The 56615-nt window shown below is 74.8% G+C and carries 49 protein-coding genes (1 of these 49 running past the window's edge); 28 read left to right on the top strand and 21 right to left on the bottom strand.

The genetic code is table 11. From position 1 onward, the window contains the following. Positions 1–330 carry the beginning of a DivIVA domain-containing protein gene (locus ACFSBI_RS09595; protein ID WP_377934363.1) on the bottom strand. The gene continues 1092 nt to the left of window position 1, outside the view, so 330 of the gene's 1422 nt are visible here — the first part of the coding sequence; the start codon lies at positions 328–330; the stop codon falls past the left edge of the window. Positions 331–550: 220 nt separating this feature from the next. On the opposite strand from ACFSBI_RS09595, the gene ACFSBI_RS09590 reads away from it, so the two are divergent. Together ACFSBI_RS09590 and ACFSBI_RS09585 are read left to right on the top strand one after the other, a co-directional pair. Beyond that, on the top strand, positions 551–2296 hold the full coding sequence (locus ACFSBI_RS09590; protein ID WP_377934361.1) for a DUF8094 domain-containing protein: 1746 nt from the start codon (positions 551–553) through the stop codon (positions 2294–2296). Positions 2297–2301: 5 nt separating this feature from the next. Further along, positions 2302–3279, top strand: coding sequence for a co-chaperone YbbN (locus tag ACFSBI_RS09585; RefSeq protein ID WP_377934359.1), 978 nt, complete (start codon positions 2302–2304; stop codon positions 3277–3279). 851 nt (positions 3280–4130) lie between these two features. Here the strand turns inward: ACFSBI_RS09585 and ACFSBI_RS09580 are convergent. Then, the gene (locus ACFSBI_RS09580) at positions 4131–5591 is read right to left on the bottom strand and encodes a sugar transferase (protein WP_377934357.1); all 1461 of its coding nucleotides are present in this window, start codon (positions 5589–5591) and stop codon (positions 4131–4133) included. Between the two features lie 318 nt (positions 5592–5909). Between ACFSBI_RS09580 and ACFSBI_RS09575 the strand changes: the two genes are divergently transcribed. Beyond that, positions 5910–7304 carry a protein kinase domain-containing protein gene (locus ACFSBI_RS09575; RefSeq protein WP_377934355.1) on the top strand — a complete coding sequence of 465 codons (1395 nt, stop codon included), beginning with the start codon at positions 5910–5912 and terminating at the stop codon, positions 7302–7304. 45 nt (positions 7305–7349) lie between these two features. On the opposite strand, the gene glgB is transcribed toward ACFSBI_RS09575, so the two are convergent. Beyond that, a complete protein-coding gene (gene glgB, locus ACFSBI_RS09570; RefSeq protein ID WP_377934354.1) occupies positions 7350–9704 on the bottom strand; it encodes a 1,4-alpha-glucan branching protein GlgB in 2355 nt (784 codons plus the stop codon). A gap of 23 nt (positions 9705–9727) precedes the next feature. Next, positions 9728–11815: an alpha-1,4-glucan--maltose-1-phosphate maltosyltransferase gene (locus ACFSBI_RS09565; RefSeq protein WP_377934352.1), complete on the bottom strand. Its 2088-nt coding sequence runs from the start codon at positions 11813–11815 to the stop codon at positions 9728–9730. A 158-nt stretch (positions 11816–11973) separates the two neighbouring features. Here ACFSBI_RS09565 and glgP point away from each other — a divergent pair, with 158 nt between their 5' ends. After that, complete coding sequence (glgP, locus tag ACFSBI_RS09560; RefSeq protein WP_377934350.1) at positions 11974–14559, top strand: alpha-glucan family phosphorylase; 2586 nt, start codon at positions 11974–11976, stop codon at positions 14557–14559. Positions 14560–15118: 559 nt separating this feature from the next. Here glgP and glgX read toward each other — a convergent pair. After that, positions 15119–17149: a glycogen debranching protein GlgX gene (gene glgX / locus ACFSBI_RS09555; protein ID WP_377934348.1), complete on the bottom strand. Its 2031-nt coding sequence runs from the start codon at positions 17147–17149 to the stop codon at positions 15119–15121. Between the two features lie 20 nt (positions 17150–17169). Between glgX and ACFSBI_RS09550 the strand changes: the two genes are divergently transcribed. Genes ACFSBI_RS09550 through gatB form a run of 6 tightly spaced genes read left to right on the top strand, consistent with a single transcriptional unit; the run spans position 17170 to position 25302 of the window. Beyond that, positions 17170–18309, top strand: a complete 1140-nt coding sequence (locus ACFSBI_RS09550) for a cysteine desulfurase family protein (RefSeq protein ID WP_377934346.1) — start codon at positions 17170–17172, stop codon at positions 18307–18309. 45 nt (positions 18310–18354) lie between these two features. Further along, positions 18355–19458: a tRNA 2-thiouridine(34) synthase MnmA gene (gene mnmA, locus ACFSBI_RS09545; protein ID WP_377934344.1), complete on the top strand. Its 1104-nt coding sequence runs from the start codon at positions 18355–18357 to the stop codon at positions 19456–19458. A 48-nt stretch (positions 19459–19506) separates the two neighbouring features. Beyond that, the gene (gene ligA / locus ACFSBI_RS09540; RefSeq protein WP_377934342.1) at positions 19507–21828 is read left to right on the top strand and encodes an NAD-dependent DNA ligase LigA; all 2322 of its coding nucleotides are present in this window, start codon (positions 19507–19509) and stop codon (positions 21826–21828) included. 35 nt (positions 21829–21863) lie between these two features. Then, on the top strand, positions 21864–22175 hold the full coding sequence (gene gatC, locus ACFSBI_RS09535) for an Asp-tRNA(Asn)/Glu-tRNA(Gln) amidotransferase subunit GatC (RefSeq protein WP_377934341.1): 312 nt from the start codon (positions 21864–21866) through the stop codon (positions 22173–22175). Beyond that, a complete protein-coding gene (gene gatA, locus ACFSBI_RS09530; RefSeq protein ID WP_377934339.1) occupies positions 22175–23779 on the top strand; it encodes an Asp-tRNA(Asn)/Glu-tRNA(Gln) amidotransferase subunit GatA in 1605 nt (534 codons plus the stop codon). The genes gatC and gatA overlap by 1 nt, the downstream gene beginning before the upstream one ends. Next, positions 23779–25302 (top strand): Asp-tRNA(Asn)/Glu-tRNA(Gln) amidotransferase subunit GatB, encoded by a 1524-nt coding sequence (gene gatB, locus ACFSBI_RS09525; RefSeq protein WP_377934337.1) that lies wholly within the window; start codon positions 23779–23781, stop codon positions 25300–25302. Before gatA ends, gatB begins: the two co-directional genes overlap by 1 nt. 15 nt (positions 25303–25317) lie before the next feature. Here gatB and ACFSBI_RS09520 read toward each other — a convergent pair whose 3' ends face one another. The 3 genes from ACFSBI_RS09520 to ACFSBI_RS09510 are packed head-to-tail and all read right to left on the bottom strand — an operon-like array spanning position 25318 to position 26660. After that, entirely contained in the window at positions 25318–25614 is a 297-nt protein-coding gene (locus ACFSBI_RS09520; RefSeq protein WP_377934335.1) for a hypothetical protein, read from the bottom strand. Next, complete coding sequence (locus ACFSBI_RS09515) at positions 25611–25745, bottom strand: hypothetical protein (protein WP_377934334.1); 135 nt, start codon at positions 25743–25745, stop codon at positions 25611–25613. The genes ACFSBI_RS09520 and ACFSBI_RS09515 overlap by 4 nt, the downstream gene beginning before the upstream one ends. Before the next feature lie 42 nt (positions 25746–25787). Continuing rightward, on the bottom strand, positions 25788–26660 hold the full coding sequence (locus tag ACFSBI_RS09510) for an alpha/beta hydrolase family protein (protein ID WP_377934332.1): 873 nt from the start codon (positions 26658–26660) through the stop codon (positions 25788–25790). A 352-nt stretch (positions 26661–27012) separates the two neighbouring features. Between ACFSBI_RS09510 and ACFSBI_RS09505 the strand changes: the two genes are divergently transcribed. Both ACFSBI_RS09505 and ACFSBI_RS09500 read left to right on the top strand, forming a co-directional pair. Continuing rightward, entirely contained in the window at positions 27013–28497 is a 1485-nt protein-coding gene (locus ACFSBI_RS09505) for a DUF7059 domain-containing protein (protein ID WP_377934455.1), read from the top strand. A gap of 32 nt (positions 28498–28529) precedes the next feature. After that, the gene (locus tag ACFSBI_RS09500; protein WP_377934330.1) at positions 28530–29393 is read left to right on the top strand and encodes an NAD-dependent epimerase/dehydratase family protein; all 864 of its coding nucleotides are present in this window, start codon (positions 28530–28532) and stop codon (positions 29391–29393) included. Here ACFSBI_RS09500 and ACFSBI_RS09495 read toward each other — a convergent pair. From ACFSBI_RS09495 to ACFSBI_RS09460, 8 genes are all read right to left on the bottom strand, one after another. After that, positions 29369–30046: a response regulator gene (locus ACFSBI_RS09495; protein ID WP_377934328.1), complete on the bottom strand. Its 678-nt coding sequence runs from the start codon at positions 30044–30046 to the stop codon at positions 29369–29371. The two genes, ACFSBI_RS09500 and ACFSBI_RS09495, sit on opposite strands and share 25 nt — an antisense overlap. Then, a complete protein-coding gene (locus ACFSBI_RS09490; RefSeq protein WP_377934453.1) occupies positions 30043–32481 on the bottom strand; it encodes an ATP-binding protein in 2439 nt (812 codons plus the stop codon). Before ACFSBI_RS09490 ends, ACFSBI_RS09495 begins: the two co-directional genes overlap by 4 nt. 87 nt (positions 32482–32568) lie before the next feature. After that, positions 32569–33162: a K(+)-transporting ATPase subunit C gene (gene kdpC, locus ACFSBI_RS09485; RefSeq protein WP_377934326.1), complete on the bottom strand. Its 594-nt coding sequence runs from the start codon at positions 33160–33162 to the stop codon at positions 32569–32571. Between the two features lie 14 nt (positions 33163–33176). Then, entirely contained in the window at positions 33177–35270 is a 2094-nt protein-coding gene (kdpB, locus tag ACFSBI_RS09480; RefSeq protein ID WP_377934324.1) for a potassium-transporting ATPase subunit KdpB, read from the bottom strand. Continuing rightward, entirely contained in the window at positions 35267–36937 is a 1671-nt protein-coding gene (gene kdpA / locus ACFSBI_RS09475) for a potassium-transporting ATPase subunit KdpA (protein WP_377934322.1), read from the bottom strand. Before kdpA ends, kdpB begins: the two co-directional genes overlap by 4 nt. A 2-nt stretch (positions 36938–36939) precedes the next feature. Next, the gene (locus ACFSBI_RS09470) at positions 36940–37029 is read right to left on the bottom strand and encodes a potassium-transporting ATPase subunit F (RefSeq protein WP_377934320.1); all 90 of its coding nucleotides are present in this window, start codon (positions 37027–37029) and stop codon (positions 36940–36942) included. A 173-nt stretch (positions 37030–37202) separates the two neighbouring features. Next, on the bottom strand, positions 37203–37694 hold the full coding sequence (locus tag ACFSBI_RS09465; RefSeq protein ID WP_377934318.1) for an FBP domain-containing protein: 492 nt from the start codon (positions 37692–37694) through the stop codon (positions 37203–37205). 21 nt (positions 37695–37715) lie between these two features. After that, a complete protein-coding gene (locus ACFSBI_RS09460) occupies positions 37716–37997 on the bottom strand; it encodes a GNAT family N-acetyltransferase (protein WP_377934316.1) in 282 nt (93 codons plus the stop codon). A gap of 50 nt (positions 37998–38047) precedes the next feature. On the opposite strand from ACFSBI_RS09460, the gene ACFSBI_RS09455 reads away from it, so the two are divergent. The 3 genes from ACFSBI_RS09455 (at position 38048) to ACFSBI_RS09445 (ending at position 42275) form a co-directional block, all read left to right on the top strand. Continuing rightward, positions 38048–39493, top strand: coding sequence for a phytoene desaturase family protein (locus tag ACFSBI_RS09455; protein WP_377934314.1), 1446 nt, complete (start codon positions 38048–38050; stop codon positions 39491–39493). Between the two features lie 329 nt (positions 39494–39822). After that, positions 39823–41400, top strand: coding sequence for an HNH endonuclease signature motif containing protein (locus ACFSBI_RS09450; RefSeq protein WP_377934312.1), 1578 nt, complete (start codon positions 39823–39825; stop codon positions 41398–41400). 53 nt (positions 41401–41453) lie between these two features. Then, the gene (locus ACFSBI_RS09445) at positions 41454–42275 is read left to right on the top strand and encodes an SDR family oxidoreductase (RefSeq protein WP_377934310.1); all 822 of its coding nucleotides are present in this window, start codon (positions 41454–41456) and stop codon (positions 42273–42275) included. Positions 42276–42290: 15 nt separating this feature from the next. Here ACFSBI_RS09445 and ACFSBI_RS09440 read toward each other — a convergent pair whose 3' ends face one another. Together ACFSBI_RS09440 and ACFSBI_RS09435 are read right to left on the bottom strand one after the other, a co-directional pair. After that, a complete protein-coding gene (locus tag ACFSBI_RS09440; protein WP_377934308.1) occupies positions 42291–43097 on the bottom strand; it encodes an NAD-dependent epimerase/dehydratase family protein in 807 nt (268 codons plus the stop codon). A 9-nt stretch (positions 43098–43106) separates the two neighbouring features. Beyond that, entirely contained in the window at positions 43107–44228 is a 1122-nt protein-coding gene (locus ACFSBI_RS09435) for a capsular polysaccharide synthesis protein (protein ID WP_377934306.1), read from the bottom strand. Between the two features lie 36 nt (positions 44229–44264). Here ACFSBI_RS09435 and ACFSBI_RS09430 point away from each other — a divergent pair, with 36 nt between their 5' ends. From ACFSBI_RS09430 to ACFSBI_RS09420, 3 genes are read left to right on the top strand one after another with little or no spacing between them, the layout of a single operon-like run. Next, positions 44265–44999: a maleylpyruvate isomerase N-terminal domain-containing protein gene (locus ACFSBI_RS09430; protein WP_377934304.1), complete on the top strand. Its 735-nt coding sequence runs from the start codon at positions 44265–44267 to the stop codon at positions 44997–44999. Between the two features lie 58 nt (positions 45000–45057). Then, a complete protein-coding gene (locus ACFSBI_RS09425; protein ID WP_377934302.1) occupies positions 45058–45894 on the top strand; it encodes a DUF3097 domain-containing protein in 837 nt (278 codons plus the stop codon). 16 nt (positions 45895–45910) lie between these two features. Continuing rightward, positions 45911–46900 (top strand): prenyltransferase/squalene oxidase repeat-containing protein, encoded by a 990-nt coding sequence (locus ACFSBI_RS09420; protein ID WP_377934300.1) that lies wholly within the window; start codon positions 45911–45913, stop codon positions 46898–46900. On the opposite strand, the gene ACFSBI_RS09415 is transcribed toward ACFSBI_RS09420, so the two are convergent. Further along, complete coding sequence (locus tag ACFSBI_RS09415) at positions 46843–47337, bottom strand: metallophosphoesterase family protein (RefSeq protein WP_377934299.1); 495 nt, start codon at positions 47335–47337, stop codon at positions 46843–46845. The genes ACFSBI_RS09420 and ACFSBI_RS09415 overlap by 58 nt on opposite strands. A gap of 30 nt (positions 47338–47367) precedes the next feature. On the opposite strand from ACFSBI_RS09415, the gene ACFSBI_RS09410 reads away from it, so the two are divergent. Further along, a complete protein-coding gene (locus ACFSBI_RS09410) occupies positions 47368–48039 on the top strand; it encodes an HAD family hydrolase (RefSeq protein ID WP_377934297.1) in 672 nt (223 codons plus the stop codon). 42 nt (positions 48040–48081) lie between these two features. After that, positions 48082–48345 carry a DUF3072 domain-containing protein gene (locus ACFSBI_RS09405; protein ID WP_377934295.1) on the top strand — a complete coding sequence of 88 codons (264 nt, stop codon included), beginning with the start codon at positions 48082–48084 and terminating at the stop codon, positions 48343–48345. Here ACFSBI_RS09405 and ACFSBI_RS09400 read toward each other — a convergent pair whose 3' ends face one another. Then, on the bottom strand, positions 48346–49329 hold the full coding sequence (locus tag ACFSBI_RS09400) for a TIGR03557 family F420-dependent LLM class oxidoreductase (protein WP_377934294.1): 984 nt from the start codon (positions 49327–49329) through the stop codon (positions 48346–48348). Positions 49330–49470: 141 nt separating this feature from the next. Between ACFSBI_RS09400 and ACFSBI_RS09395 the strand changes: the two genes are divergently transcribed. From ACFSBI_RS09395 to ACFSBI_RS09385, 3 genes are all read left to right on the top strand, one after another. Then, complete coding sequence (locus ACFSBI_RS09395) at positions 49471–50088, top strand: hypothetical protein (RefSeq protein WP_377934292.1); 618 nt, start codon at positions 49471–49473, stop codon at positions 50086–50088. A gap of 97 nt (positions 50089–50185) precedes the next feature. Continuing rightward, a complete protein-coding gene (locus ACFSBI_RS09390; RefSeq protein ID WP_377934290.1) occupies positions 50186–51097 on the top strand; it encodes an oxygenase MpaB family protein in 912 nt (303 codons plus the stop codon). A gap of 44 nt (positions 51098–51141) precedes the next feature. Then, positions 51142–51582, top strand: coding sequence for an OsmC family peroxiredoxin (locus ACFSBI_RS09385; RefSeq protein WP_377934288.1), 441 nt, complete (start codon positions 51142–51144; stop codon positions 51580–51582). A gap of 36 nt (positions 51583–51618) precedes the next feature. Here the strand turns inward: ACFSBI_RS09385 and ACFSBI_RS09380 are convergent, their stop codons facing one another. After that, positions 51619–52635, bottom strand: a complete 1017-nt coding sequence (locus tag ACFSBI_RS09380) for a magnesium and cobalt transport protein CorA (protein ID WP_377934286.1) — start codon at positions 52633–52635, stop codon at positions 51619–51621. 34 nt (positions 52636–52669) lie between these two features. Between ACFSBI_RS09380 and ACFSBI_RS09375 the strand changes: the two genes are divergently transcribed. The 5 genes from ACFSBI_RS09375 to ACFSBI_RS09355 form a co-directional block, all read left to right on the top strand. After that, entirely contained in the window at positions 52670–53749 is a 1080-nt protein-coding gene (locus ACFSBI_RS09375; protein WP_377934284.1) for a type III polyketide synthase, read from the top strand. After that, on the top strand, positions 53749–54300 hold the full coding sequence (locus tag ACFSBI_RS09370) for an isoprenylcysteine carboxyl methyltransferase family protein (protein WP_377934451.1): 552 nt from the start codon (positions 53749–53751) through the stop codon (positions 54298–54300). The genes ACFSBI_RS09375 and ACFSBI_RS09370 overlap by 1 nt, the downstream gene beginning before the upstream one ends. 11 nt (positions 54301–54311) lie before the next feature. Then, the gene (locus tag ACFSBI_RS09365; protein ID WP_377934282.1) at positions 54312–54797 is read left to right on the top strand and encodes a GNAT family N-acetyltransferase; all 486 of its coding nucleotides are present in this window, start codon (positions 54312–54314) and stop codon (positions 54795–54797) included. Between the two features lie 50 nt (positions 54798–54847). Beyond that, complete coding sequence (locus tag ACFSBI_RS09360) at positions 54848–56098, top strand: DNA polymerase IV (RefSeq protein WP_377934280.1); 1251 nt, start codon at positions 54848–54850, stop codon at positions 56096–56098. After that, a partial coding sequence (locus tag ACFSBI_RS09355; RefSeq protein ID WP_377934278.1) for a hypothetical protein occupies positions 56088–56615 on the top strand: 528 nt, incomplete at its 3' end. The genes ACFSBI_RS09360 and ACFSBI_RS09355, both read left to right, overlap by 11 nt.

Below are 56615 nucleotides of genomic sequence, written 5' to 3'. Positions count from 1 at the left end.
GCGGAGGCGGTCCGCGTCGGACTGCGACGCGGCCCGCAGCTTCTGGGCGTCGATGTCCGCGAGCGCGATGACCTTGGTCGACTGCTCCTCCGCGAGCCGCAGCAGGCTCTCGAGCCGGTGGCCGAGCCCGGAGTACGTGGGGGTGCCGACCTCCTCCAGCTCGCCGTCGAGCTCGTCGACCCGCGCCGTCAGCCGCTTGATCTCGCGCTGCGCCTCGGCGAGCGAGCCGTTCGCCTTGATCAGCTCGCGGCGCAGCTCCTGCATCGCGCGGTCGACCTCGTCGCGGTTGTAGCCGCGCATCGTCGTCGTGAACCCGGACTCGTCGGACACGGACGCTCCTCCCACGGATCACCGGTGCGGCACGCGCGCCGGAGGCATGCGCGCGCCGGCGTCGGTTACGCAGTGTAGGTGCGGGAGCGGACCCGCCGCCCGCATCGGAGGCGCGCCGTGCGTCGTCCCCGAACGGGGGAGGGGCCGTGCTTAGGCTGACGCGGCCCTCGAGGGGACGGCGCGCGCGATGCGGCCGCGGGGCGTGACAGGAGGGAGCGCGATGCGGTTCGCCATCGCACTCGTGGCGCTGCTCGCCGCGGCCGTGATGATCGTGGCCGGGGTCGCCCAGCGCACGTTCCTGAAGCCGCCCACGACGATCTCGATGAGCGCGTCGGCTCCGGCCGACGTGGACTACGTCGTGATCCCGTCCTCCGTGCTCCGCGCGCACCCCGGGCAGCAGCGGCTCCGCCTCGAGGGCGACGGCCCCGTCTTCGCCGCCTACGGCCGCACCGCGGACGTCACCGCCTGGCTGTCGGGCGAGCGCTACGCCCGCCTCGGCGTCGATGCGGAGGCGAAGGCCGCCACCTCGCAGGTCGCGGTCGCCCCGAGCGTCGCGGGCCTGACCGGCGGCGGCGAGCCGGACCCGGCGGGCTCCGACCTCTGGCTCGACGAGCGGTCCGGCGATCGCGCCCTCGACTGGCCGGTCGACCTGCCCAAGGGCATGTCGATGATCGTCGCCTCCGACGGCGCCCACCCGGCCCCGTCCACCATCCGCCTCACCTGGCCGGTCCCGCCGACCACGCCGGTCTCCGGGGTCCTGCTCGCCGGCGGCGGCGCCCTCGCGGTGCTGGGGCTCGTCCTGTACGTGTGGGCGCTCGCGCACGTGCGCCGCAGCCGCGGCCCGCCTCGCAAGCCGCCGTCGAAGCGCAACCGGCGTCCGCAGCCGCCGCGGTTCAAGCCGACCGCGCCGGTCACGAGCGGGCCCTCGCGCGGCCGCCGCAGCACCGCCGGCCGCTCCGCGGTGCACGCCGCCGCGCCGATGCTCGGTGCCGCGCTCGTCGCCGGCATCGTCGCTTCCGCCGCCGGCACCGCGCCCGCCGCCTCCGCCGCGCCGCGGGAGCCGGTCGCCACGGTGGGGGAGCAGCAGGCGCAGCGCATCGTCCTGCACGCCGCCGAGACGGCCGCGAAGGCCGACGGCCGCCACAGCGTCAAGCTCGCCGAGCGGCGGTTCGCCGGGCCGGCGCTCGAGCTGCGCACCGCGGCGTACGCCATCCGCAAGAAGGACAAGAAGTACGCCCTGCCGCCCGCGCTGCCGGGCGCCGGCGCGCAGCTGAAGCTGATCCTGCCCGAGGCGACCGCCGGGTGGCCGCGCTCCCTCTTCGCCGTGGTGGAGGACCCGAGCGAGAAGGACAAGGCGCCGCTCGCCCTCACGATGATGCAGGACGACCCGCGGGCCGCCTACAAGGTGCACTACGCCATGGAGCTGCCGTCGGAGACGGTCCTCCCCGTGCTGCCGTCCGCGCTCACCGGCGCCAAGCGCCTCAACCCCCAGAACACCGTGCTGCGGGTCGCCCCGGCGGACCTCGCGACCGACTACGGACGGGTGCTGCGCAAGAGCGACGCGAAGGAGGCGGCGCTGTTCGACACCAGCGGCGACGCGCTCGTGAAGAACGTCGGCGAGGCCGCGAAGAAGAAGATCGCCAAGAAGCTGGGCGGCACCGCCTCCATCTCCTTCGCCGACAAGACGGTCGACCCCGAGCAGGTGGTCGCCCTGACCACCGCGAACGCGGTCGCGCTCGTGTCGGTGAACCTCGAGGAGAAGTGGACGGTCAAGCCGAAGCGCTCCGGCGTCACCGTGCGCCCGAGCGGCGGGACGAAGATCCTCGCCGGCACCTCCTCCACCGGCAAGGGCATCCAGTCCGTCTACGGCTACCAGCTGCTGTTCCAGGTGCCGTCCGCCGGCTCCACGGAGCCGATCAAGCTGCTCGGCTACGCTCAGGGTCTCGTTTCCGCGAAGGAGTTGTAGCGCCCGTGCCTGCCGTACCCGCACCGCCGCCAGGCGGCCTCCGCGGGGCGATCGACCTCTCGCCGCTCGTCGCGCGCAAGACCCAGCAGGCGGCGCAGGCCGCGCGGGGTCAGCAGGCGCCGCAGCAGGACGGGCAGGCGGCCGCCGCGCCCGAGCAGTCCCGCGTCGTCGTCGAGGCGGGGGACGCCGAGTTCCCGCAGCTCGTCGAGCTGTCGCGGACCGTTCCCGTCGTCGTCGCGCTCATCGCGACGTGGAGCACGCCGTCCCAGGACCTGCTGACGCCGCTGCGCCGTGCGGTCGAGGCGGAGGCCGGGCGGCTGGTGCTCGCGATCGTCGATGCGGACGCGAACCCGCAGGTCGCCGAGGCGTTCCAGGCGCAGTCCCTGCCGACGGTCGTGGCCGTCGTCGCCGGCGCGCCCGTCCCGCTGTTCGCCGGCGTGCTGCCGGAGGAGCAGATGGGGCCGCTGTTCCAGCAGCTGCTCACCCTCGCCCAGCAGCACGGGGTGACTGGCAGCGTCCCCGACGCGGGCGGCGACGGCGCCGAGGGCCCCGCGGAGCCGGAGCCGGCACCGCTGCCGCCCCTGCACGTGGAGGCCTACGCGGCGATCGACCGCGGCGACTACCCCGAGGCGGCGCGACTGTTCCGCACCGCGATCGCGCAGGACCCCCGCGACACCGCGGCGCCCGCCGCGCTCGCGCAGGTCGAGCTGCTCGACCGGCTGCAGTCGCTGCCGGCCGACGCGCGAGAGCGCGCCGCCGGCGATCCCCGCGACGTGGACGCGGCGCTCGCGGTCGGCGACCTCGACGTCTCCGGCGGTCACCTCGACGACGCGTTCGGGCGGCTGCTCGACCTCTTCCCGACGGCGACGCCGGAGCAGAAGAGCGTGCTTCGTCAGCGTCTGCTCGACTGGTTCACGCTCGCCGGCCCCGACGACCCGCGCGTGCCGCCGGCCCGCCGCCGCCTCGCGAACCTCCTGTACTGAATCGATAGAACGGAGTCGGCTCGGGGATGCTCCGCATCCCGTCGCCGCCTCCGGTGTCGCTGGCGCGACACGGCTCCGCTGCGCTCCGCGTCCGGCCGAAAGGCCGGAGAGGCTGAAGCCTCAGCTGCGCTGTCCCGCGCTGCGCTCCGTCTGCTCGTTGGTCGAGGTGCGGAGCGCAGCGGAGCCTGCCCTCCGTCTGCTCGTTGGTCGAGGTGCGGAGCGCAGCGGAGCCTGCCCTCCGCGTTCGGCCTGAAGGCCGGAGAGGCTGAAGCCTCAGCTGCGCTGGCCCGCTGGTCGAGGTGCGGAGCGCAGCGGAGCCTCGAGACCACCCCGGCTCGCGAGCGCCGGCGCCCGAAGCCGGGAGGGGGCTGAGGCGGGGGCGTTTGGTGGCACCCGATGCCCGCTCGTGTGTTCCGGTGCCCCCTCGTGGGTTCCGGTGCACGTGCAGGTGCCCTCGGCGCACCGGAACCGACGCGGCGGCACCGGATCCTGCAGCACGGCGCGGCGCATGCAGGTCGACGTCACCGATGCAGGCTCGATCCGGCCGTTCCCTCCTGCATCCCCGACAGCGGCCTGCATCCCCGACATCGGCTGCAACCCCGCTAACTGCCTGCAGCCCGCCAACTGCCTATATCCGCGACATCGAGCTGCGTCCGCAGCCGCAGCCGCAGCCGCAGCCGCATCCGCACCCGCAGCCGTTCGCGCGCCTTCGGCGCCGCGGCGCGAAGCGGGGGCTTCAGCCCCTCCGGCCTTTCGGCCGAACGCGGAGCGCAGCGGAGCCGCGTCGCGCCAGCGACGCCGGTGGCGGTGAGGGGGCGCGGAGCGTCCCCGAGCCGACACCGTCAATGAATTCAGTACGCCCCGTCGCTCGCGAGCACGGCGCGGGCCGTGCGCCAGAGGATCTGCAGGTCCTGCGTCAGCGACCAGTTCTCGACGTAGTAGAGGTCGAGCCGGATGCCGTCCGCCCAGGCGAGGTCCGAGCGGCCGCTGACCTGCCAGAGCCCGGAGAGGCCCGGGGTGACGGCGAGGCGGCGCAGCTCGCGGCGGTCGTACTCCGACACCTCCGAGGGCAGCGCGGGGCGCGGGCCGACGAGGCTCATCTCGCCGCGCAGCACGTTGATCAGCTGGGGCAGCTCGTCGAGCGAGTAGCGGCGCAGCACCCGGCCGACGCGGGTGATGCGCGGGTCGTCGGCCATCTTGAACAGGCCCTTGCCCATCCCCGCGGTCAGCGCGGCACGGCGCTCGTCGGCGTCGGCGCACATCGAGCGGAACTTCAGGATCGAGAACGGCTCGCCGTTGCGGCCGACGCGCTCCTGCCGGTAGAGCACACCGCCGGGGCTGTCGCGGTGCACGAGCACGGCGATCGCGATGAGCACGGGGGAGAGCAGCGCGAGCACGGCCGAGGACACGACCACGTCGAACACCCGCTTCGCCGCGCGACCGGCACCGCGCTGGTGCGGCGTCTCGACGTGGATGAGCGGCAGGCCGGCGGCGGGGCGCAGGTGGATGCGGGAGCCGCCGACGTCGGTCAGCTCGGGGGCGAGCACCAGGTGGTGGGCCGGGTCGAGGTGCCAGGCGAGGTCGCGCAGCCGCTCGGCGGGCAGGCGGTCGCTGCTCGTGGCGATCACGGTGTCGGCGCCGAGCATCCGCATCGCCTGCGGCACGTCGTCGACCGTGCCGACGACCGGCAGGTCGGCGATGCTGCCGCGGACGTCCCCGTCGGTCGGCGCGACGCCGACCACCCGGTAGCCGTGCCCGGGCTGCCGGGCGAGGTCGAGCGCGGTCCTGACGACCGTCTCGGTCGAGCCGACGAGCACGACCCGGTGCGAGTAGGCGCCGGCGGTGCGGCGGGCGATCAGCCAGCGGCGCCAGAGCAGGCGGCCGCCGAGCAGCGCCCCGGTGCCGACCGGGACGACCGCCGCGACCCACACCCGGGAGAGGTCGAGGCCGAGGAAGAACGCGGCGACGATCATCACGATCAGGGTCGCGGTGCCGGCGCGGATCACGCGGCGGTACTCCGTGGAGCCCGAGCCGATCTCGTCCTCGTCCCGGCTGTCGAAGACCGCGAGCAGCACGATCCAGACGAGCGCGAGCGCGGCGGACACGATCGGGTAGCCGATCAGGGCCTCCGCCCCGGCCCGCGTCGTCAGCGCCTCGGCGCGGGACAGCACCAGCAGGTGCGTCACGAGCACGGCGAGTGCGACGACGGCGGTGTCGGTGAGGAACAGTCGGCGGGCGTAGCGGCCGGCCCAGCGGACGGCGGGCGCGGCGACGGTGCGGGACGCGGTCAGCGTCACGGGGGAAGCGGTCATCGTGGGGGAGGTCCTCTGGGTGAAGGACCGGCGGCCGAGGGGGCGACCGGAAGCGGAGCGCCGCGGGGACGGCGCGATTCGGGTCACGGGCTCCCGGTGGGTGCCGGAAGGGGGTTCCCGTGTGGGGACGACGCTACGACGGCTGGCTTCCCGGGGACAAGCCGTGTCCTCCGGAATGCGGACCCCAGTGCGGGGGACGGGCGGGGACGGGCGCCGATGCACGGATCGCGGCGGCAGGTGGACGGTTCGCGCAGACCCCGTGCGCTGCACGGCGCCCGTGCGTCAGAGTGAGGCTCTGCGACAGGAGGACGGACCGCCGTGAGCCAGGACGCGACGCGCCCCATCTCTACCGATCAGCGGCTGCCGGCCGCGCTCGCCGACCGCTACGTGATCGGCTCCGTGCTGGGCCGCGGCGGCGCCTCCACCGTCTATGCGGCGCGCGACCTGCTGCTCGGGCGCGAGGTCGCGATCAAGGTCTTCACCGAGCGCGCGGTGTCGGCCGACGAGCTGCGGGTGCAGCAGGCGGAGGCGCAGCTGGTCGCCCGCCTGAGTCACCACGCGCTCGTCACGCTGCTGGACGCCGGGGTGGACGCGAGCGAGCCGGCCTCACCGCGGATCTACCTCGTGATGGAGCGCACCCCCGGCGTCGACCTGCGCGAACGCCTGCGCTCGGGGCCGCTCCCGGCGAAGCAGGTCGCGTACCTGGGGTTCGACCTGGCCGACGGGCTGCACCACGTGCACGAGCACGGGTACCTGCACCGCGACGTGAAGCCGGCGAACGTGCTGCTCGACCTCCGGAACGAGGAGGTCCGGGTCCGCGGCAAGCTGACGGACTTCGGGATCTCCAGCATCATCGGGACCGAGCAGGGCGAGTTCACGACGGGCACCGCCGCCTACCTCGGCCCGGAGCAGGTCGAGGGCGAGGACGCCGTGCCCGCGACGGACGTGTACTCCCTCGGGCTCGTGCTGCTCGAGGCGGTCACCGGTCGGGTGGAGTACCCGGGCACCGTGTTCGAGTCCGCCGCTGCGCGGCTCGACCGCGACCCGGTGGTGCCGGACTCCGTGCCGGCGGGCGTGGCGACGGTGCTGCGCGGGATGCTGCGCCGGCGGCCGGAGGAGCGCCTCACCCTGCCGGAGGTGTCGGTCGGCCTGCAGAACGCGCTGATCGACGAGCTCGTGCGGGAGCGCGCCCTCGACCCCGCCCTCCTCGGGGCGGACGAGGGCGCCCGCGCGACCGCCGCGCACCGCTTCGACGTGCTGGGCGACGCGCCCGACGAGGCCTTCGACCGGGTCGCCCACCTGGCCACCCGCCTGCTGCGGGTGCCCGCCGCCTTCGTGTCGCTCGTCGACGCGGACCGCAAGGTGATCAAGGCGGCCCGCGGTCTCGGCGGTTCGAGGATGGAGGTCGCCCGCAGCGAGGCGCTGTGCGCGATCCCCGTCCGCACAGGGCGACCCGTGTCGATCAGGGACGTCCGCGCGGACCCGCGCACCGCGAGCAACCCGATCCTGGTCGCCGACCCGGGCCTCGCCTCCTACGCCGGCGCGCCGCTCATCACCCACGACGGGCTGAGCATCGGCGCGCTCGGCGTGCTCGACCGCGTGCAGCGCGACTTCGACGAGGACGAGCTGGACGACCTGGCGCAGCTCGCCGTCGTGATCGTGCGCGAGCTGGAGCTGCGCCTCGCGGCGCGCCGCGTCGCCCTGCGGGGCTGAGCCGGCGGGCCGCCGCCCCGCAGGGCGACGGCCCGACCGCCCGCGCTACTTCCGGGACTTCGGGCGCAGGTAGAGCGCGCCGAGCGGCGGGAGGGTCAGCACCGCCGACGCCGGGTGGCCGTGGCTCGGCTCGTTCTCCGCGACGACCGCGCCGTAGTTGCCGACGCCGGAGCCGCCGAACTCACCGGCGTCGCTGTTCAGCAGCTCCTCCCAGGTGCCCGCGAAGGGCAGGCCGACGCGGTAGTCGCCGACGGGCCGGCCCGAGAAGTTGAACAGCGCAGCGATCGGGTTGCCGTCGCGGTCCCAGCGCAGGAACGACAGCACGCTGTTGGCCGCGTCGCTGCCGTCGATCCAGCTGAAGCCGGCGCTCGTGGAGTCCTGCTCCCAGAACGACGGGTTCTCGCGGTACACCCGGTTCAGCTGGGACACGAAGTTCAGCAGGCCGCGGTGCGCCGGCTGGTCGAGGATCCACCAGTCGAGGCTCCGGGACTCGGCCCACTCGCTGCGCTGCCCGAACTCCTGCCCCATGAACAGCAGCTGCTTGCCCGGGTGGGCCCACTGCAGCGCCAGGTACGCGCGCACGTTGGCGAGCTGCTGCCAGGGATCGCCCGGCATCTTGCCGATCAGGCTGCCCTTGCCGTGCACGACCTCGTCGTGGCTGATCGGCAGGATGAAGTTCTCGCTGAACGAGTAGAGGAACGAGAACGTGAGCTCGTTCTGGTGGTGGCTGCGCCACATCGGGTCGTTCGCGATGTAGCGCAGGGTGTCGTTCATCCAGCCCATGTTCCACTTCAGCCCGAAGCCCAGGCCGCCGTGGTCGGTGGGGTGCGTGACGCCGCCCCAGCTGGTCGACTCCTCCGCCATCATCATCACGCCGGGGTGCAGCTTGTAGGCCGTCGCCGTCGTCTCCTGCAGGAAGGCGATCGCCTCCAGGTTCTCCCGGCCGCCGTAGCGGTTCGGCACCCACTGCCCGGCCTCGCGCGAGTAGTCGAGGTAGAGCATGGAGGCCACGGCGTCGACCCGCAGGCCGTCGACGTGGAACTCGTCCAGCCAGTACAGGGCGTTCGCGACGAGGAAGTTGCGCACCTGGCTGTCCCCGTAGTTCGGGATCAGCGTGCCCCAGTCCATGTGCTCGCCGAGGCGCGGGTCGCTGTGCTCGTACAGCGGTTCGCCGTCGAACTGCGCGAGCGCGAACGCGTCCTTCGGGAAGTGCCCGGGCACCCAGTCCATGTAGACGCCGATGCGCGCCTGGTGCAGGCGGTCGATCAGGTAGCGGAGGTCGTCGGGGTGGCCGAAGCGGCTCGTCGGCGCGTAGTACCCCGTGACCTGGTAGCCCCACGACGGCTCGTAGGGGTGCTCGGCCAGCGGCAGGAACTCGACGTGGGTGTAGCCGGTCTCGTGCAGGTACTCGATCAGCTGGTCGGCCGCCTCGCGGTAGCCGAGGCCCTGCCGCCACGAGCCGAAGTGCATCTCGTAGACGCTGATCGGGGTGTCGTTGGGGTTCTGCGCCGCCCGGGCGCTCATCCATGCGGAGTCGCCCCAGACGTACCCGCTCTCCGTGACGACGGAGGCGGTGGCGGGCGCCTGCTCGGCGTGCCGCGCCATCGGGTCGGCCTTCTCGATCCACTCGCCGTGGCGGGTGAGGATCTCGAACTTGTACGCGTTGTACGGGTCGAGGCCGGGGACGAACAGCTCCCACACGCCCACGCCGTCGAGGCGCCGCATCGCGTGCAGGCGGCCGTTCCAGTTGTTGAAGTCGCCGATGACGCGCACGGCCCGGGCGTGCGGCGCCCAGACGCTGAACGAGGTGCCCCAGCTGCCCCGGTCCACCCCGTGCAGCTCTCGGTGGTGCGCGCCGAGCATCTCCCACAGCCGCTCGTGGCGGCCCTCGCCGAAGAGGTGCAGGTCGACCTCGCCGACGGAGGGGAGGAAGCGGTACGGGTCGTCCGTCGTCCAGGTCGACTCGTCGTACGTCGTCTCCAGCACGTAACCGGTGAGGCCGGCCGTCGACACGCCCTGCCAGACGCCCTGTCCGACGTGCCCGAGCTCGACGCGGTCGCCGGAGTCGAGGACGGCGACCACCTGCCGGGCGAGCGGGCGGAGCGCGCGGATCACGACGGCGCCGGTGTCGCCCACCGGGTGCTGGCCGAGCACGGAGTGCGGTCCGCTGTGGGTGCCGTCCGCGATGCTGCCGAGCACGTCTTCGCCCGGCACCGGCGCCGCGGGGTCGTCCTCGGGCGTCTCGACCGGCTCGGCGGTCTCGGACGTGCCGGCCGCGTCGCCGCCGGTCGCCTCCTCGGGCACCTCGGGCGACGGGGGTGCCGTCTCCGCCGCGCCCTCGAGGGTGCCGTCGGGGAGCGCGGCCGGCGCGTCGGCGGTCTTGGCGGTCTTCCTGGGCATAGCGGACCTCCTCCTTGGTCTCGTCAGTCCTCGACCGACAGGATGTGCACGGGCTCGACGAACGGGTCGAGCCGGACGTAGGCGTCGGCGCCCCACTGGTAGACCGCGCCGGTCACCAGGTCGCGGACGGTGATCACGTCGCCCGGGCTCCGGCCGATGCGGGTCAGGTCCAGGTGGACCATGGTCTCCCTGGCCCCGTGGGGGTCGAGGTTCGCGACGACGACGATCGTGTCGTCGGCGCCGCCGGTGAACTCCGCGTCGAGATGCTTGCTGTACGCGATCACCGCGTCGGAGTCGGTCGGGTGGATCGCGACGTTCCGCAGCTGGCCGAGCGCCGGGTGGTCGCGGCGGATGCCGTTCAGGCGGGCCAGGTACGGCGCGAGCGTCCGGCCGAGCATCGCGGCCTTCGCCCAGTCGCGCGGGCGGTACTCGTACTTCTCGTTGTCGATGTTCTCCTCGGCGCCGGGCCGGGCGACGTTCTCGATCAGCTCGTAGCCGGAGTAGACCCCCCAGCTCGGCACGCTCGTCGCGGCGAGCGCCGCGCGGATGCGGTACGCGGCCTCGCCGCCGAACTGCAGGTACGGCGTGAGGATGTCGTGGGTGTTGACGAAGAAGTTCGGGCGCAGGTAGTCCGCCGTCTCGGTCGACAGCTCGACGAGGTACTCCGCCAGCTCCTCCTTCGTGTTGCGCCAGGTGAAGTAGGTGTAGCTCTGCTGGAAGCCGACCTTCGCGAGGCCGCGCATCATCGGCGGCCGGGTGAACGCCTCGGACAGGAAGATCGCGTCGGGGTACTCGGCGTTCACGTCGTGCAGCAGCCGCTCCCAGAAGCCGAGCGGCTTCGTGTGCGGGTTGTCGACCCGGAAGATGCGGACGCCCCGGTCGAGCCAGACCTGGAAGACGCGGCGCATCTCGAGGTACGAGCCCTCGGGGTCGTTGTCGAAGTTCAGGGGGTAGATGTCCTGGTACTTCTTCGGCGGGTTCTCCGCGTAGGCGATGGAGCCGTCCGGCAGCGTCGTGAACAGCTCCGGGTGCTCGGTCACCCAGGGGTGGTCCGGGCTCGCCTGCAGCGCGATGTCGAGCGCGATCTCGAGGTGCAGCCGCCTCGCCGCCTCGAGGAAGGCGTCGAAGTCCTCCCAGGTGCCGAGGTCCGGGTGGATCGCGTCGTGGCCGCCGTCGGGCGAGCCGATGCCGTAGGGGGAGCCGGGGTCGTGGGGGCCCGCGTGCAGGGTGTTGTTCGGGCCCTTGCGGTTGGTGCGACCGATCGGGTGGATCGGCGGGATGTAGACGACGTCGAAGCCCATCTCCGCGATCGCGGGCAGCCGCTGTGCGGCCGTCCGGAAGGTGCCGCTGGTCCACGAGCCGTCCTCGTGCTGCACCGCGCCCTCGGACCGGGGGAAGAACTCGTACCACGAGCCGCGGCCGGCGCGCAGCCGCTCCACGCGCAGGCGGCGCTCGGGCCCCTCGGTGACGAGGCTGCGGATCGGCGTCTCGGCGATCGCGCGGGCGAGCCGGTCCTCGCGCGTCAGCCGCAGCCGCGTGGCGGGGTCCTGACCGGTGTCGCGCAGGGCGCTCGCCGTGTCGCGCAGCAGCGCGCGGACGTCGTCGGCCCGGTCCTCGTCCGCGGCCCGCTCGAGCAGCCGCGCGGCGGACTCGAACATGAGCTCCACGTCGATGCCGGCTGGCACCTTGATGTCGGCGTCGTGCAGCCAGGTGCCCCAGTCATCGAGCCACGCGACCAGGCGCCAGGTCCAGAAGCCGGTCTCGTCCGTCAGCACGGAGGCGGTCCACCGGCCGAGGCCCGGGTTCACCTGCTCCATCCGGCGCTCGATCCGGCGGCCCGACGGGGTCGTCAGCACGACGGCGGCGTCGATGACGTCGTGCCCCTCCTTGAACACGGTCGCGGAGAACGGCACGACCTCGCCGTCGAACGCCTTCGCGGGCCACAGGTCGTCGGGCTGCTGCGGCGCGAGGTCGAGGATCGGGATGCGGCCGAGCACGGGGTGCCACGACTCGCTGACGACGCGCCCGCGGGTCGCGGGCCGATCGCGGGTCCCGGCGCCGGAGCGCGTGCGGACGGGGTCGGGTCCGGTCACTTCCTTGGAGTCGGCCACGGGGTCACTGTAGGGACCGGGGGTCGACGCGGTCTGGGGGTCTCCTGACCCGCGGCGGGCGCGGCCGGCCGGGCCGCTGATCGCTCCTGACCGCCGTCACCCCCATCGCCTATGGTGACCGGAGGCCGTGCCCGAGGGAATGAGGAGTCGTCCCGCTCGTGAAAGCAATCCGCCGCTTCACCGTCCGCACCGTCCTCCCGGAGGCCCTCTCGGCGCTCGACGCGCTCGCCGCGAACCTCCGCTGGTCGTGGCACCAGCCGACGCGGGACCTCTTCGAGGAGGTCGCCCCGGAGATCTGGGCGCGCATCGCGGGCGACCCCGTCGCGCTGCTCGGCGCCGTGAGCCCCGCGCGGCTCGACGAGCTGGCCCGCGACCAGGAGTTCGTCGGCCGCGCCAACGCGCTGCGCGACGACCTGGCGACCTACACCTCCGAGCCGCGCTGGTACCAGACGCTGTCCGACGCGCCGAGGCACATCGCCTACTTCTCGGCCGAGTTCGGCATCGCGGCCGCGCTGCCGCAGTACTCCGGCGGCCTCGGCATCCTCGCCGGCGACCACCTGAAGAGCGCGTCCGACCTCGGGCTGCCTCTGACGGGCATCGGCCTCTTCTACCGTGCGGGCTACTTCAAGCAGTCGATCTCCGCGGACGGCTGGCAGCAGGAGGCGTACCCGGTCCTGGACCCGGACGGGCTGCCGCTGACGCTGACGCGGCACCCGGACGGCGCGCCCGCGCTCGTCTCGCTCGCGCTGCCGCACGGCCGCACCCTGCACGCGCACGTGTGGCAGGTGGCCGTCGGCCGGGTGACCCTGCTGCTGCTCGACACCGACATCCCCGACAACGAGGAGTCGCTGCGCGGCGTGACCGACCGCCTCTACGGCGGCGGCGGGGAGCACCGCCTGCTGCAGGAGCTGCTGCTCGGCGTCGGCGGCGTGCGCGCGCTGCGCCTCTGGACGGAGATCACGGGCCGGCCGCAGGCGGAGGTCTTCCACGCCAACGAGGGCCACGCCGGCTTCCAGGGCCTCGAGCGGATCTCGACGCTGATCCACGACGGGCTCTCCTTCGGCGAGGCGCTGCAGGTCGTCCGCGCCGGCACCGTGTTCACGACGCACACGCCGGTGCCCGCGGGCATCGACCGCTTCGACCGGGGCCTCATCGAGCAGTACTTCTCCGGCGACCTGCTGCCGGGTGTCGACGTGTGGGAGGTGCTCGCCCTCGGCGGCGAGAACTACCCGGGCGGATCGCCCGACGTCTTCAACATGGCGGTCATGGGGCTCCGGCTCGGGCAGCACGCCAACGGCGTCTCGGTGCTGCACGGCGAGGTGAGCCGCGGCATGTTCAACGGGCTCTGGCCGGGCTTCGACGCCTCCGACGTGCCGATCACCTCTGTGACGAACGGCGTGCACGCCCCCACCTGGACCGACCCGCTGCTGCTCGAGCTGGCCGAGCGCCGGCTCGGCACCTCGGACACGACCGCGGCGGACTGGGGGAGCGGCGCGGTCTCGGACGCCGAGCTGTGGACGGTGCGGAACGCGATGCGCGCGAACCTCGTCGCCGACGCCCGGCGCCGCGTGACGGCGGCCTGGCGCGAGGAGAACCCGGGGGCCACGCCGCCCGCGTGGTTCGACGAGCTGCTCGACCCGGACGTGCTGACCATCGGGTTCGCACGCCGCGTCCCGACCTACAAGCGGCTGACGCTGATGCTCGAGGACGAGGACCGCCTCGCCTCCCTCCTGACCCACAAGAAGCGCCCGATCCAGCTGGTGATCGCCGGCAAGTCGCACCCGGCCGACGACGAGGGCAAGCGGCTGATCCAGAAGCTGGTCCGCTTCACGCAGGACCCGGACCTGCGGCGCCGCATCGTGTTCCTGCCGAACTACGACATCGCGATGGCGCAGGTGCTCTACCCGGGCACGGACATCTGGCTGAACAACCCGCTGCGCCCGCTCGAGGCGTGCGGCACCTCCGGCATGAAGGCGGCGCTGAACGGCTCGCTCAACCTGTCGATCCTCGACGGCTGGTGGAACGAGTACTACGACGGCGAGGACGGCTGGGCGATCCCCTCCGCCGACGCCGCGGGCGACGCGGAGGAGCGCGACACGCTCGAGGCCGAGAGCATGTACGACCTGATCGAGAACCAGATCGCCCCCCGGTTCTACCGCCGGGACGCGAAGGGGGTCCCGGGGCGCTGGCTGAAGTCGGTCCGGCACACGCTGGCGACGCTCTCGCCCGAGCTGTCCGCCGACCGCATGGTCCGCGAGTACGTGAACCGGCTCTACACCCCGGCCGCCGTCGCCGCACGCAGCATCTCGGCGTCCGACTTCGCAGGCGGCCGGGAGCTGGCCGCCTGGAAGGGCGTCGTCTCCGCGGGCTGGGAGGGCGTGTCGGTCGTGCACGTCGAGTCGGGCGGCCTCGCCGCCGTGCCGCAGGTCGGCGACCGGCTGCACGTGCGCGCGCAGGTGCAGCTCGGCTCGCTGTCCCCGGACGACGTCGCCGTCGAGGTGGTCTACGGCACCAGCCGCGAGGGCGACGACCTCGTCGGCACCGCGACGGTGGAGCTCGCCCCGCTGGACGACGACACCTCGGCCGCGACGACCGGCCCGATCGCGCTCGACGGCTCCCGCACCTTCGCCGGCACCGTCACCCTGTCGCGGCCGGGCTCGTTCGGCTACAACGTGCGCGTCGTGCCGAAGAACGAGTACCTCGCCGACCCCGCCGAGATGGGCCTCGTCGCCGTCGCGCACTGAGTTCATCCCCGCGGAGCGCCGCCGCTCGGCGACCGGCAGCAGGACCTCCGCCCTTCAGCAGGAGATACGCCCGACGCATCTCCTGCTGAAGGGACGAGATCCTGCTGATGGGATCTCGGCAACCGGAAGGGGACGGAAGCGGTCCCGCCTCGCTCCGCTCCGCTCCGAGCCCGAGCCCGCGCCCACGCCGTTGGTCGAGGTGCGAGCGCAGCGAGCCTCGAGACCACCCGAGCCACGAGCAGGAGGTTCCAGGCGCGCATCCCGCCTCGAGCAGGAACGGGAGAGCCCTTCAGCAGGAACGGGGGAGCGCTTCAGCAGGAACGGGGACCGTCAGCAGGAACAGAGCGGCGAGTTCTTCCTGCTGTAGGTGACGGTTCCTGCTCAAGGACTCGCGAAGGCGAGCCGGCGGACTCGCGAAGGCTGGCGAACGCGGGGGACGGGACGTGCCGCCGCGCGGCGCCGGGGCAGGAGCGCTTCAGCAGGAACGGCGACCTCCAGCAGGAGCAGGGCGACGGTCTCTTCCTGCCGATGGTCTCCGTTCCTGCTCAAGGGCTCCCGGTCAGGTCGGGGCGGGGGAGGCGCGGTAGAGCAGGAGGGTCGGGCCGTCGATCGCGACGTGCTCGCGCAGCGCGTGGTGCGTGCCGCGGGCCGAGTCGTCGGCGCTCGACCACAGCAGCTCGTAGCCGCCGATGCCCTCGTGGGCCGGCAGCGCCACCCGCATCGGCGTCTCGTCGCCGTGCACGACCAGCAGGGTCGCGCTGCCGGGGACGGCGGCGAGGTACTGCAGCGTCCGGTTCTCCGGGGCGTTCCACGCGGCGTCGTCCATCGGGCGGCCGTCCGCGTTGAACCAGTGCATCTCGTTCGCGCTGCCCGCGGTCGCGAAGGTCGTCGGCGTCAGCGCCGGGTTCTCCCGGCGCGCGGCGAGGAGGCGTCGCACGACGTCGTGGAGGTCCGACTGCCAGTCGGCGAGGTGCCAGCCCAGCCAGGTGACGGGGCCGTCCTGGCAGTACGCGTTGTTGTTGCCCCGCTGCGTCCGCCCGAGCTCGTCGCCCGCGACGAGCATCGGCACGCCCGCCGACAGCAGCAGGGTGCCGAGCAGGTTCCGCATCGCGCGGCGGCGGTCCCGCAGCACCCGCTCGGAGCGCGTCGGCCCCTCGACGCCGAAGTTGAAGGAGCGGTTGTCGTCCGCGCCGTCGCGGTTCGACTCGCCGTTGCCGACGTTGTGCTTTCCGTTGTAGGCGGTCAGGTCCGCCAGCGTGAAGCCGTCGTGCGCGGTGACGAAGTTCAGGCTCGCGAGCGGCCCCCGCTCGGCGGAGAAGCGCCAGGACGACCCGGCCAGCTGGTTCGCGAGCGCGCCGATCCCCGTGCGGGCGAGGCCGCCGCCGCGGGCGACCGCGGTGTCCGTCAGCCAGAAGTCGCGGACCGTGTCGCGGTAGCCGTCGTTCCACTCCGACCACCCGGCGGGGAAGCCGCCGGTCTGCCAGCCGCCCATCCCGACGTCCCACGGCTCGGCGATCAGCTTCACGTCCGCCAGCCGCGGGTCGGACTGCAGGTCCTGCAGCATCGCCGCCCGCGGGTCGAAGGTCAGGTGCTCGTCGCGGCCGAGGGTGACGGCGAGGTCGAAGCGGAAGCCGTCGACCTGCATCTCGTTCGCCCAGTAGGCGACGGAGTCGAGGATCATCCTCCGGGTCTGCGGCTGCGACGCGTCGAGGCTGTTGCCGCACCCGGTCGTGTCGATGTAGCGGCCCTCGTCGGTCTGCCGGTAGTACGTGCTGCTGTCGAGCCCCCGGAGGCCCTGCACCGGCCCGGCTGGCCCCTCCTCGGCGGTGTGGTTGTAGACGACGTCGAGCCAGACCTCGAGGCCCGCCTCGTGCAGCAGCCGCACCATGCCCTTGAACTCCGTGAGCACCGCCTGCGGGCCGGCCGCCTGCGCCGGCAGGGAGGCGTAGAGGGGGTGCGGCGCGAAGTACCCGACCGTGTTGTAGCCCCAGTAGTTCATGAGGCCCTGCTTCATCAGCCGCCGCTCGCTCGCGAACGCGTGCACGGGCAGCAGCTCGACCGCGGTGACGCCGAGGTCCTTCAGGTACGCGATCGTCGACTCGTGCGCGAGGCCTGCGTAGGTGCCGCGCAGGGCGCGCGGCACGCTCCGCAGCTCCTTCGTCAGCCCCTTGACGTGGGCCTCGTAGACGACGGTGTCCTGCAGCGGGGTGCCGGGCTTCCGCACCCCGCCCCAGTCGAAGCCGTCGTCGACGACGGCGCTGCGCCACGAGTCCTGGTCCAGGCGGACGATCCCGCGGCCGTACGGGTCGAGCAGCTGCTTCGAGCGGTCGAACGCGTGCCGGGGGCCCTCGGGCCCCTGCGCGCGCACCGCGTAGCGGCGACCAGGGGTGAGCAGCGCGGAGCGCCCCGTCCAGACGCCCGCGTCGTCGCGCCGCATCCGGACCGTGCGCTCGACCCAGCTCGCGTCCCGCTCGTTCAGCAGGCACAGCTCCATCGAGGTGGCCGTGGCGCTCGCGACGCGCAGCGTGCCGCCCTCGTCCGACAGCCGGACCCCCAGGTCGCGGAAGGGGTCGTCCTCGGCGGCGTCCACGCGCCTACCCTATTGACGCGATGCCCGCCTACCTCGATCACGCGGCGGGGACGACGCTGCGTGCCGCGGCCGCGGAAGCGCTGGTCGCGGGCCTGTCCGCCGCGGGCAACCCGTCGTCGGTGCACCGGCACGGGCAGGCGGCGCGCGCGGTGCTGGAGGAGGCGCGCGAGCGGCTCGCCGCCGCCGCCGGCTGCGAGCCGGTCGAGGTGCTCCTCACCTCGGGCGGCACGGAGGCCGTGAACCTCGCCGTCCTGGGCGGCTGGGGCGCGCGCAGGAGGGCGGGACGGGACGTGCTGCTGCTGCCGGGCGGCGAGCACGCAGCGACGACCGGGGCGGCCGCAGCGGTCGAGGCGCGGGGCGGGCGCGTCGTGCCGCTGCCGGTCGACGCCGAGGCGCGGCTCCACCCGGCGACGGTCGGGGCGGCGGCCGGCCCCGATGTGGCGCTGCTGACCGTGCTGGCGGCCAACAACGAGGTCGGCACGCTCAACGACGTGGCGGCGCTGACCGCGGCGGCGGGCGAGGTCCCGGTGCACGTGGACGCGATCGCGGCGTTCGGCTCGGTCCCGGTCGACTTCGCCGGCAGCGGGGCGGCGCTGATGAGCCTCTCCTCGGTCAAGGTCGGCGGTCCCGCCGGGGTCGGCGCGCTGCTCGCCCGGCGGGACGCGGCCCTCGACCCGCTGCTGCTCGGCGGCGGGCAGGAGCGCGGGCTGCGCGCCGGCACCCCGTCCGCGCCGCTCGCGCTCGCCTTCGCCGTCGCGGCGGAGGAGGCCGTCGCCGGGCTCGCCGCCGAGGCGGCACGGGTCGCGGCGCTGCGGGACCGGGCGCTGGCGGGGCTCCGGGAGGTCCTCCCCGGCGCGGTGCTGAGGGGCGCGCCGCCGGGCGGCGGGAGGCTGCCGGGCAACCTGCACGTGACGGTCCCGGGCGTGGAGGGGGAGTCGGTGCTGCTGCTGCTCGACGCCGCTGGCATCTCCGTCAGCACCGGCTCGGCCTGCCTCGCGGGCGTGACCCGGCTCTCCCCGGTGCTGGCCGCGATGGGCGTGCCCGACCCGGAGGCCGCGGGCGCGGTGCGCATCACGTTCGGGCACAGCTCCGCGGAGGCCGACGTCGACGCGCTGCTCGCGGCCCTGCCCGCCGTCGCGCGGGTCGCGTCGCGGCACTGAGGCCGTCGAGCCCGCAGATCCCCGGGGGCTGCCTACCCTGGAGGGGTGCGGGTGCTGGCGGCGATGAGCGGGGGCGTGGACTCGGCGGTCGCCGCGGCGCGCGCCGTCGAGGCCGGCCACGACGTCACCGGCGTGCACCTCGCGCTGAACCGCAACGCGGGGACGCTGCGCGAGGGCGCCCGCGGCTGCTGCACGATCGAGGACGCCCTCGACGCCCGCCGCGTCGCGGACGCGATCGGCATCCCGTTCTACGTGTGGGACTTCAGCGACCGCTTCGCCGAGGAGGTCGTCGACGACTTCGTCGCGGAGTACGCCGCCGGCCGGACGCCGAACCCGTGCCTGCGCTGCAACGAGCGGATCAAGTTCGCGGCGCTCCTCGACCGCGCGGTCGCGCTCGGGTTCGACGCGGTCTGCACCGGCCACTACGCCGTGCTGCGGATCGGCGCGGACGGCGGCCGCGAGCTGCACCGGGCGAGCGACGAGGCGAAGGACCAGTCGTACGTGCTCGGCGTGCTGACCGCGGAGCAGCTCGCGCACGCGATGTTCCCGCTCGGGGAGACGCCCTCCAAGGCGGTCGTCCGCGCCGAGGCGGCGGCCCGCGGCTTCCGGGTCGCCGCGAAGCCGGACAGCCACGACGTCTGCTTCATCCCGGACGGCGACACCCGCGGGTGGCTCGCCGCGCGCCTCGGCGAGGAGCCGGGCGCCGTCGTGGACGAGGACGGCGTCGAGGTCGGCCGGCACGGCGGCGCCGTCGCCTACACGGTCGGGCAGCGGCGCGGCCTCTCCCTCTCCCGCCCCGCGCCGGACGGCAGGCCGCGCTTCGTGCTCGAGGTGAAGCCCGCGTCGAACACCGTCGTCGTCGGCCCGAAGGAGGCGCTCGCGGTCGTCGAGCTCGCGGGCGCGCGGACCAGCTGGGCCGGGTCCGCCCCCGACGGCCTCGAGGACGGGATCGCGTGCGAGGTGCAGGTGCGCGCGCACGCGGACCCGGTGCCCGCGACCGCCCGCCTGGTCGGGGGCGAGCTGGTGGTGCGGCCGACGGACCCGATCGCGGGCCTCGCGCCGGGGCAGAGCGCCGTGCTGTACGCCGGCACCCGCGTGCTCGGCCAGACGACGGTCGACCGCACGGCCCGAGCGAGCCCGGCGGCCTGATCACGGTCGCCTTTCGGCCTGTCGGAGGGCGCCTCTAGGCTCACCCGCATGACGGACACGGCGACCGCCCCCGCGGCCGAGGTCGACGCGCTGACCGCGCGCATCACCGCCCTGCGCCACGAGTACTACGAGGGCAACGCGTCGACGGCCTCCGACCAGGAGTACGACGGCCTGGTCCGCCGGCTGCAGCAGCTGGAGCGCGAGCACCCGGAGCTGCTGCGGCCCGACAGCCCGACCCAGACGGTCGGCGGCACGCCGCAGAGCACGCTGTTCGCGCCCGTCGTGCACGCCGAGCCGATGCTGAGCCTCGACAACGTCTTCAGCGCGTCGGAGCTCGAGGCGTGGGCGGAGCGCGTGCGCCGCGACGCCGCGAGGTCCGCGCCCGAGCGGCCGATCCGGTGGCTGTCGGAGCTGAAGATCGACGGCCTCGCGATCAACCTGCGCTACGAGCGCGGCGCGCTCGTCTCGGCGGCGACCCGCGGCGACGGCACCACCGGCGAGGACGTGACCGAGAACGTGCGCGTGATGGGCACGATCCCGTTCCGGCTGGCGGGGGAGGGGCACCCTGACCTCGTCGAGGTGCGCGGCGAGATCTTCTTCCCCGTCGCCGCCTTCGACGAGCTGAACGCGCGGCAGGTCGCCGCCGGCGAGCGGGTCTTCGCGAACCCGCGCAACGCGGCGGCCGGCTCGCTCAGGCAGAAGCGGGAGGGGAAGACGGGCGAGAGGCTGGCGCTCGTCGACGCCCGGCTGCAGAGCCTTCGCATGCTCGTGCACGGCATCGGCGCGTGGCCGGTCGCCGCCATCGAGCGCGACGCGGCGACCGGCGGCGGCCCCGTCGAGTCGCAGAGCGCCGTGTACGACCTGCTCGCCTCGTGGGGCCTGCCGATCTCGACCCACTTCCGCGTGCTCGACGAGCTGTCCGAGGTGGAGGCGTTCATCGAGCGCACCGGGCGGGAGCGGAACGCGGTCGAGCACCAGATCGACGGCGTCGTGGTGAAGGTCGACGACCTCGAGCTGCACGCGGCGCTCGGCGCCCGCAGCGCGACGCCGCGCTGGGCGACGGCGTACAAGTACCCGCCGGAGGAGGTGCACACGAAGCTGCTCGACATCGTCGTCTCCGTCGGCCGCACCGGGCGCGCGACGCCCTTCGCCCAGATGGAGCCCGCGGAGGTCGCGGGCTCGGTCGTGCGGCAGGCGACGCTGCACAACCAGGACGTCGTGCGCCAGAAGGGCGTCCTGATCGGCGACACGGTCGTGCTGCGGAAGGCCGGCGACGTGATCCCCGAGGTGCTCGGCCCCGTCGTCGAGCTACGCGACGGCACCGAGCGCGAGTTCGTGATGCCGACGGACTGCCCGGAGTGCGGCACCCCGCTGAAGCCGGCGAAGGAGGGCGACGTCGACCTGCGCTGCCCGAACGCCCGCAGCTGCCCCGCGCAGGTGCGCGGCCGCGTCGAGCACATCGGCAGCCGCGGCTCCCTCGACATCGAGGCGCTCGGCGAGGTGACGGCCGCCGCGCTGACGCAGCCGTCCGAGCCGGCCCAGCCGCCGCTCGTCACCGAGGCCGGACTGTTCGACCTGACCATGGACGACCTGCTGCCGATCCGGGTCGTCCCGCGCGACGCCGAGACCGGGGCGCCGCGGCTGCACGACGACGGCACCCCGAAGCGGCTCGCGCCGTTCGAGCGCAACGCGAACGCGGACGAGCGCCGCGCGGCCAAGGAGGCGGGCGCACCGCTCGAGCCGGGCGCGCGCGTGCCGTCGAAGCAGGCGGTCGACCTGCTCGCGAACCTCGAGGCGGCGAAGACCCGCGACCTGTGGCGCTACCTGGTCGGCCTGTCGATCCGGCACGTCGGGCCGGTCGCCGCACGGGCGCTCGCGGGCCACTTCGGCTCGGTCGCGGCGATCCGCGCTGCGACGCGGGACGAGCTGGCCGCCGTCGACGGCGTCGGCCCGATCATCGCGGATGCGCTGATCGACTGGTTCGGCGTCGACTGGCACGTCGAGATCGTCGACCGGTGGGCCGCGGCGGACGTCCGGCTCGAGATCCCGGGGCACCCGGGGCCGCAGGCCGTCGAGGCGATGCCGAAGGGGCCGCTCGACGGCCTCTCGATCGTCGTCACCGGCACCGTGGAGGGCTTCAGCCGCGAGGAGGCGGAGGAGGCGATCACCTCCCGGGGCGGCAAGGCGGCCGGCAGCGTCTCGAAGCGCACCGCCTTCGTCGTGATCGGCGAGAACCCGGGAGCCAGCAAGCTGACGAAGGCGGAGGCGCTCGGCACGCCGCAGCTGGACGCCGACGGCTTCCGCCGCCTGCTCGAGGAGGGTCCGGACGCCGTCCGGCCCGCGGACGAGGACGAGGACGAGGAGGCCTGATCTCGCCCCCGCACGCCGCTCCTAGGATGGAATCCATGCCCGACGCACCCCCGGTGATCTCCGTCGCCGACGTCCAGCACCTCGCGGGCCTGGCCCGCATCGCCCTCGCCCCGGACGAGATCGAGCACCTCGCGGGGGAGCTCACGCAGATCGTCGACTCCGTGCGCAAGGTGCAGGAGGTCGCGACGCCCGACGTCCCCGCCACCAGCCACCCGCTGCCGCTCGTCAACGTGCTGCGCGCCGACGAGCCGAGCGCCGTGCTGACGCAGGAGCAGGTGCTCTCCGGGGCGCCCGCCGCCCGCGACGGCCGCTTCCAGGTGCCCGCCATCCTCGGTGAGGAGCAGTAGTGGCCGCCGCGCACGAGCTGATCCGCTGGTCCGCCGCCGAGCTCGCGGAGCGCCTCGCCGCCCGCGACGTCTCGAGCGTCGAGGCGACCCGGGCCCACGTCGACCGCATCGCGCAGGTCGACGCCGACGTGCACGCGTTCCTCCACGTGGCGGGGGAGGCCGCGCTCGCCCGGGCGGAGGAGATCGACCGCGCCCGTGCTGCGGGCGAGGCGCTCGGCCCGCTCGCCGGCGTGCCGGTGGCGATCAAGGACGTGCTCTGCACGAGCGACATGCCCTCGACGGCGGCCTCCAAGATCCTCGAGGGCTGGATCCCGCCGTACGACGCGACCCCCGTCGCGCGGCTGCGCGCTGCCGGCCTCGTCCCGCTCGGCAAGACCAACATGGACGAGTTCGCCATGGGGTCGTCCACCGAGTACTCCGCGTACGGCCCGACCCGGAACCCCTGGGACCTGACCCGCATCCCGGGCGGCTCCGGCGGCGGCTCGGCGGCCGCGGTCGCCGCGTTCGAGGCGCCGCTCGCGCTCGGCTCCGACACGGGGGGCTCGATCCGGCAGCCCGCCGCCGTCACCGGCACGGTCGGCGTCAAGCCGACCTACGGCGGCGTCAGCCGCTTCGGCGCGATCGCGCTCGCCTCGAGCCTCGACCAGGTCGGGCCGGTGTCGCGGAGCGTCCTCGACGCCGCGCTCGTCCACGACGTCATCGGCGGTCACGACCCGCTCGACGCGACCAGCCTCGAGGGCCCGTGGCCGTCGATGGCGGACGCGGCCCGGGAGGGCGCCGCGAGCGGCTCGCTCGCCGGGGTCCGCGTCGGCGTCGTGAAGGAGCTGAACGGCTCCGGCTTCCAGGCCGGCGTGCGGCAGCGGTTCGGCGAGGCGCTGAAGGCCATGGCGGACGCGGGCGCCGAGATCGTCGAGGTCGAGGCCCCGCACTTCGAGTACGCGATCAGCGCCTACTACCTGATCCTGCCCGCGGAGGCGTCGAGCAACCTCGCGAAGTACGACGCGGTCCGCTTCGGCCTCCGGGTCGACCCGGGCGGAGCGACGACCGAGCAGATGATGGCGCTCACCCGCGAGGCGGGCTTCGGCCCCGAGGTGAAGCGGCGGATCATCCTCGGCACCTATGCGCTGTCGGCCGGCTACTACGACGCCTACTACGGCAGCGCGCAGCAGGTCCGCACGCTCGTCCAGCGCGACTTCGCCGCGGCGTTCGCGCAGGCGGACGTGCTCGTGTCGCCGTCCACGCCGACCACGGCGTTCCCGTTCGGGTCGAAGACGGCGGACCCGCTCGAGATGTACCTGAACGACGTGACGACGATCCCGGCGAACCTCGCGGGCGTGCCCGGGATGGGCCTGCCGATCGGCCTCGCGCCGGAGGACGGCCTGCCGGTCGGGCTGCAGATCATGGCGCCGGCCCGGGAGGACGCCCGGCTGTACCGCGTGGGCGCGGTGGTCGAGCGGCTGATGGAGTCCGCCTGGGGCGGCCCGCTGCTCGCGCAGGCGCCCGACCTCGGCTCGGGGCTCGCCCGGCCCGAGGAGCTCGTGACGACGCCGGGCACCGCGCCCGCGCCGGGCGCGGGCACCGAGCCGGACGGAGGGACCCGCTGATGGCCGCAGGTGCGACCGATGTGCTGATGGGCTTCGACGAGGCGCTCGAGCGCTACGAGCCGGTGCTCGGCTTCGAGGTGCACGTCGAGCTGTCGACCGCCACGAAGATGTTCAGCGGCGCCCCGAACCCGGCCGCGCCGGGGATCGACGCCGCGCTGCCGAACACGCTGGTGGCGCCCGTGGACATGGGCCTGCCGGGTGCGCTGCCGGTCGTGAACGCGACCGCGGTGCGGTACTCGATCTCGCTCGGGCTCGCGCTCGGCTGCTCGATCGCGCCGTCCAGCCGCTTCGCCCGGAAGAACTACTTCTACCCGGACCTCGGCAAGAACTACCAGATCAGCCAGTACGACGAGCCAATCGCGTTCGAGGGCTCGGTCGAGGTGGAGCTGGAGGACGGCACCGCCTGGACCGTGCCGATCGAGCGCGCCCACATGGAGGAGGACGCCGGCAAGCTGACGCACGTCGGCGGCGCGACCGGCCGCATCCAGGGCGCCGACCACTCCCTGGTCGACTACAACCGCGCCGGCGTGCCGCTCGTCGAGATCGTCACGAAGCCGATCTTCGGCGCCGAGCACAGGGCGCCTGAGATCGCGAAGGCGTACGTCGCCACCATCCGCGACATCGTGCGCTCGCTCGGCATCTCCGAGGCCCGCATGGAGCGCGGCAACCTGCGCTGCGACGCGAACGTCTCGCTGCGGCCGCGCGGCGAGCAGCGGCTCGGCACGCGCACCGAGACGAAGAACGTGAACAGCCTGCGCTCGGTCGAGCGCGCGGTCCGCTACGAGATCCAGCGCCAGGCGGCGGTGCTCGCCGCCGGCGGCACGATCCTGCAGGAGACGCGGCACTGGCACGAGGACACCGGCACGACCAGCTCGGGCCGGCCGAAGTCCGACGCGGACGACTACCGCTACTTCCCGGAGCCGGACCTGCTGCCGGTGCAGCCGTCGCCCGAGCTGATCGAGGAGCTGCGCGCCGCCCTGCCGGAGAGCCCCGCCGCCTTCCGCCGACGCCTGCAGGCCGACTACGGCTTCACCGACGCCGAGTTCCGCGACATCGTGAACGCGAACGTGCTGGCGGAGCTGGAGGAGACGGTGGCGAAGGGCGCCGCACCCGCGCAGGCGCGCAAGTGGTGGCTCGGCGAGATCCTGCGGGTCGCGAACGCCCGCGGCGTCGAGCCCGGCACGCTGGTCTCGCCGCTGCACGTCAGCGAGCTGATCGCGCTGACCGAGAACGGCGACCTGACCGACCGCCTCGCCCGCCAGGTGCTCGAGCACGTGATCGCGGGGGAGGGGTCTCCCGAGGAGGTCGTCACGGCCCGCGGCCTCAAGGTCGTGTCGGACGACTCGGCGCTGATCGCGGCGATCGACGCCGCGCTCTCGGACCAGCCGGACGTGCTGCAGAAGATCCGCGACGGCAAGGTGCAGGCCGCCGGCGCGGTCATCGGCGCGGTGATGAAGGCGATGCGCGGTCAGGCCGACGCGGCCCGCGTGCGCGAGCTGGTGCTGGAGCGCGCCTCCTCCTGAGCCCGCGGGGCGCGGTCAGGCCGCGGCGGTCAGCGCCGCGATCAGCACGACCGCGCCCAGCGAGAGCACGCAGGCGGCCAGCAGGCAGCCGGTGATGGTCCACTGGCGGCGGCCGATGGGCCGGATCGTGAACCGGGCGACGAGCATCGCGGCGACGAGCAGCACGTCGAGGACGATCACCGTCGTCGCGATCGCGGGCGCGACCCGGGTGAGCAGGGACAGCACCACCAGGCAGACCGCGATCACGATCGCGCCGATCACGAGGACGTAGGTGCCGGAGGACCGGCTGCGGACCCCGTCCGGCCCGCTCATCGCTTGCGGAGCACCGCGTAGAGGATCCCGCCGACGATCACGACCACGACGAGCACACCGATGATCGGCACGCCGATGTTCGCGGAGGCGGGCCCGGTCGCGAGGACGACGGAGGACGCGGCAGCGGTCATCCCGCGACGCTAGAGCGGCCCGCTGGGCGCGAGCCGCGACGGTCAGCGCGCGGCGGCGAGCACGGGCGCGTCGTCGACCCCGGCGGCGCGCTCGAAGAACGACACGACCGTGGCCGGGTCGAAGTTCGAGGGTGCCCCGTGCTGGCCGCTCGAGCGGACGTAGGTGACGTCGGCGCCCGCGGCGCGCCCCTCGGCGACGCAGACCGCGGCGTTCCGGCTCGCCTCGACCACCGTGTCCTGCGGCGACGCCCAGACCATCATCGGCGTGTCGCCGACCCGCACCGGGGAGACCGCGGCGCGGTCGCGGCCCGCCCAGGCGTCGTCGATCGACGCCTGGAACCGTGGCTGGGTCATCGTCCGCAGGTCGCAGACGGGGTACCAGGCGACGACGGCGCGCACCTCGGGCACCTCGCGGGCGAGCTGCATCGTGGCGAGCCCGCCCATCGACTCGCCCATGATCAGCACGCGGTCCAGGTGGTGGCGGGACATCGCGTCGTCGATGAGGCCGCGGTAGTCCGCGACGCTCGCGGAGTTGCCCCACGCCTTCAGGTCGCCGTCGGCGGCGAGCACCGTGAAGCCCCGGGCGACCAGGGAGTGGGCGACGTCGGACTCGCCGCGCCGCTCGAGCACCGCCCAGCGGGTCTGGCCCCAGCCGTGCACGAAGACGACGAGGGCGCCGTTGGGGTGGTCCGGCACGATCGTGAGCGCTTCGGCAGCCTGGTCCTCCACGACGCGGGCGCCCGCGTAGCCGTGGTCGGCCCGCTGCACGACGGCCGCGGCCGCGGCGCCGGTCGGGTCGGACTCGGGCCCGCTCGTGGGGAAGGCGGGCGCGGGCGCGGCCGGCACGCAGCCGGAGAGCGTGAGGGCGATCACCCCGGCGACGAGGGCGGGGACGAGGCGGCGGAGGCGCGGCACGAGGAGCATTCTGGGGCCGCGGCGACCCCGCGCCGCGCCGCGCACGGGGCGATCCGTCAGGTCCGCCGGGCACCTGCGCAGCACGCGTTCAGCGGATCGTGACCGAAGCCCCCCGGAACGGGGCGCACGGCGCACCGCCCGGCGCGACGCCCGCCCCGTAAGGTCGTCGTCAGGCCCGGCGAGCGCTCGCTCCTCTTCACTCGACACTCGTCCGGTGCCTCCGCGGCCGGTTCGACACGGCCGCGACGCCGCGGGATGCGCGGCGCTCGCCGTCGTACGGCCGCGCCGCGCATCCCGCCGGATCCGCTCCCTCCCCGCGCTGCGGCAGGATCGCCGGGTGCAGCGAACCGCGATGACCGCCGCCCTCGCCCAGGACCTGGCCGCCGCGCCGTACACGGTCGAGGGGCTCGAGGAGGCGTGGGGGCGCACGGCCGCCGACGCGCTCGGCCGGGACGACCCGGAGCCGGCGCTCGCCGAGCTGGCGCGGCGCGCCCCGTCGGCGGCGGGCGTGCTCGGCCGGCTGCTCGTGCTCGGCGACCCGGTGGACGGGTCGGCCGCGGCGGCCGCGCTGCCGCGCCTCGGGCTGGACGGCGCCGAGGCGCTCGGCCTGCTGCGGGTCGAGGACGGCCGCGCGATCCCGCTCGTCGACGTCCGGCCCTACGCGCTCGCCGACGAGTCCGGCGTCGCGTCGTGGTGGATCGTGTCGGACCAGGGCGAGGTGGCGCTCGGCGGCGAGCTGCCGGAGGAGCACGTGCTGGGCGCCGGCGCCGCGTCCTCCACCCTCGCGCAGGTCCTCGTCCCGACCGGCGACGGCGTCGTGCTCGACCTCGGCACCGGCAGCGGCGTCCAGGCGCTGATGGCGGCGCGCACCGCCGGCCGCGTCGTCGCGACCGACGTGTCCGCGCGGGCGCTCCGCTTCGCGGCGCTGAACGCGGAGCTGAACGGCGTGCACCTGGACCTCAGGGAGGGCTCGCTGTACGAGCCGGTCGCGGGGGAGCGGTTCGACCGGATCGTCACGAACCCGCCGTTCGTCATCACCCCGCGCGGCGCCGACGGCGTGCCCGCCTACACGTACCGCGACGGCGGCTTCGCGGGCGACGGCCTGGTGGAGGCCGTGGTGCGCGGCGCCAGGGACCACCTGACCGACGGCGGGATCGCGCAGCTGCTCGGCAACTGGGAGGTCACGGGCGACCAGGTGGCCGCCCGCGACCGGGTGCTCGGCTGGGCGGACGGCCTCGACGTCTGGGTGGTGCAGCGCGACCTGCTCGACCCCGCGCAGTACGCCGAGACCTGGGTGCGGGACGGCGGGGCGCAGCCGGGCACCCGCCGCTTCCGCGCGCTCGTGCGCGCCTGGCTCGACGACTTCGCCGCGCGCGGCGTGACGGCCGTGGGCGCCGGCTACGTCACGCTGCGCCGCCCGTCGGGGGCGCCCACCCTGCGCCGGTTCGAGCACCTCGAGAGCCCGGTCGGCAGCGGTGTCGGCGCCGCGATCGCCGCCGGGCTCGCGGCGCACGACCGGCTCGCGGCGCTCGACGACGCGCGGCTCGCCGGGCAGGTGCTGGCGGTCGCCCCCGACGTGACCGAGCACCGCCACTACTGGCCGGGCGACGCCGACCCGACGGTGCTCGAGCTGCGGCAGGGGACGGGCTTCGCGCGCACGCGCCGCGTCGACACCGTCACCGCGGCGGTGGTGGGCGCCTGCGACGGGGAGCTGCCCGTCGGCCGGCTCGTCGCCGCGGTCGCGGAGCTGCTCGACGCCGATCCGGGCACGACGACCGCGGCGGTCCTGCCGGTCGTGCGGGAGCTGCTCGTCGAGGGCTTCCTGACCTTCCGCTGAGCCCTCAGCCCGGCGGTGGCAGCGTTGCGGCCATGCACGTCCTCCTGACCGGCGCGACCGGCTACATCGGCTCCTCCGTCCTCTCCGCCCTGCTGAGCAGGGGCCACGACGTCACCGCGGTGGTGCGCGGCGACGACAAGGCCGCCGCCGTGCGCGAGCGCGGCGCCACCGGCGTCGTCGCCGACCTGATGGACCGCGACGAGGCCGTGCGGCTGATGCGGGCCGCCAACGGCGTGATCCACCTCGCCTCCGACCCGGACGACGCCGAGGGGTTCGACCGCGCGGTCGCCGAGGCCGCCGTCGACGCCCTGAGCGGCACGGACACCCCGTACGTGCACACGGGCGGCTGCTGGGTCTACGGCGCGGGGGACGCGATCGAGGAGACCGACCCCTACGACCCGCCGGCGCTCACCGCATGGCGGCCGGGCGTGATCGCGCTGCTCGAGGCGGCCGACGTGCCGGTCACCGTCGTGCACCCGGGCATCGTGCACGGCGGCGGCAAGGGCCTCGTGCCGATGACGACCGAGGGCGCGAAGGACGACGCGGGCCGCATCCGGCTCGTGGGCGACGGGTCGCAGCACTGGACGACGATCCACGTCGACGACCTCGCCGACCTCTACGTCGCGGTCCTCGAGGCCGGCAGCGGCTTCGCCGACGTGCTCGGCGTCTCCGGGCAGAACCCGACGTTCGCCGAGATCGCCGCCGCGACCGGTGCCGAGACCCTGCCCGAGGAGCCGGCGGCGACCCGCGAGCGCCTCGGCGACGCGTTCGCGGAGGCGATGCTGCTGGACCAGCAGGCGTCGGGTGACAAGGCGCGGGCCATCGGCGGGTGGGCCCCGAAGCGGCCGGGGCTGCTGGAGGAGCTGCGGGCTCAGGCGTCGGGCACGAACCGGTAGCCGATCCCGGGCTCGGTCAGCAGGTGCCGCGGGCGGGACGGCTCGGGCTCCAGCTTCTTGCGCAGCGCGGCGAGGTGGATGCGCAGGTAGCCCGAGTCCCGCAGGTGCGCGGGGCCCCACACGGCGGACAGCAGCGTCTGCTGCGTGACGAGCCGCCGCGGGCTGCGCACGAGCGGCTCGAGCACCGCCCACTCCGTCGGGGTGAGCCGCACGGGTGCGCCGTCCCGGCGGACCTGCCTGGCGGCGAGGTCGACCTCGACGTCGCCGAAGCGGACCACGGGCTCGTCCTGCGCGTCGCCCTGACGGCGGGAGAGGGCGCGGATGCGGGCGAGCAGCTCCTCCGTGGCGAAGGGCTTCACGACGTAGTCGTCCGCGCCGGCGTCGAGCGCGTCGACCTTGCCGCCGGTGTCGCCGCGGCCGGAGACGACGAGGATCGGCGTCGTCGTCCAGCCGCGCACCGCCTCGATGACCGAGACGCCGTCGAGCCGGGGCATGCCGAGGTCCAGCACGATCAGGTCGGGCCGCTCGTGCGCGGCCGCGTCGAGCGCCGCGCGGCCGTCGCCCGCGGTCACGACGTCGTAGCCGTGCGCGGTGAGGATGATCCGCAGCGCCTTCAGGATCTGCGGGTCGTCGTCCGCCACCAGGACCTTCACGCGTCCGCCCCCTCCCGCACCGTCGCGTCGACGGGCAGCCCGACGACCATCGTGAGCCCGCCGCCCGGGGTGTCCTCCGGCGTGAGGCTCGCGCCCATCCCCTCCGCGAAGCCGAGCGAGAGCGCGAGCCCCAGCCCGACGCCGCCCGAGTCGGCCGTGTCGGTCGTGTGCTGGAACGGCTGGAACATCCGCGCCTGCCGGTCCGGCTCGACGCCCGGGCCGTGGTCGATGACCCGCACCTCCACCCGTTCGCCGAACCGGCTGAGCGTGAGCTCGACGGGTCGGTCGGCGGGGGAGTGCCGCACCGCGTTCGACAGCAGGTTCGCGAGCACCCGCTCGAGCAGGACCGGGTCGGCCTGCACCGGCGGCACGTCGTCGGGCACGTGGAGCCGCACCTCGTCCGGGCCGGCGCCCGCGTGGTCGAGCGCGCCGGGCAGCAGCTCCTCGACGTCGACGGACTCGAGGTGCACGGCGAGCGCGCCCGCCTGCACGCGGCTGACATCGAGCAGGTCGGTGATCAGCCCGGCGAGCCGGTCCAGGCTCCCCTCGGCCTCCTGCAGCAGCTCCGTGCGGTCGCTCGGCGACAGCCGGTCGGCGGACGAGCGCAGGCTCGTGACCGCCGCGGTCGCGACGGCGAGCGGGCGCCGCAGGTCGTGCCCGACCGCGGCGAGCAGCGCGGACCGCACCCGGTCGACCTCTGCGAGCGGCTCCAGGGCGCGCGCCCGCTCCGCGAGCACCCGCCGCGGCAGGGCGGCGGCCAGCTGGGCGGCGACGACCTGCAGGACCCGGCGGTCGGAGGCGTCGAGCACCCGGCCGACGACGATCAGCCGGGTGCCGGGCTGCACCGGCACCGCGGTGACGGGCCCGTCGGCGTCGGCGTCGCCGCGCTCCTCGAGGACTCCCTCGTCGTCCTCGACGCGCACGGCGCGGACGCGGAACGCCTCGAGCGTCCGGTCGAGCAGGGCGTCGACCGCGTCGACGCCCTGGAGCACGCCGCCGGCGACGGCGGCGAGCACCTCGGCCTCCGCGGCGGAGCGGCGGGCCGCTCGGGTGCGGCGCGCGGCGAGCCCCACCACCAGGCTGACGAGCAGGCCGTTCGCGACGTAGAGCACGAGCGCGGCGAGGTGCGACGGCCGGGCGATCGACAGCTGCAGCACCGGCTGCACGAACAGCAGGTCGATCGTGAGGCCCGACAGCACGGCCGCGAACGCGGCCGGCCACGCGCCGCCGACGAGCGCGACGAGGACGACGAGCAGCTGGTAGCCGAGCGCCTCCGCGGTGAGCGAGTCGCCGTCGCGCACGGCGGTGAGCAGCAGGGTGAGCGCCGGGCCGCCGACCACCGCGAGCGCGAAGCCCGCCAGGCGCCGTCGCGTGGACAGCGCGCCGCGCCGGGCGGGCAGGGCGGTGCGGCGCCCGGCCGCGGCGCCGTGGGTCACGATGTGCACGTCGATGTCGCCGGACGCGCGGATCACCCGGGCGGAGGTGCCGGCGCCGGTCAGCAGGGCGGCGAGGCGCCCGCGGCGGGAGACGCCGAGCACGAGCTGCGTCGCGTCGACGCCCCGCGCGAAGGCGATCAGCGCCGCGGGGATGTCGTCGCCGACGACCTGGTGGAACGTGCCGCCGAGGTCCTGGACCAGCGTGCGCTGCACGGCGAGGGCGGCGGGGTCGGGCGGCGCGAGCCCGTCCTCGGCGAGGACGTGGACCGCGAGCAGCTCGCCGGCGCCCGTGCGCGCCGCGACCCGCGCTCCCCGGCGCAGCAGCGTCTCGCCCTCGGGACCGCCGGTCAGGGCGACCACGATGCGCTCGCGGGACTCCCACGCCGCGCCGATGCCCTGCTCCGAGCGGTAGCGCTTCAGCGCGCTCTCCACCTCGTCGGCGAGCCAGAGCAGCGCGAGCTCGCGCAGCGCGGTGAGGTTGCCGAGCCGGAACCAGTTCGACAGCGCCGCGTCGACCCGGGCGGCCGGGTACACCTGACCGGCCGCGAGGCGGTCGCGCAGCGCGTCCGGCGCGAGGTCGACGAGCTCGATGCGGTCGGCGCGCCGCAGCACGTCGTCGGGCACGGTCTCGCGCTGCGGCACGCCGGTGATGCGCTCGACGACGTCGTTCAGCGACGCGATGTGCTGCACGTTCACGGTCGACAGCACGTCGATGCCCGCGTGCAGCAGGTCCTCCACGTCGGCCCAGCGCTTCGCGTGCCGGGAGCCGGGGGCGTTCGAGTGGGCGAGCTCGTCGACGACGGCCACGTCGGGGGCGCGGGCGATCACCGCGGCGACGTCGGGCTCGTCGAGGGGGAGCCCTCCGTGCTCGGACCGGCGCAGCGGCACGCGCTCGAGGCCCTCGGTGAGCGCCGCGGTCGCCGCCCTGCCGTGGTCCTCCACGACGGCCAGCACGACCTGCCGCCCCTGCCCGGCGAGCCGATGGGCCTCCTCGAGCATCGCGAAGGTCTTCCCGACGCCGGGGGCGGCGCCGAGGAAGACGAGCAGTCGTCCACGCACGGCCCCATCCTTTCCGTTCCGGCGGCCCTACAGGGCCGACAGGGCGCGGTTCAGCAGCAGCACGTTCACGGTCGGCTGCCCCAGGAAGCCGAGGTCGGGGGCCTGCACGGCCGCCTCGACCAGCGCCCGCACGCGCGCCGCCGGCAGGTCGCGGGCACGGGCGACGCGGTCGGCCTGCCGCAGCGCGTTCTGCTCGGACACGTGCGGGTCGAGCCCGGAGCCGGAGGCGGTCAGGGCGTCGACGGGGACCGGGCCCGGGCCGTTCAGGGCGAGGTAGGCGGCGCGGCGCTCCGCGATCGTCCTGACGAGGACGGCCGAGTCGGGGCCGAGGTTGCTGCCGCCGGACGCGCCGCCGTCGTGGTCGACGGCGGAGGGCCGCGGCTGGAACCACTGCGGCAGAGCGCGCCCGTCCGCGTCGGCGAACGGCTGCGCGATCAGGGCGGAGCCGACGACGCGGCCGTCGGCGGCGACGAGCGAGCCGTCCGCCTGCGCGGGCAGGGCGACGCGCCCGATCCCGAGCACGACGGCGGTCAGCAGCACGGTCGCGACGACGGTCGCCACGAGCAGGCGGAGGGCGGTGGTCCAGGTGCGGACGGCGCCGCGGGCGAGCAGGCCGGGCATGGCGGTGCTCCTTCCTAGAAGCCGGGGATCAGCGCGACGACGAGGTCGATCAGCTTGATCCCGATGAAGGGGGCGACGACGCCGCCGACCCCGTAGACGAGCAGGTTGCGGCCGAGCAGCGCGGAGGCCGAGGAGGGGCGGTACCGCACGCCGCGGAGCGCGAGCGGGATGAGCGCGACGATCACGAGCGCGTTGAAGACGACCGCCGACAGGATCGCCGAGGACGGCGAGTGCAGCCCCATCACGTTCAGCGCCGCGAGGCCGGGGAAGGCCCCGACGAACATCGCCGGCACGATCGCGAAGTACTTCGCGACGTCGTTCGCGATCGAGAAGGTCGTGAGCGCGCCGCGGGTGATGAGCAGCTGCTTGCCGATCGTGACGACGTCGATCAGCTTCGTCGGGTCGGAGTCGAGGTCGACCATGTTGCCGGCCTCCTTCGCGGCGGAGGTGCCGGTGTTCATCGCGACGCCGACGTCGGCCTGCGCGAGCGCGGGCGCGTCGTTCGTGCCGTCGCCGGTCATCGCGACGAGGCGGCCGCCCTCCTGCTCGCGGCGGATCAGGGCGAGCTTGTCCTCCGGCGTCGCCTCGGCCAGCACGTCGTCGACGCCCGCCTCGGCGGCGATGGCGCGGGCGGTGAGCGGGTTGTCGCCGGTGACCATGACGGTGCGGATGCCCATGGCGCGCAGCGCCGCGAAGCGCTCCGCGAGCCCCTCCTTGACGACGTCCTTCAGCCGGATCACGCCGAGCAGGCGAGCGATGCCGTCGGGCCCGGCCTCCGCGACCGCGAGCGGGGTGCCGCCCGACTCGGACACCGCCCGCACCCGCTCGTCGAGGGCCCGCGCCGTCGCGTCGTCGACGCCGGAGCGCTCGACGACCCAGGCGAGCACGCTGGCGGCGGCGCCCTTGCGCAGCTGCGCCCCGTCGGCCTCGTCGACGCCGCTCATCCGCGTCTGCGCGGTGAAGGGCACGGCGGTGCGCCCGGCCGAGTCCGCGGGCACGACGCCGAGCCGTGCGGCGAGCTCGACGACGCTCGCGCCCTCGGGCGTCGGGTCGGCGATCGACGAGAGGGCGGCGACCTCGGTCAGCCGCCGCTCGTCGACGCCCGGCAGGGGCAGCAGCTCGGCGGCGCGGCGGTTGCCGTAGGTGATGGTGCCGGTCTTGTCGAGCAGCAGGGTCGACACGTCGCCGGCGGCCTCCACCGCCCGGCCGGAGGTCGCGAGCACGTTCCGCTGCACGAGGCGGTCCATGCCGGCGATGCCGATCGCGGACAGCAGCGCGCCGATCGTCGTCGGGATCAGGCAGACGAGCAGGGCGACGAGGACCGCGAGCGAGGGCGCCGCGCCCTGGGAGCCGGCGATCGGCCCGATCGCGAGCACGACGACGAGGAAGACGATCGTCAGCGCCGACAGCAGCACCGACAGCGCCAGCTCGTTCGGCGTCTTCTGCCGCACCGCCCCCTCGACGAGCGCGATCATCCGGTCCACGAACGTCTCGCCCGGCTTCGAGGTGATCCGCACCACGACGCGGTCCGACAGCACCCGGGTGCCGCCCGTGACCGCGCTCCGGTCACCGCCGGCCTCGCGGACCACGGGCGCGGACTCCCCGGTGATCGCGGACTCGTCGACCGACGCGATGCCGTGCACGACGTCGCCGTCGCCCGGGATCACCTCGCCCGCGACGACCACGACGACGTCGCCCTGCGCGAGGTCGGCGGAGGCGACCGCCTCGGTCCGGGCGCTCGCCGCGGCCGGGTCGGCGGCGTCGTACCCGAGCACCCGGGTGGCGCCGGTCGTGGTGCGGGTCGCGCGCAGCGACGCCGCCTGGGCGCGGCCGCGGCCCTCGGCCACCGCCTCCGCGAGCGTCGCGAAGAGCACGGTCAGCCACAGGCAGACCGCGATCGCCCAGGTGAAGCCGACTCCCGCGCCGCCCGTGAGGGGCAGCGCGATCGCGAGCGCGGTGGTCAGCGCCGCGCCGACCTCGACGATCAGCATCACCGGGTTGCGGACGAGGTGGCGCGGGTCCAGCTTGCGGACCGCGTCGGGCAGGTTCCGCAGCAGGGCGCCGGCGGAGAACGCGCCGCTCGGCGCGCGGACATCGGCGGCGGTCATCGCAGCCCTTCTGCCAGGGGCCCGAGGGCCAGGACGGGGAAGTAGGTGAGGGCGGACACGACGAGCGCGGTGCCGGCCGACAGCAGCACGAACTGCGGCCGGTGCGTCGGCAGGGCGCCCTCGCCGGCGGGGCGCGGCTCCTGCTCCGCGAACGAGCCGGCGAGCGCGAGGACGAGGACGATCGGCAGGTACCGCCCGAACCACATGGCGGCGGCGAGCGCCGGGTTCAGCCAGGCGGTGTCCGCGGTGAGGCCCGCGAATGCCGACCCGTTGTTGTTCCCGGCCGAGGTGAAGGCGTACAGCACCTCGGAGAAGCCGTGCGGGCCGGTGTTCAGCATCGACGTGCCGCGCACGTCGGCGGCGACCGCGGGGATCGCGAAGGTGAGGCCGAGGCCCGCCAGCACGACGGTCGGGGTGGTGAGCAGGTACAGGCTCGCGAAGGTGATCTCGCGGCCGCCGACCTGCTTGCCGAGCAGCTGCGGCGTGCGGCCGATCATGAGCCCCGCGAGGAACACCGCGAGGATCGCGACGACGAGGAAGCCGTAGAGGCCGGAGCCGACCCCGCCGGGCGCGAGCTCGCCGAGCATCATGTCGATCATCGCGACCATGCCGCCCAGCGGCGTGAACGAGTCGTGCATCGAGTTGACGGCCCCGGTCGAGGTGAGGGTCGTCGCGGTCGCGAAGAGCGCGGAGGTCAGCACGCCGAAGCGCTGCTCCTTGCCCTCCATCGCGCCGCCCGCGGCCCGTGTCGCGGTGCCGCCGCCGGCCGTCTCGGCGACCGCCATCGCGGTGAGGCACAGCGCGGCGAGCAGCACCATGGCCGCGAGCACGGCTCGGCCCTGCCGGCGGTCGCCGACCATGAGGCCGTAGACGCGGGGCATGGAGAAGGGGATGAGCAGCAGGAGGACGATCTCGAACAGGTCCGACAGTCCCGTCGGGTTCTCGAACGGGTGCGCGGAGTTCGCGTTGAAGAAGCCGCCGCCGTTCGTGCCGAGCAGCTTGATCGCCTCCTGCGACGCGACCGGGCCGCCGGGCACGACCGCGTCCCCGGCGAGGCCGCGGACCGTCTGGAAGCCGTGGAGGTTCTGCACGACGCCGGTCGCGAGCAGCACCACGGCCGCGACGAGCGTCAGCGGCAGCAGCACGCGCACGATCGTGCGGACGAGGTCGACCCACACGTTGCCGAGGGTCCCCGTGCCCCGGGCCGCGATCCCGCGGATCAGGGCGACGGCGACGACGATCCCGATCGCGGCCGACAGCAGGTTCTGCGCCGCGAGGCCCGCGACCTGCACCGAGTAGCCGACCGTGGTCTCGGGCGCGTACGACTGCCAGTTCGTGTTGGTCACGAACGAGACCGCGGTGCTGAGGGCGAGCCCCGGGGGCACGGCGGGCAGCCCGAGGGAGTACGGCAGGAGCGGCTGCAGGCGCTGCAGGGCGTAGAGCAGCAGCACGCCGAGCACCGACACCGCGAGCAGGCCGCGGAAGTAGCCCGGCCAGCGCTGCGTCGCGCGCGGGTCGACGCCGAGCAGGCGGTACACGCCCCGCTCGAGCGCCCAGTCGCGCTCCGCCGTGTACGTGCGCGCCAGCCAGGTCGACAGCGGCAGGCCGAGGACCACGAGGGCGGCGACGAGCGCGCCGAGGGTGGCGAGGAAGGGCAGCGCCGCCATCGTCAGAACCGCTCCGGGTGCACGAGCGCCACGACGCAGTAGGCGGTCGCGGCGACGGCGAGCACCGCGGCCACGACGGCGAAGGCGGTCATCGCCTCGCCGCCCAGCGGGCGGTGGCGGAGGTCAGCGCGGCGAGCACGAGCACGCCGGCGATGCAGAGGACGTCGAGCACGTCCCGATCCGACCGCGGCGGCGCGCGCCCGGGCCGGGTCTTTACGCGTTCGCTACGGCAGGCGGCCCGATCCGTACGCGCCGCACACGGCGGTCAGTGCGTGAGGACGCTCGTCGCGAAGGAGTCGAGGCGCTCGCGGAGGCCGTCGATGCGGCGCTGCACGATCTCCTCCGGGGGCAGCTGCATCGGCGCCGCGGGCGGGGCGACGCGGATCGCGGCCGAGCAGCCGAGGTCGGCGCAGATGTACGTGCCGACGGTGTCGCCCTTGCGGCCCGCGTCGCCGGGACGCGCCGCGCTGAACAGCGCGACCTGGCTCGCCGGCTGCGGGGTGTGGCACAGGGAGCACATGCCGCCGATGCCGGGCCGCGTCCGCTGCTCCGCGGCGCGCAGCACGAACGAGATCGGATGGTCCCCGCGCCAGACGGTGAGGTACGCGCGCTGCGGCGCCTTGGCGTCGTGCCAGCCGAGGTACTCGCGCTCGGTCCACAGCACCTCGTGCAGCCCGGGCATCGGGACCCGCTTCGCGTCGCCCGCGGTGGTGTTGACGAAGGAGTCGCGGATCTGTTCCTCGGTGACCGGCTGCATCGGTCAGCGAGCCTAGGCGCGTCAGGAGGAGGGGCGCGCGTACTCCGGGTGCTTCTCGAGGAAGTGCGCGACCATCGGGCACTGCCCGACCGGCGTGAGCCCCGTGCCCCGCGTGTCGTCGAGCGCGGCGCGGATCAGCGACGTGCCGTAGCCGTTGCCCTCCTGGTCCTTGTCGATCAGGGTGTGCGTGAAGGTCCGCTCGCCGTCGCCGTCCGTGTAGCGGGCCTCGCCGATGGGGCGGCCCTCGAGCAGGGCGACGTAGCGGGAGCCGTCGGCGTCGTGCTCGGTCGTGATCTCAGCCATGCGGGCCATCCTTGCCCCGGGGTGCCGGGAGGCGGCGGGGAGGAGCGGTCATGAGCGAACCGGACGTCGTCGTGGTCGGAGCCGGGGTGAACGGGCTCGCCGCCGCGGTCACGCTCGCGCGCTCGGGGCTCGACGTGGTGGTGATCGAGGGCGCGGACGAGGTCGGGGGAGCGGCGCGGACGGCGGAGGCGACCCTGCCCGGCTTCCGGCACGACCTCGGCTCGGCGGTGCACCCGATGGCGGTGGCGTCGCCCTTCTTCCGCCGCTTCGGCCTCGCGGAGCGCATCAGGATGCTGACCCCGGAGCTCTCCTACGCCCACCCCTTCGAGGACGGCTCCTCGGCGCTCGCCTGGCGCGACCTGGCCCGCACCGCCGCCGGCCTCGGCGCCGACGGGCCGACCTGGCGACGGCTGCTCGGCCCGCTCGCGGCGCGCGCCGACCGCGTCGCCCGCTTCACGGGCGGACCCGTGCTGCGCGTGCCGCCCGACCCGGCCGCGGCGCTGCGGTTCGGGCTCGCCGTCCTCGACCAGGGCGGCCCCGCCTGGGACGGCCGCTGGCGCACCCGCGACGCCGCCGCCCTCATCACCGGGGTGATGGCGCACACGATCCGCCCCATGCCGTCGCTCTCGACCGCCGCCGCGGGCCTGGCGCTCGCGGTGCAGGCGCACGCCCGGGGGTGGCCGATCCCCGAGGGCGGCACGTCGACGATCCCGGACGCGCTCGTCGCGGACCTGCTCGCGCACGGCGGCCGCATCGAGACCGGGCGCGAGGTCGTCGACGTGCGCGACCTGCCCGCGTCCGCAGCGATCGTGCTCGACACGAGCGTCCCCACCCTGCTGCGGACCGCCCGGCACCGCATCCATCCGGCCGTGCGGGCGTGGCTGCGCACGTTCCGGTTCGGCGACGGCATCGGCAAGGTCGACTTCGCGCTCGACGCGCCCGTGCCGTGGCGGGACCCCGCGCTGCACGAGGCGGTCACCCTGCACCTCGGCGGCACCCGGGACGAGGTGGCGCTCGCGGAGCGGCAGGTCGCGCGCGGCCGGGTGCCCGAGCGCCCGTACGCGCTCGCGGCGCAGCCGACCGTGCTCGACCCGACGCGGGCGCCCGCCGGCAAGCACGTCCTCTGGGCGTACACGCACCTTCCGGGCGGCTCGACGCTCGACCCGACGGCGCTCGTCACCGCGGCCGTGGAGCGCTTCGCCCCCGGCTTCCGCGACGTGGTGCTCGCGTCGAGCGCCCGGAGCGCGGAGGACGTCGGGCGCTGGGACCCGAACCTCGGCGGCGGCGACATCGCGGCCGGCGCGGTGGGCCTCCGCCAGCTGATCGCCCGCCCGCTGCCCGGTCCGGACCCGTACCGGGTGGGCCACCGTCTGTACCTCTGCTCGGCCGCGGCGGCTCCGGGCCCCGGCGTGCACGGTCAGGGCGGCTACCTGGCCGCGCGCTCGCTCCTGCGCCACGAGCACGGCGTCCGCACGCCGCCCTCCCTCCGCCCCTGACGCCGCGCCGCTCGGCCGGCGGCCCCCACCGCCGATCGAGCCCCGAGCACGACCGACGCCTCCACGCCTCCACCGCCGGTCGAGCCCGAGCGCGACCGACGCCTCGACGCCTCCACGCCTCCACCGCCGGTCGAGGTGCGACGAAGGAGCCTCGAGACCACACCCGCCCGCGAAGGCGATCGGCCTCCTGCACATGGGGACGAGCTGTGCACAAGTGTTCGAAGAGGTGTCGCCGGGCCTCGGGGGCTGTGTCCTGACAGGCCGGGGTCGGTGTCGGCGCCCTTCGATACTGTGTTCGCATGTTGCAGCGGATGTGCGCGGAGGATCTCGTGGAAATCGTGCCGCTGCGCCTGCCGCGGCAGGGCGAGCGGGTGCTCGCGGAACGCCGACGCCGGCTGACGTTCGGCCCGCACTTCCTCGACTGGATGCTCGAGACGGTGCTGGTGCGGCCGCGGGAGGCAGCGGGGGAGGGCGTGCACGACACCCTCGCCGCGCTGCGGGACGAGTCGCGGCGGGTCTGGGTGCTGGAGCAGCTGTACGCGCAGCGGATCGACCCGGCATCCGTGCAGGTGCGCATCGGGCTGACCGACGAGTGCGACGTCGACCCCGACGAGTGGCAGCGGCTGCCGATCGCGCCGGAGTCGGCGCCCGAGCCGGATCCGGTGCTCGCGGCGCTGGAGGTGGTGACGGATCTGCAGCAGCAGCTGCAGCGCGACGAGTCCCGCCGCGTCGTCGCCGCGCTCGCCGCGTGGCGCACCGCGCTCGCGGAGGAGGGCGAGCCGACCGCGGCGAACACGCCCTACCAGCGCGGCTTCTTCACCGACCTCGCACTCCGGCTGCGGGTCGCGTCGACGACGGCGAGGACGCTCGTGCACACGGGTTCCGACCTCGAGGCGGCGCTGCCGCGGGTGTGGGGCCTGTTCGTGCACGGCGGTACGACCTGGCGGGTCATGCAGACCGTGCACGCCGAGCTCGACGGCCTCGACCCCTCCCTGCACGCCGAGTTCGACGAGCAGGCGCTCGCGAAGATCCTCCACGTCGCTCCGACGGGCCTGCCGGACGCGCTGCGGCGCCTCCGGGAGCGGCTGCAGGCCTCGACCGCGGACGACCGCCACGAGAGGGCCGCAGCACGGCGGCACGTCCGGCTCGACCCGGCGGCGGACGGGATGGCCTGGCTGCACGCGTACCTGCCCGCTGCCGACGCGATCGCCCTCGACCATCAGCTGTCCCGTGCCGCCGTGCACGCCGCCGGCCGCGAGGGCGAGAGCCGCGGGGTCGGGCAGCTGCGCGCCGACGCGCTGGTCGACGGCCTCCGCCAGGCGCTCCGCCGCCCGCGGAAGGCCGCCGGGGCGCTCGTGCCCGGGCGGCGCGGGGTCGAGCCGCAGGTCCTCGTCACGATCCCGGCGATGACCGCCCTCGGCCACTCGACGGCACCGGCCCTCCTCGAGGGCTACGGCGTCATCGGTACGGGCACCGCGCTCCGCCTGGCCGCGGACGCGAAGTCGTGGGTGCGGGTGCTGACCGATCCGTTCACCGGCGCCGCCCTCGCGCTCGGCCGCGCTCGGTACCGCCCCTCGAAGGACCTCCGGCTCTGGCTGCGGATGGCGGACGGCGCCACGCGGGGGCCGACCGCGCCGAGGTCGCCCGGGGAGGCCGAGGTCGACCACGTCGTCCCGTTCCATCAGGACGGGGCCGGTGGCAGGACCGACCCGGACAACCTCGTGCTCCTGACGCGGCGGGAGCACCGGGACAAGACCGAGGGTGCGGGCGACTACCGCCTGCTCGCCGACCGCACCGGGCTCTGGCGCACCGCGACCGGCACCACCATCGTGACGCGACCGGTGGAACCTCCCGACCCCACGCCGGTGCCGCCCCACCTCGTCGACCCGGACGACTGCCCCTTCTGATCGTCGGCGGGTGCTCGGGCCGCGTTCAGGAGGCGTGGCGGAACCTGTCGGTCATGAGCAAGGTGTGGTTCATCACGGGGACGTCCCGCGGCTTCGGCCGCGAGTGGGCGATCGCCGCCCTCGAGCGCGGCGACCGGGTCGCCGGGACGGCGCGGGACACGGACACGATGTCCGACCTGGTCGAGCGCTTCGGCGACGCGGTGCTGCCGCTGCGCCTCGACGTGACCGACAAGCAGGCGGTGGGCGACGCGGTGCGGCAGGCCGTCGAGCGGTTCGGGCGCATCGACGTCGCGATCAACAACGCGGGCTACGGCCAGTTCGGCATGGTCGAGGAGATCAGCGAGCAGGAGCTGCGCGACCAGCTGGAGACCAACCTGTTCGGCGCGCTGTGGGTGACCCAGGCGGTCCTCCCCGGCATGCGCGAGCAGGGCTCCGGCCACATCATCCAGGTCTCCTCCATCGGCGGCATCAGCGCCTTCCCCAACGTCGGCGCCTACCACGCCTCCAAGTGGGCGCTCGAGGGCATGTCGCAGTCGCTCGCGCAGGAGGTCGCGGACTTCGGGATCCACGTGACGCTGATCGAGCCCGGCGGCTTCTCCACCGACTGGGCCGGACCCTCCGCCAAGCACGCGGACGCGATCCCGGCGTACGACGAGTTCAAGAAGAAGGCGGAGGAGCAGCGCTCCAGCCGCAACGGCACGCCCGGCGACCCGGAGGCGACCCGGGGCCCGATCCTCGAGATCGTCGACGCGGACGAGCCGCCCCTGCGGGTCTTCTTCGGCAGCGGGCCGCTCGGCATCGCCGAGCGGGACTACGAGTCGCGCCTCACCACCTGGCGGCGCTGGCAGCCGGTGTCGGAGCGCGCGCAGGGCTGACGGGCGACCACGGCATCACCCCATGGGCTCGCCGAGCGGCGTGTCCGTGAAGGTCCCGCCGAGCGGCGCGGAGCCGACCGGCGGGATGTCGTCGGGGGAGGCGAGCCCGAGGTCGGCCGCGAGGCGCTCGACGTGGTCCTCCGCGTCGTCCTCCGGCTCGTAGCCGATCGCGCGGCCGGGCTCGAGCGAGACCGTGCGCCGGCCGTTGCGGGAGACGCCCCACACCACCGAGTTGCCGACGGGCGCGTCGAACGAGGCCTGCACGAGCCGGGCCATGTCGCCGGGCGACAGCCACGTGCTGCGAGACCTGGCGTCGTGGGGACGGGGTCCGAACGTCATGATGCGCGCGCTGACGATCCGCATCCCGAACCGGTCGGCGTACAGGTCGCCGAGCGACTCCGCCACGACCTTCGAGAAGCCGTAGTACGTGTCGGGCCGCGCCCGCGGCATCCCCTCGCCGGCCTCGTCGGAGGGGACGAACCCGGCGGCGTGGACCGAGCTCGCGAGCACGGTGACCGGCACCCGGGCGTCGCGGGCGGCGTCGAGCGCGACCCGCGCCGACTCGACGTTCACCTCGACGATGTCCCGCCACGACCGCTCCGACGCGAAGCTCGCGAGGTGCAGCAGCAGGTCCGCGCCCTCCGCCGCCTGCCGCATCGCCCCGTCGTCGACGGCGGAGGCGAGCACCACCTCGTCCTCGGGGGTCGCCGCGGCGGGTCGCTGCAGGTCGAGCAGCCGCAGTGCGTGCCCCCGCTCCCGCAGCAGGGGTGCGATCGCGGTGCCGATGCTCCCGGCCGCGCCCGTGATGAGGATCCTCGCCATGCCGCGAGGCTAGGGGCGGGCTGGGACGTCCCCCAGCGGTTCCGCCACGAGGCGCGCGATGCCCGTGGCGGGGTCGTCCCGCAGCTCGGGCGCGTTGTACTTCCGCCAGCTGAGCTTGTTCACCGGGTGCGCGTGCCGCACGGCCGCCCACTCCTCGTCGGAGAGCGCCCGCCCGAGCGCGCGGTGCAGCTCGAACATCTCGCGCGGGTGCAGGTGCAGTCCCGCGTCCCACTCGGCGCGGTAGCGCGGGTCGGTCCAGTAGAGCATCTCGACGACGTCGTGGAACTGGAAGTAGTTGGTCCAGCCCCGGCCCGACAGGAACCAGGCGTCCATCGCCGCCCGCAGCAGCTGCAGGCGGTAGGACGCGGCGGTCGCCCAGATGAACCAGTTGCCCGTCCGGGAGCCCGCGTAGGTGAATAGGAAGAGGTCCTCCGCGCGGACGGGCTCGGACCACTCCGCGAACCCGGCGTTCAGCAGGCAGCTCGAGTCGATCCAGAGCCCGCCGTAGCGGGAGAGCAGGTGCAGGCGGATCATGTCCGCGCCGTGCGCCGGGATGTCGACCGCCGCCGTGATCCGCGTGTCGATCTCCACCCAGTCGGGCAGGGCGGCCGCGGACAGCTCGACCAGCTCGAGCCCCGGCGGCAGGTGCCGGCGCATCGCGTCGACGCAGTGCTCCACCACGTCGGGGCGCTCCGGGGTGTCCCAGTACACGAACGCGTACCGCGGCGCGACGTCGTCCAGCCGCTGCTCCGCGACCGCCCGCAGCTCGTCGGCGTGCTCGGCGAGGAACTCGCCGACCTGGTCCCGCTCGCGCGGCCGCGTGGTCGCGACCGCGAAGGCCGCCGCCGAGTCGTACGCGGTCGAGGGGAACAGGTGGTCGCCAGCCAGGGCGAGCGCGTCGCGCAGCGCTGGCTGCTTCAGCCGCTCGTGGGCGGAGGCCGCGGTCAGCCAGGTCTCGCGGTCGCCGCCCCGGCGCAGGGCCTTCGCGAGCTGCCGGGCGGCGGCCTTCCAGCGGCGCTCGCGGTAGGCGGCGATCCCGAGCTGCTTCGGCGAGGGCGGCGGGGGCGGAGGCGGCTGGCCGATCCGGGCGAGCCGGCGCCGCACGCGCCCGGCGAGGGCGACGGGACTCATGGCGGGCAGAGCCTAGGCCTGCTCTACGGTCGAGCGATGACGGAGGACGGGGACGGGCGCATCGCGCTCGTCGAGCGCCTGGCGGACGCGATCGCGGACGAGGTCGCACGGCTCGATCCGACGGCGTCGATCGGCTGGGACGTGCTCCCGGACGTGCGGGCGATGGTGCTGCACGTCGGCGGCGTGCAGCGCTGGGTGACGACCGTCCTCCGCAGCGGACGCGGGACGCGCATGCCGGAGCCCGGCGAGGTCGACGACCTCGCCGACTGGTACCGGGACGGCGCGGAGGCGCTGCTCGCGGCGCTCCGCGAGGTGCCCGCGGACACCCCCTGCTGGGTGCTCGGCGGACCCGACCGCACCGCGGCCTTCTGGCGCCGGCGCATGGTGCTCGAGCTCGGCAAGCACCTCGCCGACCTGCGAGCGGCGGGCGGCGCGCCCTGGCGGACGGTGCCGGAGCTGCGCGCCGACGACTGCGCGGACGGGGTCGACGAGCTGCTCGAGGTGTTCGTCCCGCGGGCTCGGACCGCGCTGCCGGCGCTGCCCGGGGCGGTGGAGCTGGTCGCGGACGACCTCCCGCGCCGCTGGCGGATCGGCGCGGACTGGTCCACCGGGGGCGGCGAGGACCCCGCGGCCCGGGTGCACGCCTCGGCGGCCGAGCTGCTGCTCCTGCTGTGGGAGCGGGCCGACCCCTTCGACGCCGCGCGCTTCCGCCTCGAGGGCGACCGCGCCGCGGTGGCCGCGCTGGCCGCCGCCCGCGTCCACGGCTGGTGACCGCCGACACGCGCCCCGGTCGGCGGTCGCGGGCGCGGCGCGACGTACCGTCCCCGGTGTGAGCTGGGATCGCTACGGGACGGACGTGCTGTCGGACGGCGGCTGGAAGAAGAAGGCGCCGCCGCCGAAGGTCGTCGAGGCGCACCGCGGCGTCGTCGTCGAGGAGGTCGCGAGCGGCTTCGTCGGGGCGGTCGTCGGCGTCGAGGGCCGGATGGTCAAGCTGGAGGACCGCCGCGGCAAGGTGCGCGTGTTCCCGATCGGGCCCGGCTTCCACATCGACGGGCAGGCAGTCGCGCTCCGCGTGCCGAGGGCGACACCGAAGCAGACCGGGCCGCTGCGCAGCGCCTCGGGGTCCTTCGCGGTCGAGGGCGCGAAGGCGCGGGTCGCCCGGGCCAGCCGCATCTTCGTGGAGGGCCGTCACGACGCCGACCTCATCGAGAAGGTGTGGGGTCACGACCTGCGGATCGAGGGCGTCGCGGTCGAGTACCTGCAGGGCGTCGACCACCTGGACGAGGTGCTGCAGGTCTTCCGGCCCGGGCCGGAGCGCCGCGTCGGCGTGCTGGTCGACCACCTGGTCGCGGGCAGCAAGGAGAGCCGCATCGCGGACGCCGCGGTGAAGCCCTACCGGGGCGACGTTCTGGTCGTCGGGCACCCGTACATCGACATCTGGCAGGCGGTGAAGCCCGACCGGCTCGGCATGAAGGCCTGGCCGGTGATCCCGCGCGGCACCGAGTGGAAGCACGGCGTCTGCGAGGCGCTCGGCTGGCCGCACGAGGACCAGGCCGACATCGCGCGCGCCTGGCAGCGGATCCTGTCCAGGGTCGACCACTACCAGCACCTCGAGCCGCAGCTGCTCGGCCGCGTCGAGCAGCTGATCGACTTCGTGACCGCCTGAGCGCTACCGTCGCGCGATGGACGGCGTGACGCGCTGGCTGCTGGCGGGCGACCCGGCGATCCGCTGGCAGGTGCTGGCCGACCTCGTCGACGCGGAGCCCGCCGAGGTCGCCGCTGAGCGTGCCCGCGTGTCGACCGAGGGCTGGGGCGCGCGCCTGCTCGCGGAGCAGGCCGACGACGGCCTGTGGGACGGCGGGGTGTACCGGCCGGGGTGGGTCGACGAGCGGCGGCCGTTCTTCGACGCGTGGACCTCGACGCACTTCTCGCTCGAGACCCTCCGCGACCTCGGCGCCGACCCGGGGGCACCGGAGGTGCGGCGGGCCGTCGAGCTGGTGCGCGACCGCGTGCTGTGGGACCACGGAGGGCGGCCCTACTTCGACGGTGAGACCGAACCCTGCATCAACGGCACGACGCTGGCGAGCGCGGCGTACTTCGGCACCGGCGGGGATGCGGTCGTCGAGACCCTGCTCGAGCGGCAGCTGTCGGACGGCGGGTGGAACTGCTGGGCCGAGGACGCGGACGCCGCCTCGTCGTTCCACTCCACGATCTGCGTCCTCGAGGGGCTGCTCGCCTGGGAGGAGGAGGGAGGCGTCTCGCCCGCGGCTCGCGCCGCCCGCCTGGCGGGGGAGGAGCACCTCCTCGAGCGGCACCTGCTCTTCCGCCGGTCGAGCGGGCTGCCGATCGATCCGCGCTTCTCCATGCCGGCGTTCCCGACCCGCTGGTACTACGACGTGCTCCGCGCGCTCGAGCACTTCCGCCGCGCGCGCCCCGAGAGGGACGAGCGGTGCGCCGAGGCGGTGGAGGTGCTGCGGGGCCGGCGTCGTCCGGACGGGCGGTGGGCGATGGAGCAGCACCGGATGGGTCCCGTGCTCCTCGACATGGAGGAGGAGGGAGCGCCGAGCCGGTGGATCACGCTGCGCGCGCTGCGGGTGCTGCGCTGGTGGGACGGTCAGACCGGCAGCAGCGCCCAGTCCGCGGCGCCGTCGTCGAGCGTCAGCACGCCGTAGGTGCACCGCGGCTGCTGCCGGCGGTCGGTGGGGGAGCCCGGGTTCAGCAGCCGAAGGCCCGCCGGCGTCGTCGTGTCCCACGGGATGTGGCTGTGCCCGAACACGAGCACGTCGGTGTCCGGGAAGGCCGCGTCCATCCGCCGCTCGCGGCCCGTCGCCGCTCCGGTCTCGTGCACCACGCCGAGCCGGACGCCGTCGAACGTCGCGCGGGCGACCTCGGGCAGCCGTGCGTGCAGCTCGGGGCCGTCGTTGTTGCCGGCGACGCCGATCAGCATCGGGCTGCGGGCCTCGAGCAGGTCGACCGTCGCCCCGTCCACCCAGTCGCCCGCGTGGACGACCCCGTCGGCGGCGTCGAGCTCGCGCAGCACCTCGTCGGGCAGGGCCTTCGCCCGCTTGGGCACGTGGGTGTCGGCGAGGACGAGGAGGCGGACCGGCACCCTCCCATCCTGCGCTGGTTGCATCGGGGGATGCCCGACCGCAGCTGCGACGCCGTCCTGCTCGACATCGACGGGACCCTCGTCGACACGAACTACCTCCACATCGACGCGTGGAGCCGCGCGCTCGAGGAGGTCGGCCGCCCGGCCGCGGCCTGGCGCATCCACCGCGCGATCGGGATGGACTCCGGGCGTCTGCTGCAGGACCTGCTGGGCGACGACGTCGATCGCCTCGGGGACGACGCGAAGGCGCGGCACGGCGAGCACTACGGGCGCGACCGCGACCGGATGCGCGCGTTCGACGGGGCGCAGGACCTGCTGCGGACGCTCGCGGAGCGCGGCTTCCAGGTCGTGCTCGCGACCTCCGCGCCGCAGGAGGAGTTCGACGCGCTGATGGACGTGCTGCAGCCCGGGGACACCGTGGCGACGGTGACCACCGCCCAGGACGTCGAGACGGCGAAGCCCGAGCCGGACGTCGTCCGGGTCGCGCTCGAGCGCGCGGGCGTGGACGCCGACCGCGCCGTCATGGTGGGGGACTCGGTGTGGGACGTCGAGTCCGCGAAGCGCGCCGGCGTCCGCTGCATCGGCGTGCGCTCGGGCGGCGTGTCGGCTGCGGAGCTGCGGCAGACGGGCGCGGTCGAGGTCTACGACGACGCGGGCGAGCTGCTGCGCCACCTGGACGACGGCCCGCTCTACGAGCGCTGACGCTCAGGGTGCGCTGTCGGACATGTGTTCTACGGTGAGCGCATGAGCGACGAGACGTCCGCGGACCGCGACCAGTACACCCCGCCTCAGGAGGCGGAGACCCTCGGCGGCCCCGAGAAGAGCACCACGGAGAAGGACCCGCACGACTGGGTCACGGGCGACGAGCCGGCGACCGGTGCGCAGAAGAGCTACCTCGACACCCTCGCCCGCCAGGCCGGGGAGGAGATCTCTGCCGACCTGACGAAGGCGGAGGCGTCGGAGCACATCGAGCGCCTGCAGGAGAAGACGGGTCGCAGCCCCAGCTGATCAGTCCTTCGGCGCGGCGGCGCGGAGCTTCTCGAGCAGGGGCTCCGCGACCTCGTCGAGGAAGCGCTGCTGCAGGACGTCGCCGACCTGCACGAGCGCGACGTCGGTGAAGCCCGCCTCCCAGATGGAGCGGACGCCCTCGACCAGCTCGTCGAGGTCCGGCCCGCACGGAATCGACTCCGCGACGTCCTCCTTGCGCACGAACTGCGAGGCGGCCGCGAAGCCCGCGGGGGTCGGCAGGTCGGCGTTGACGAACCAGCCGCCGCCGAACCAGCGGAACTGCTCGTGCGCGATGTCGATCGCCTGCTGCTTGTCCGGCGCCCAGCAGATCGGCACCTGACCGATCTTCCGCGAGGTCGGCTTCCCGCCACGGGCCGCGTCCCACTGCTGGAACAGCTCCGGCTCCGGGTCGGTGGCGATCAGGTGGTCGGCGAGCGGCGCGAACCGCTCGATGCCCTTGGCGCCCGAGACCGCGGTGCCGATCGGCACCCCGCCGTCCGGCGCGTCCCAGATGCGGGCCGAGTCGACCCGGAAGTACTCGCCGTCGTAGGTCGTCAGGTCGCCCGTGTGGAGCGCCTTGATGATCTCGACCGCCTCCACGAGCATGTCCTGCCGCTGGGTGACGGGCGGCCAGCCCTCCCCGACGACGTGCTCGTTCAGGTTCTCGCCGGCGCCGAGCCCGAGGGTGAACCGGCCGTCCGACAGGATCTGCAGCGTCGCCGCCTTCTGCGCGACGACCGCCGGGTGGTACCGCACGGTCGGGCAGGTGACGTAGGTCATCAGCTCGACCCGCTCGGTCGCGTGGGCGACGGCGCCGAGCATCGACCACGCGTAGCCCGCGTGGCCCTGCTCGGTCAGCCACGGGGAGTAGTGGTCGCTCGACACCTCGAAGTCGAAGCCGACCGCCTCGGCCTGGATGCCGTAGGAGACGATCTGCTTGGGGCCGCTCTGCTCCGTCATCAGCGTGTAGCCGAAGCGCGTCATGGACTGTCCTCTCGTCGTGGGGCCGCTCCGACGCTAGGCGTCGCTTCCCGTGCGCTCGCCCTCGGTCCGCTGTGCGTCCTCATGGGGGATCGAAAGGCGCCGCGGGGCCCCGTCGCGGGCGCGCTGCATACGGTCTCCGGCATGGGACTGCTGGACAGGCTGAAGCGCTACCTGACCGACGACGACACCCGCGGCGGGAGCGCTCAGGACGGCGGGGGCTACGGGTCCGCGCGGTACGGCCAGCGGTACGACGCGCCGGCGACCCGCGGTGCGGGCCGCGACGAGGACGAGGTGGCGGTCGAGCGCTACCGCTACCTGCTGCGCACCGCGCCGCCGGACGCGGTCGAGGAGGTGCACGCGGAGGCCTTCGCACGGCTGACGCCGCAGCAGCGCCGGGCGGTGTTCGACGACCTGTCGTCGCACGCCGCGGCGACGGACCGGCCCGCCTCGGACGACCCGCGGACCCTCGCGCGGAGCGCGACGCGGTCCGAGATGCGGCATCCGGGCTTCATGGAGCGATCGCTCGGCCCGCGCGGCGGCCCCGGCCTCGGCACGGTGATCGGCGGCTCCATGCTCGGCACGGTCGCCGGGGTGGTGATCGGGTCGGCGATCGCGGAGATGGTGCTGCCCGGCATCGGGGACACGACGACCGATCTCGCCGACGGCGCCCAGGACGTCGGCCAGGACGTCTCGGACGGCTTCGGGGACTTCGGCGACCTGGGCGGCGGCGGCCTCGGGGACTTCGGCGGCGACTTCTGACGTTCCGACTGCTCGAGGGCGCCCACGCCGACTGAGCCGGAGCCCGGAGGCCGGTGCTCCGCGCAGTCCCTCCGCCGTGGCGCCGGACAATGGGCCGGTGCTGGTCGACGACTTCCTGCGGCGCCGGGTGCTGCAGGTGCTGTCGGGGCAGCCGTCCGGCGTCCCGGAGCACGTGCGCGCGCTGTCCGAGGGCGACGACGCCGGCTGGTTCGCCGCGGACTCGGCGCCGTGGGCGGTGCACGAGGACATCGCGACCCTGGTGGCCGGTCCGCGCGCGCTGCTGATGCAGGCGCTGCACCCGGGCGCGATGGCGGGCGTGCACGACCACTCCCGGTACCGCGAGGACCCGCTCGGCCGGCTCGTCGGCACGATCCGCTGGATCACCACGACGACCTACGGCACCCGCGAGCAGGCGGAGCGGGCCTGCGGCTGGGTGCGGCACCTGCACGAGCACGTCCGCGGCACCTACACGGACTCCTCGGGCGCATCCGTCGCCTACGCCGCGCAGGACGCCGACCTCGTCTCCTGGGTGCACATCGCCTTCGCCGACTCGTTCCTCCGCGCCTTCCAGGCCTTCTCCGGCCGCGAGGTGCCGGGCGGGGCGGACGCCTACGTGCGCGACTGGGCGGTGGCGGGCGAGCTGATGGGCGTGCCCGACCCGCCCCGCAGCGTCGCGCAGCTCGAGCAGCGGCTCGAGGCGTTCCGCCCCGCGCTGGTCGCGGACGACCGCGTGCGGGACGCGGTCCGGTTCATCCGGCGGCCCCCGCTGCCGAACCCGGTGGCCCTCACCTACCCTCCGCTGTTCTGGGGCGCCGCCGAGACCCTGCCGGCCTGGGCGCGGCAGATGCTCGGCGTGCGACGGCCGGACCGGCTGCAGGTCGCCTCCACCCGCGCGGTGCTCGCCTCCACCCGACGTCTGCTCGGCCGGGCGGCGGCTCCGCAGCAGGCGGAGCTGCGCCTCGCGCGGCTGCGCGGGGCGTCCGGAATACCGGGAGCCTCCGCGCCGTAGGTTCCTGTCGGCCCGGTTCGGGCCCATGACCCATGAGGAGCACCATGCCCACGCGCACCGCTCGCACCGCCTGGGACGGCGGCCTGCAGGACGGCTCCGGCCAGGTCGAGCTCTCCAGCTCGAAGGTCGGCACCTACGACGTCTCGTTCCCGCGCCGCGCCGCCGAGGACGCCGGCGGCGTCACCAGCCCCGAGGAGCTGATCGCCGCCGCCCACAGCGCCTGCTACGCGATGCAGCTCTCCGCCAACATCGCCGAGGAGGGCGGCACGCCGCAGTCCCTCGAGGTGACCGCGGACGTCACGCTCGGCCCGGACGAGCAGGCCGGCGGGTTCAAGCTCACCGGCATCGTGCTGAAGGTGCGCGGGGACGTCGAGGGCCTCGACGCGGCCGGGTTCGAGCGCGCCGCGCAGGCCGCGAAGGCCGGCTGCCCGGTGAGCAAGGCGCTGACCGGCGTCGAGATCACCCTGGACGCGGCGCTCAGCTGATCAGCGGACCCGGGCGGTCGACGGCGACCGCCCGGGTCACAGCCAGTTGCGCCGCTTGAAGCTCACGTAGAGGACGACGCCGAGGGTCAGCATCACGAGCAGCGCGAGCGGGTAGCCGAACGGCAGCGCGAGCTCGGGCATGTACTTGAAGTTCATGCCCCAGATCGATGCGAGGGACGCCGGGAAGAACCCGATCGCGGCCCAGGAGGAGACCTTCTTCACCTGGTTGCCCTGCTCGTAGCTGTCGCGGGTCAGCCGCTCCATCTGGTCGTTCTGCCGCTGCGCGACCAGCGTCGCGTTCACCGTCAGCGCGTTCTGCAGGAGCACGCGGAACTCCTCGACCCGCTGCGCGATCGAGGTCACGTGGTCGAGCACGTCGCGGAGCGCGCGGCGCACCTCGAGCAGCGGCTCCCGGCCCTCGAGGTCGCTCCGCAGCTCCTCGATCAGCCCGACGAGCGGCGTGACGGCGCGCTGAAAGGTCACCACCTCGCCGATCAGCTCGTAGATACGCTGCGACACCGAGGCGTCGCCGCCGAACAGCTGGTCCTCGATCTCGTCGATGTCGTTCTCGAGGCCCTTCACGACCGACGCGTAGTCGTCGACGACGCGGTCGGCGACCGCGTACAGGACCGCGATCGGGCCGGCGGCGAGCAGCCGCGGCTCCGACTCGAGGCGCGTCCGCACCGCCTTCAGGTCCGGCGCCTCCCCGTGCCGGATCACGACGACGAAGTCGGTGCCGAGGAACAGGTCGATCTCGCCGAAGTCGACCCGCTCCTCGTCGTCCAGGTAGCGGGCGGGGCGGAGCACGACGAAGCGGTCGGCCCCGTAGCGCTCGATCTTCGGCCGCTGGTGGCCCTCCGTCGCGTCCTCGACAGCCAGGGGGTGCAGCCCGAACTCGTCCGCGACCGCCTGCAGCTCATCGCTCCCCGGGCGGTAGAGCCCGATCCAGCCGAAGCCGCGGCGCTCGCGCACCAGGTCGCACGTCTGCGCGAGGTCCTGGGGGTCCGGTGTGCGGCGGCCGTCCACGTACACCGCGTTGTCGATGATGGGCACGGCTGCGGACCCTAGTCCGGGTACCGTTCGCAGAATGTCCCGCATCGCCGCCGTCGGAACGGCGCTGCCGGACCACGTGTACCCGCAGGCCGCGATCGCGGAGACGATCGCGCCGCTCGTCACCGCCGATCCCGTCCGCCAGGCGCTGCTCCGCCGCCTCCACGCCGCGACCCGCGTGGACCGGCGGCACCTCGTCCTGCCCCTCGAGCAGTACCGCGACGCCGTCACGTTCGGCCAGACGAACGACCGCTTCGTCGCCGAGGCGACCCGGCTCGCCGCGGTCGCGATCGAGGACGCGCTGACGCGGGCGGCCGTCGCCGCCGCCGACGTCGACCTCGTCGTGTTCACCTCGGTCACCGGCGTCTCGGCGCCGAGCGTCGACGCGCTGCTCGTGCCCCTGGTCGGGCTGCGGGAGGACGTGAAGCGCATGCCGATGTTCGGGCTCGGCTGCGTCGCGGGCGCGAGCGGCATCGCCCGCGTGCACGACTACCTCGCCGGGCACCCGCACGAGGTCGCCCTGCTCGTCAGCGTCGAGCTGTGCTCGCTCACGGTGCAGCGCGACGACGACTCGATGGACAACCTCGTCGCGAGCGGCCTGTTCGGCGACGGCGCCGCCGCCGTGGTGCTGGTCGGGGACGCGCACCGGGCGCCGGGGCCGGCCGTCGTCGCGACGCGGAGCCGCCTCTACCCGGACTCCCGCGACGTGATCGGGTTCCGGCCGAGCGAGACGGGGTTCCGCGTGATCCTGTCCGCCGGGGTGGTACCCGTGATCGACGCGAACTTCGCGTCGGACGTGCGCGCGTTCCTCGCCGCGAACGGGCTCGACGTGCCGGAGGTCGCCGCGTGGGTCGCGCACCCCGGAGGTCCGAAGGTGCTCGACGCGTTCACGCGCGGTCTCGACCTGCCGGGCGACGCCCTCGACCGCAGCTGGGCCACGATGGCGGAGGTCGGCAACCTGTCGTCCTCGGGCGTGCTCCACGTGCTCGCCGCGGAGCTCGCCGCGGAGCACCGCGACGGCGACCACGGCCTGCTCTTCGCGCTCGGCCCCGGGGTCAGCGCCGAGCTGGTGCTGCTGCGCTGGGGCGCGGCGCTGCCGCAGCAGGCCGCCGCGTGATCGAGGCCGGCGCCCCCGGCTGGTGGCTCGCCTACGCGGCCTACGCCGCGCTGCTCGCGGGCACTGCGGCGGAGCGCGTCGTCGAGCTGGTCGTCTCCACGCGGAACGCGCGCTGGGCCTTCGCGCGCGGCGGCGTCGAGGCGGGTCAGGGGCACTTCCCGCCCATGGTGGCGCTGCACACGGGCCTCATCGTCGCGTGCGCGCTCGAGCCGCTGCTCGCCGGGCGCCCGTTCATCACGACCCTGTCCGTCCCGGCCGCGGTGCTCGCGCTCGCCTGCCAGGGGCTGCGCTGGTGGTGCATCGGCTCGCTCGGGCACCGCTGGAACACCCGGATCGTCGTCGTACCGGGCCTGCCGCTCGTCCGTCGCGGGCCCTACCGGTTCCTGCCGCACCCGAACTACGTCGTCGTCGCGGTCGAGGGCGTGGTGCTGCCGCTCGCCGGGACCGCGTGGCTCACCGCGCTCGTCTTCACCGTGCTGAACGCGGTGCTGCTGCTCGGCTTCCGCATCCCGGCGGAGGAGCGCGCGCTGCGGGCGGCGGCCGCTCGATGATCGCCTTCCGGGTGCGGACCACCGTGGAGCAGGACTGGCCGCGCGTGCGGGACCTGCGGCTCGAGATGCTGGCGGACACCCCGATCGCCTACCTCGAGACGCTCGAGGCGGCCCGCCGGCATCCCGAGTCGCACTGGCGGCGTCAGGCCCGCGGGCGCGCCTCGGGGGTCCGCCTGGTCGCCGAGGCTCCGGGCGGCGCGCTGCTCGGCACGATGGGCGGCGTCGTCACGGAGGGCGTCGCGACGCTGGTCGGGGTCTACGTGACCCCGCGCGCGCGCGGTCGGCGCGCCGGGGTGACGGACGCGCTGCTCGACGGGGTCGAGGAGTGGGCGGCCCGGCAGGGCGACCAGCTGCGGCTCGAGGTGAACGAGCGCAACCCGCGCGCGATCGCCGCCTACGCCTCGCGCGGCTTCGTGATGACCGGCCGGACCAGCCCCTACCCGCTGACCCCGCCCTCGCTCGAGCTCGAGATGGTGAAGGCCCTCCGGGTCGTCTGAGGCGCGCCGCACGGCGGGCGCCTGTCGGCGCGAGCCGCGAGAATGGGGGCGTGGTCAGCAAGGGCGGGCAGGGGGAGCGGCAGGTGTCCGCGGCTGACGTCGACAGCTCCCGCGCCACGGTGCTGCACGTCGACATGGACGCGTTCTTCGCCTCCGTCGAGCTGCTCGAGCACCCCGAGCTCGTGCACCGCCCCGTCGTGATCGGGCACGAGGGCGGGCGGGGCGTCGTCACGAGCGCCAACTACGCCGCCCGCCGGTTCGGGGTGCGCAGCGCCATGCCCGTCGCGCGAGCGCTCCGGCTGTGCCCGCAGGCCGTGGTCCTCAGGCCCCACTTCGCGAAGTACCGCGACGCGTCGGCGGAGGTCATGCGGATCTTCCGGGACGTCACGCCGCGGGTCGAGCCGCTGTCGATCGACGAGGCCTTCCTCGACGTCGCGGGATCGGTGCGGCTCTTCGGCCCGCCCGCCGTGATCGCGGCCGACCTGCGCGCCCGGGTGCGGAAGGAGACCGGGCTCACCTGCTCGGTCGGGGCCGGGGCGACGAAGTTCATCGCGAAGCTCGCCTCCACGCGCTCGAAGCCCGACGGGCTGCTCGTCGTGCCCCCGGAGGCGACCCTCGAGTTCCTGCACCCGCTGCCGATCGACGCGCTCTGGGGCGTCGGGCCCGCCACCCGCGACGCCCTGCAGCGCCGGGGCGTCCGAACCGTCCGCGACCTGGCCGAGACCCCGCCCGCCGTGCTGACGTCCTGGCTCGGTCCCGGCGCCGGTGCCAAGCTGCACGACCTCGCGTGGGGGCGGGACGCACGACGCGTGCACACGAGCCGCACCGAGAAGAGCATCGGGCACGAGAACACGTTCCACGAGGACGTCGCGGACTTGGGCGCGCTGCGGCGGGAGCTGCTCGACCAGGCGGACCGCGTCGCCGTGCGGCTGCGGCAGGGCGGCTACCGCGCCCGCACGATCGCGCTGAAGGTGCGCTTCGCGGACTTCACGACCATCACCCGGTCGCGCACGCTCGCCGAGCCGACCGACCTCGCGCGGCGCATCCACGAGGAGACGGTCCAGCTGCTGCAGGCCGCGGACCTGCGCGGCCGCGCGGTGCGGCTGCTCGGCACCCGCGGCGAGCAGCTGGTCGACGCCGACGGGGAGATGCCGGGGCTCTGGAGCGACGACGAGCAGTGGCGCGGCGCTGAGCAGGCCGCGGACCGGGCGGTCCTGCGATTCGGTCGGGGCGCCGTGCAGCCGGCTGCGCTGATCGCCCCGCGGCGCGCTCCCCGGGAGCGGCTCGGCGATGAGGGCTGAGCCGCAGCGACGGATCCTGGCCGACGTCCTGTCGCTCGGGCTGCTGCTCGACGCGCTGGTCGCCGTCCAGGTCGCCTCGCCGGCCGCCCAGCGCCTGCCGGCCGGCCCCGCGCGGTTCGACCTCGCCGCGGCGTGGCTCGCGGGGCTGCCGGGCGGGGCGGGCGGCGCGCCGTGGGCTCCGCTCGCGGCCGGACGGGTCCAGCTCGGCCTGCTGCTCCACGCCCTGCAGGCGCTCCAGGGCGGCACGGTGCTCGCCGCGGCGGCCACGGCGATGCTGCTGCTCGCCGCGGCCCAGGCCCTGCTCCTCTGGCTGCTGCTGCGCCGGCACGGCTGCGGACGGGTCGCCTCGGCGCTCGCGACCGCGGTGCTCGGGATCGCGCCGGCGGCCGTCGTGGCGCACACCGGCACGTCGACGGCCGCGGTCGCCGCCGTGTGGCTGCTCGTCGCCGCTCGTCGTGCTGCCGGCGCTCGAGCTGACCGCGCTCGTCGCGGGTGCGGTCGTCGCGGCAGCCGTCGC

This window comes from Amnibacterium endophyticum, from assembly GCF_042680685.1.
GTDB classification, from domain to species: domain Bacteria; phylum Actinomycetota; class Actinomycetes; order Actinomycetales; family Microbacteriaceae; genus Amnibacterium; species Amnibacterium endophyticum.
Note: the sequence above shows the minus strand (reverse complement) of the source record. Positions and strands in the feature narration are given on the sequence as shown.

Bases quoted from the DNA above. Each gene is read 5' to 3' on its own strand.
- ACFSBI_RS09470 (WP_377934320.1), bottom strand. From the start codon at position 37,029: ATGACCGCCTTCGCCGTCGTGGCCGCGGTGCTCGCCGTCGCCGCGACC.
- ACFSBI_RS09440 (WP_377934308.1), bottom strand. From the start codon at position 43,097: ATGGCGAGGATCCTCATCACGGGCGCGGCCGGGAGCATCGGCACCGCG.
- ACFSBI_RS09455 (WP_377934314.1), top strand. From the start codon at position 38,048: ATGAGCGAACCGGACGTCGTCGTGGTCGGAGCCGGGGTGAACGGGCTC.
- ACFSBI_RS09550 (WP_377934346.1), top strand. From the start codon at position 17,170: ATGCCCGCCTACCTCGATCACGCGGCGGGGACGACGCTGCGTGCCGCG.
- gatB (WP_377934337.1), top strand. From the start codon at position 23,779: ATGGCCGCAGGTGCGACCGATGTGCTGATGGGCTTCGACGAGGCGCTC.
- ACFSBI_RS09395 (WP_377934292.1), top strand. From the start codon at position 49,471: ATGGGACTGCTGGACAGGCTGAAGCGCTACCTGACCGACGACGACACC.
- ACFSBI_RS09465 (WP_377934318.1), bottom strand. From the start codon at position 37,694: ATGCAGCCGGTCACCGAGGAACAGATCCGCGACTCCTTCGTCAACACC.
- kdpA (WP_377934322.1), bottom strand. From the start codon at position 36,937: ATGGCGGCGCTGCCCTTCCTCGCCACCCTCGGCGCGCTCGTCGCCGCC.
- ACFSBI_RS09505 (WP_377934455.1), top strand. From the start codon at position 27,013: ATGACCGCCGCCCTCGCCCAGGACCTGGCCGCCGCGCCGTACACGGTC.
- ACFSBI_RS09400 (WP_377934294.1), bottom strand. From the start codon at position 49,329: ATGACGCGCTTCGGCTACACGCTGATGACGGAGCAGAGCGGCCCCAAG.
- ACFSBI_RS09435 (WP_377934306.1), bottom strand. From the start codon at position 44,228: ATGAGTCCCGTCGCCCTCGCCGGGCGCGTGCGGCGCCGGCTCGCCCGG.
- ACFSBI_RS09460 (WP_377934316.1), bottom strand. From the start codon at position 37,997: ATGGCTGAGATCACGACCGAGCACGACGCCGACGGCTCCCGCTACGTC.
- ACFSBI_RS09405 (WP_377934295.1), top strand. From the start codon at position 48,082: ATGAGCGACGAGACGTCCGCGGACCGCGACCAGTACACCCCGCCTCAG.
- ACFSBI_RS09515 (WP_377934334.1), bottom strand. From the start codon at position 25,745: ATGACCGCTGCCGCGTCCTCCGTCGTCCTCGCGACCGGGCCCGCCTCC.
- ACFSBI_RS09410 (WP_377934297.1), top strand. From the start codon at position 47,368: ATGCCCGACCGCAGCTGCGACGCCGTCCTGCTCGACATCGACGGGACC.
- ACFSBI_RS09500 (WP_377934330.1), top strand. From the start codon at position 28,530: ATGCACGTCCTCCTGACCGGCGCGACCGGCTACATCGGCTCCTCCGTC.
- gatC (WP_377934341.1), top strand. From the start codon at position 21,864: ATGCCCGACGCACCCCCGGTGATCTCCGTCGCCGACGTCCAGCACCTC.
- ACFSBI_RS09430 (WP_377934304.1), top strand. From the start codon at position 44,265: ATGACGGAGGACGGGGACGGGCGCATCGCGCTCGTCGAGCGCCTGGCG.
- ACFSBI_RS09420 (WP_377934300.1), top strand. From the start codon at position 45,911: ATGGACGGCGTGACGCGCTGGCTGCTGGCGGGCGACCCGGCGATCCGC.
- ACFSBI_RS09590 (WP_377934361.1), top strand. From the start codon at position 551: ATGCGGTTCGCCATCGCACTCGTGGCGCTGCTCGCCGCGGCCGTGATG.
- ACFSBI_RS09445 (WP_377934310.1), top strand. From the start codon at position 41,454: ATGAGCAAGGTGTGGTTCATCACGGGGACGTCCCGCGGCTTCGGCCGC.
- ligA (WP_377934342.1), top strand. From the start codon at position 19,507: ATGACGGACACGGCGACCGCCCCCGCGGCCGAGGTCGACGCGCTGACC.
- ACFSBI_RS09520 (WP_377934335.1), bottom strand. From the start codon at position 25,614: ATGAGCGGGCCGGACGGGGTCCGCAGCCGGTCCTCCGGCACCTACGTC.
- glgB (WP_377934354.1), bottom strand. From the start codon at position 9,704: ATGCCCAGGAAGACCGCCAAGACCGCCGACGCGCCGGCCGCGCTCCCC.
- ACFSBI_RS09580 (WP_377934357.1), bottom strand. From the start codon at position 5,591: ATGACCGCTTCCCCCGTGACGCTGACCGCGTCCCGCACCGTCGCCGCG.
- kdpB (WP_377934324.1), bottom strand. From the start codon at position 35,270: ATGACCGCCGCCGATGTCCGCGCGCCGAGCGGCGCGTTCTCCGCCGGC.
- ACFSBI_RS09490 (WP_377934453.1), bottom strand. From the start codon at position 32,481: ATGCTCGAGGAGGCCCATCGGCTCGCCGGGCAGGGGCGGCAGGTCGTG.
- ACFSBI_RS09375 (WP_377934284.1), top strand. From the start codon at position 52,670: ATGTCCCGCATCGCCGCCGTCGGAACGGCGCTGCCGGACCACGTGTAC.
- kdpC (WP_377934326.1), bottom strand. From the start codon at position 33,162: ATGCCCGGCCTGCTCGCCCGCGGCGCCGTCCGCACCTGGACCACCGCC.
- ACFSBI_RS09385 (WP_377934288.1), top strand. From the start codon at position 51,142: ATGCCCACGCGCACCGCTCGCACCGCCTGGGACGGCGGCCTGCAGGAC.